Source organism: Citrobacter sp. On2M (assembly GCF_018035235.1).
GTDB classification, from domain to species: domain Bacteria; phylum Pseudomonadota; class Gammaproteobacteria; order Enterobacterales; family Enterobacteriaceae; genus Citrobacter; species Citrobacter meridianamericanus.
Genome location: NZ_WPCV01000004.1, coordinates 575385 through 632287 on the forward strand (window position 1 = coordinate 575385; position 56903 = coordinate 632287).

The 56903-nt window shown below is 48.1% G+C and carries 61 protein-coding genes (2 of these 61 cut by a window edge); 39 read left to right on the plus strand and 22 right to left on the minus strand.

From position 1 onward, the window contains the following. From On2M_RS13030 to On2M_RS13050, 5 genes are all read left to right on the plus strand, one after another. Window positions 1–1650 carry the 3' portion of a recombinase family protein gene (locus On2M_RS13030; protein WP_210904937.1) on the plus strand. The gene continues 171 nt to the left of window position 1, outside the view, so 1650 of the gene's 1821 nt are visible here — the last part of the coding sequence; the start codon falls outside the window, past its left edge; it ends in the stop codon at window positions 1648–1650. A 492-nt stretch (window positions 1651–2142) separates the two neighbouring features. Next, window positions 2143–2292 carry a hypothetical protein gene (locus On2M_RS13035; RefSeq protein WP_210904938.1) on the plus strand — a complete coding sequence of 50 codons (150 nt, stop codon included), beginning with the start codon at window positions 2143–2145 and terminating at the stop codon, window positions 2290–2292. Between the two features lies 1 nt (window position 2293). Continuing rightward, the gene (locus On2M_RS13040) at window positions 2294–2890 is read left to right on the plus strand and encodes a hypothetical protein (protein ID WP_210904939.1); all 597 of its coding nucleotides are present in this window, start codon (window positions 2294–2296) and stop codon (window positions 2888–2890) included. Window positions 2891–2961: 71 nt separating this feature from the next. Continuing rightward, window positions 2962–3435 (plus strand): hypothetical protein, encoded by a 474-nt coding sequence (locus On2M_RS13045; protein WP_210904940.1) that lies wholly within the window; start codon window positions 2962–2964, stop codon window positions 3433–3435. A gap of 639 nt (window positions 3436–4074) precedes the next feature. Continuing rightward, window positions 4075–4752 carry a hypothetical protein gene (locus tag On2M_RS13050; protein WP_210904941.1) on the plus strand — a complete coding sequence of 226 codons (678 nt, stop codon included), beginning with the start codon at window positions 4075–4077 and terminating at the stop codon, window positions 4750–4752. A gap of 1094 nt (window positions 4753–5846) precedes the next feature. On the opposite strand, the gene On2M_RS13055 is transcribed toward On2M_RS13050, so the two are convergent. Together On2M_RS13055 and On2M_RS13060 are read right to left on the minus strand one after the other, a co-directional pair. Further along, window positions 5847–6599 (minus strand): hypothetical protein, encoded by a 753-nt coding sequence (locus tag On2M_RS13055; protein ID WP_210904942.1) that lies wholly within the window; start codon window positions 6597–6599, stop codon window positions 5847–5849. Beyond that, window positions 6583–7266: a hypothetical protein gene (locus tag On2M_RS13060; RefSeq protein ID WP_210904943.1), complete on the minus strand. Its 684-nt coding sequence runs from the start codon at window positions 7264–7266 to the stop codon at window positions 6583–6585. Before On2M_RS13060 ends, On2M_RS13055 begins: the two co-directional genes overlap by 17 nt. A gap of 174 nt (window positions 7267–7440) precedes the next feature. Here On2M_RS13060 and On2M_RS13065 point away from each other — a divergent pair, with 174 nt between their 5' ends. Beyond that, on the plus strand, window positions 7441–7752 hold the full coding sequence (locus On2M_RS13065; protein WP_103847890.1) for a hypothetical protein: 312 nt from the start codon (window positions 7441–7443) through the stop codon (window positions 7750–7752). Window positions 7753–8469: 717 nt separating this feature from the next. Here On2M_RS13065 and On2M_RS13070 read toward each other — a convergent pair. After that, entirely contained in the window at window positions 8470–9030 is a 561-nt protein-coding gene (locus On2M_RS13070; RefSeq protein ID WP_210904944.1) for a hypothetical protein, read from the minus strand. A gap of 31 nt (window positions 9031–9061) precedes the next feature. Here On2M_RS13070 and On2M_RS13075 point away from each other — a divergent pair, with 31 nt between their 5' ends. Then, complete coding sequence (locus tag On2M_RS13075) at window positions 9062–9616, plus strand: hypothetical protein (protein ID WP_210904945.1); 555 nt, start codon at window positions 9062–9064, stop codon at window positions 9614–9616. Window positions 9617–9783: 167 nt separating this feature from the next. On the opposite strand, the gene On2M_RS13080 is transcribed toward On2M_RS13075, so the two are convergent. Together On2M_RS13080 and On2M_RS13085 are read right to left on the minus strand one after the other, a co-directional pair. Further along, window positions 9784–10236, minus strand: coding sequence for a hypothetical protein (locus tag On2M_RS13080; protein WP_210904946.1), 453 nt, complete (start codon window positions 10234–10236; stop codon window positions 9784–9786). Between the two features lie 304 nt (window positions 10237–10540). Beyond that, window positions 10541–11392 (minus strand): DUF2806 domain-containing protein, encoded by an 852-nt coding sequence (locus On2M_RS13085; RefSeq protein ID WP_210904947.1) that lies wholly within the window; start codon window positions 11390–11392, stop codon window positions 10541–10543. A 45-nt stretch (window positions 11393–11437) separates the two neighbouring features. Here On2M_RS13085 and On2M_RS13090 point away from each other — a divergent pair, with 45 nt between their 5' ends. Continuing rightward, window positions 11438–12166, plus strand: a complete 729-nt coding sequence (locus On2M_RS13090; protein WP_210904948.1) for a methyltransferase — start codon at window positions 11438–11440, stop codon at window positions 12164–12166. Window positions 12167–12321: 155 nt separating this feature from the next. Here On2M_RS13090 and mdtG read toward each other — a convergent pair whose 3' ends face one another. Further along, on the minus strand, window positions 12322–13542 hold the full coding sequence (gene mdtG, locus On2M_RS13095) for a multidrug efflux MFS transporter MdtG (RefSeq protein WP_187252659.1): 1221 nt from the start codon (window positions 13540–13542) through the stop codon (window positions 12322–12324). Window positions 13543–13697: 155 nt separating this feature from the next. Then, a complete protein-coding gene (locus tag On2M_RS13100; protein WP_151219668.1) occupies window positions 13698–14618 on the minus strand; it encodes a Kdo(2)-lipid IV(A) acyltransferase in 921 nt (306 codons plus the stop codon). A gap of 220 nt (window positions 14619–14838) precedes the next feature. On the opposite strand from On2M_RS13100, the gene On2M_RS13105 reads away from it, so the two are divergent. Beyond that, window positions 14839–15891 carry a rhodanese-related sulfurtransferase gene (locus tag On2M_RS13105; RefSeq protein WP_187260040.1) on the plus strand — a complete coding sequence of 351 codons (1053 nt, stop codon included), beginning with the start codon at window positions 14839–14841 and terminating at the stop codon, window positions 15889–15891. Window positions 15892–15937: 46 nt separating this feature from the next. Here On2M_RS13105 and On2M_RS13110 read toward each other — a convergent pair whose 3' ends face one another. The 7 genes from On2M_RS13110 to pyrC form a co-directional block, all read right to left on the minus strand. After that, on the minus strand, window positions 15938–16513 hold the full coding sequence (locus On2M_RS13110; protein WP_151219669.1) for a YceI family protein: 576 nt from the start codon (window positions 16511–16513) through the stop codon (window positions 15938–15940). Between the two features lies 1 nt (window position 16514). Continuing rightward, a complete protein-coding gene (locus tag On2M_RS13115; RefSeq protein WP_151219670.1) occupies window positions 16515–17081 on the minus strand; it encodes a cytochrome b in 567 nt (188 codons plus the stop codon). A gap of 260 nt (window positions 17082–17341) precedes the next feature. Then, window positions 17342–17455 (minus strand): YceO family protein, encoded by a 114-nt coding sequence (locus On2M_RS13120; RefSeq protein ID WP_003036148.1) that lies wholly within the window; start codon window positions 17453–17455, stop codon window positions 17342–17344. A gap of 52 nt (window positions 17456–17507) precedes the next feature. Next, window positions 17508–18626, minus strand: a complete 1119-nt coding sequence (solA, locus tag On2M_RS13125; RefSeq protein ID WP_151225224.1) for an N-methyl-L-tryptophan oxidase — start codon at window positions 18624–18626, stop codon at window positions 17508–17510. Window positions 18627–18865: 239 nt separating this feature from the next. Further along, the gene (gene bssS / locus On2M_RS13130) at window positions 18866–19120 is read right to left on the minus strand and encodes a biofilm formation regulator BssS (protein ID WP_003036154.1); all 255 of its coding nucleotides are present in this window, start codon (window positions 19118–19120) and stop codon (window positions 18866–18868) included. 339 nt (window positions 19121–19459) lie between these two features. Then, complete coding sequence (dinI, locus tag On2M_RS13135; protein ID WP_006685106.1) at window positions 19460–19705, minus strand: DNA damage-inducible protein I; 246 nt, start codon at window positions 19703–19705, stop codon at window positions 19460–19462. 65 nt (window positions 19706–19770) lie between these two features. Continuing rightward, a complete protein-coding gene (gene pyrC, locus On2M_RS13140) occupies window positions 19771–20817 on the minus strand; it encodes a dihydroorotase (RefSeq protein WP_210904949.1) in 1047 nt (348 codons plus the stop codon). Between the two features lie 264 nt (window positions 20818–21081). Between pyrC and On2M_RS13145 the strand changes: the two genes are divergently transcribed. The 3 genes from On2M_RS13145 to On2M_RS13155 all read left to right on the plus strand — a co-directional run bounded on the left by On2M_RS13145 (window position 21082) and on the right by On2M_RS13155 (window position 23211). Further along, the gene (locus On2M_RS13145) at window positions 21082–21312 is read left to right on the plus strand and encodes a hypothetical protein (RefSeq protein ID WP_210904950.1); all 231 of its coding nucleotides are present in this window, start codon (window positions 21082–21084) and stop codon (window positions 21310–21312) included. A 23-nt stretch (window positions 21313–21335) separates the two neighbouring features. Next, complete coding sequence (locus On2M_RS13150) at window positions 21336–22181, plus strand: DUF6708 domain-containing protein (protein ID WP_210904951.1); 846 nt, start codon at window positions 21336–21338, stop codon at window positions 22179–22181. Window positions 22182–22251: 70 nt separating this feature from the next. Then, complete coding sequence (locus On2M_RS13155) at window positions 22252–23211, plus strand: hypothetical protein (RefSeq protein WP_210904952.1); 960 nt, start codon at window positions 22252–22254, stop codon at window positions 23209–23211. A 149-nt stretch (window positions 23212–23360) separates the two neighbouring features. Here On2M_RS13155 and On2M_RS13160 read toward each other — a convergent pair whose 3' ends face one another. Beyond that, window positions 23361–23921, minus strand: coding sequence for a lipoprotein (locus On2M_RS13160; protein WP_210904953.1), 561 nt, complete (start codon window positions 23919–23921; stop codon window positions 23361–23363). Window positions 23922–24035: 114 nt separating this feature from the next. Then, a complete protein-coding gene (mdtH, locus tag On2M_RS13165) occupies window positions 24036–25244 on the minus strand; it encodes a multidrug efflux MFS transporter MdtH (RefSeq protein WP_151225235.1) in 1209 nt (402 codons plus the stop codon). Window positions 25245–25503: 259 nt separating this feature from the next. Between mdtH and rimJ the strand changes: the two genes are divergently transcribed. From rimJ to murJ, 4 genes are all read left to right on the plus strand, one after another. Next, entirely contained in the window at window positions 25504–26088 is a 585-nt protein-coding gene (gene rimJ / locus On2M_RS13170) for a ribosomal protein S5-alanine N-acetyltransferase (protein WP_210904954.1), read from the plus strand. A 34-nt stretch (window positions 26089–26122) separates the two neighbouring features. Beyond that, on the plus strand, window positions 26123–26770 hold the full coding sequence (locus On2M_RS13175; protein ID WP_151219680.1) for a YceH family protein: 648 nt from the start codon (window positions 26123–26125) through the stop codon (window positions 26768–26770). A gap of 1 nt (window position 26771) precedes the next feature. After that, a complete protein-coding gene (locus On2M_RS13180; protein ID WP_210904955.1) occupies window positions 26772–27695 on the plus strand; it encodes a Gfo/Idh/MocA family oxidoreductase in 924 nt (307 codons plus the stop codon). Between the two features lie 223 nt (window positions 27696–27918). Beyond that, entirely contained in the window at window positions 27919–29454 is a 1536-nt protein-coding gene (gene murJ, locus On2M_RS13185; RefSeq protein ID WP_151219682.1) for a murein biosynthesis integral membrane protein MurJ, read from the plus strand. 91 nt (window positions 29455–29545) lie between these two features. Here the strand turns inward: murJ and flgN are convergent, their stop codons facing one another. The 3 genes from flgN to flgA all read right to left on the minus strand — a co-directional run bounded on the left by flgN (window position 29546) and on the right by flgA (window position 31018). Then, complete coding sequence (flgN, locus tag On2M_RS13190) at window positions 29546–29968, minus strand: flagella biosynthesis chaperone FlgN (RefSeq protein ID WP_187252649.1); 423 nt, start codon at window positions 29966–29968, stop codon at window positions 29546–29548. Window positions 29969–29971: 3 nt separating this feature from the next. Beyond that, window positions 29972–30265, minus strand: coding sequence for a flagellar biosynthesis anti-sigma factor FlgM (flgM, locus tag On2M_RS13195; protein WP_016152624.1), 294 nt, complete (start codon window positions 30263–30265; stop codon window positions 29972–29974). A gap of 93 nt (window positions 30266–30358) precedes the next feature. Next, window positions 30359–31018, minus strand: a complete 660-nt coding sequence (gene flgA, locus On2M_RS13200) for a flagellar basal body P-ring formation chaperone FlgA (protein ID WP_151219683.1) — start codon at window positions 31016–31018, stop codon at window positions 30359–30361. A gap of 157 nt (window positions 31019–31175) precedes the next feature. Here flgA and flgB point away from each other — a divergent pair, with 157 nt between their 5' ends. From flgB to flgL, 11 genes are all read left to right on the plus strand, one after another. Beyond that, complete coding sequence (flgB, locus tag On2M_RS13205) at window positions 31176–31592, plus strand: flagellar basal body rod protein FlgB (RefSeq protein WP_187252647.1); 417 nt, start codon at window positions 31176–31178, stop codon at window positions 31590–31592. A 3-nt stretch (window positions 31593–31595) separates the two neighbouring features. Next, window positions 31596–32000, plus strand: a complete 405-nt coding sequence (flgC, locus tag On2M_RS13210) for a flagellar basal body rod protein FlgC (RefSeq protein WP_006685091.1) — start codon at window positions 31596–31598, stop codon at window positions 31998–32000. Window positions 32001–32011: 11 nt separating this feature from the next. After that, window positions 32012–32710, plus strand: a complete 699-nt coding sequence (gene flgD / locus On2M_RS13215; RefSeq protein ID WP_151219684.1) for a flagellar hook assembly protein FlgD — start codon at window positions 32012–32014, stop codon at window positions 32708–32710. A gap of 26 nt (window positions 32711–32736) precedes the next feature. Further along, complete coding sequence (gene flgE, locus On2M_RS13220; RefSeq protein WP_151219685.1) at window positions 32737–33972, plus strand: flagellar hook protein FlgE; 1236 nt, start codon at window positions 32737–32739, stop codon at window positions 33970–33972. 20 nt (window positions 33973–33992) lie between these two features. Then, window positions 33993–34748, plus strand: a complete 756-nt coding sequence (locus On2M_RS13225) for a flagellar basal body rod protein FlgF (protein WP_151219686.1) — start codon at window positions 33993–33995, stop codon at window positions 34746–34748. 13 nt (window positions 34749–34761) lie between these two features. After that, a complete protein-coding gene (gene flgG / locus On2M_RS13230; protein WP_005129045.1) occupies window positions 34762–35544 on the plus strand; it encodes a flagellar basal-body rod protein FlgG in 783 nt (260 codons plus the stop codon). A gap of 57 nt (window positions 35545–35601) precedes the next feature. Then, window positions 35602–36300, plus strand: coding sequence for a flagellar basal body L-ring protein FlgH (flgH, locus tag On2M_RS13235; RefSeq protein ID WP_003836756.1), 699 nt, complete (start codon window positions 35602–35604; stop codon window positions 36298–36300). A 33-nt stretch (window positions 36301–36333) separates the two neighbouring features. Further along, the gene (locus On2M_RS13240) at window positions 36334–37410 is read left to right on the plus strand and encodes a flagellar basal body P-ring protein FlgI (protein ID WP_151219696.1); all 1077 of its coding nucleotides are present in this window, start codon (window positions 36334–36336) and stop codon (window positions 37408–37410) included. Beyond that, a complete protein-coding gene (gene flgJ / locus On2M_RS13245) occupies window positions 37410–38360 on the plus strand; it encodes a flagellar assembly peptidoglycan hydrolase FlgJ (protein ID WP_151219687.1) in 951 nt (316 codons plus the stop codon). The genes On2M_RS13240 and flgJ overlap by 1 nt, the downstream gene beginning before the upstream one ends. A gap of 64 nt (window positions 38361–38424) precedes the next feature. Further along, the gene (flgK, locus tag On2M_RS13250) at window positions 38425–40083 is read left to right on the plus strand and encodes a flagellar hook-associated protein FlgK (protein WP_187252646.1); all 1659 of its coding nucleotides are present in this window, start codon (window positions 38425–38427) and stop codon (window positions 40081–40083) included. A gap of 14 nt (window positions 40084–40097) precedes the next feature. Then, window positions 40098–41051: a flagellar hook-associated protein FlgL gene (gene flgL / locus On2M_RS13255; protein WP_151218939.1), complete on the plus strand. Its 954-nt coding sequence runs from the start codon at window positions 40098–40100 to the stop codon at window positions 41049–41051. A gap of 76 nt (window positions 41052–41127) precedes the next feature. Here flgL and On2M_RS13260 read toward each other — a convergent pair whose 3' ends face one another. Next, window positions 41128–42327 (minus strand): MFS transporter, encoded by a 1200-nt coding sequence (locus On2M_RS13260; RefSeq protein ID WP_210904956.1) that lies wholly within the window; start codon window positions 42325–42327, stop codon window positions 41128–41130. Between the two features lie 96 nt (window positions 42328–42423). On the opposite strand from On2M_RS13260, the gene On2M_RS13265 reads away from it, so the two are divergent. After that, window positions 42424–43374 (plus strand): LysR family transcriptional regulator, encoded by a 951-nt coding sequence (locus tag On2M_RS13265; protein WP_247604987.1) that lies wholly within the window; start codon window positions 42424–42426, stop codon window positions 43372–43374. A gap of 51 nt (window positions 43375–43425) precedes the next feature. On the opposite strand, the gene rne is transcribed toward On2M_RS13265, so the two are convergent. Continuing rightward, window positions 43426–46689, minus strand: a complete 3264-nt coding sequence (gene rne, locus On2M_RS13270) for a ribonuclease E (RefSeq protein WP_210904957.1) — start codon at window positions 46687–46689, stop codon at window positions 43426–43428. 574 nt (window positions 46690–47263) lie between these two features. Between rne and rluC the strand changes: the two genes are divergently transcribed. After that, window positions 47264–48217: a 23S rRNA pseudouridine(955/2504/2580) synthase RluC gene (rluC, locus tag On2M_RS13275; RefSeq protein ID WP_187252642.1), complete on the plus strand. Its 954-nt coding sequence runs from the start codon at window positions 47264–47266 to the stop codon at window positions 48215–48217. A 97-nt stretch (window positions 48218–48314) separates the two neighbouring features. Here the strand turns inward: rluC and On2M_RS13280 are convergent, their stop codons facing one another. After that, entirely contained in the window at window positions 48315–48899 is a 585-nt protein-coding gene (locus On2M_RS13280; RefSeq protein ID WP_151218936.1) for a nucleoside triphosphate pyrophosphatase, read from the minus strand. Window positions 48900–49096: 197 nt separating this feature from the next. On the opposite strand from On2M_RS13280, the gene yceD reads away from it, so the two are divergent. The 10 genes from yceD to yceG all read left to right on the plus strand — a co-directional run. After that, a complete protein-coding gene (gene yceD, locus On2M_RS13285; RefSeq protein ID WP_003036239.1) occupies window positions 49097–49618 on the plus strand; it encodes a 23S rRNA accumulation protein YceD in 522 nt (173 codons plus the stop codon). Between the two features lie 16 nt (window positions 49619–49634). Beyond that, window positions 49635–49808, plus strand: a complete 174-nt coding sequence (gene rpmF, locus On2M_RS13290) for a 50S ribosomal protein L32 (protein ID WP_003036242.1) — start codon at window positions 49635–49637, stop codon at window positions 49806–49808. 122 nt (window positions 49809–49930) lie between these two features. Further along, window positions 49931–51010, plus strand: coding sequence for a phosphate acyltransferase PlsX (gene plsX / locus On2M_RS13295; RefSeq protein WP_151225245.1), 1080 nt, complete (start codon window positions 49931–49933; stop codon window positions 51008–51010). 77 nt (window positions 51011–51087) lie between these two features. Beyond that, window positions 51088–52041: a beta-ketoacyl-ACP synthase III gene (gene fabH / locus On2M_RS13300; RefSeq protein ID WP_151218934.1), complete on the plus strand. Its 954-nt coding sequence runs from the start codon at window positions 51088–51090 to the stop codon at window positions 52039–52041. Window positions 52042–52056: 15 nt separating this feature from the next. Continuing rightward, complete coding sequence (fabD, locus tag On2M_RS13305; RefSeq protein WP_210904958.1) at window positions 52057–52986, plus strand: ACP S-malonyltransferase; 930 nt, start codon at window positions 52057–52059, stop codon at window positions 52984–52986. Window positions 52987–52998: 12 nt separating this feature from the next. Beyond that, the gene (gene fabG / locus On2M_RS13310) at window positions 52999–53733 is read left to right on the plus strand and encodes a 3-oxoacyl-ACP reductase FabG (RefSeq protein WP_003036255.1); all 735 of its coding nucleotides are present in this window, start codon (window positions 52999–53001) and stop codon (window positions 53731–53733) included. A gap of 154 nt (window positions 53734–53887) precedes the next feature. Next, a complete protein-coding gene (gene acpP / locus On2M_RS13315; RefSeq protein ID WP_000103754.1) occupies window positions 53888–54124 on the plus strand; it encodes an acyl carrier protein in 237 nt (78 codons plus the stop codon). 85 nt (window positions 54125–54209) lie between these two features. Further along, window positions 54210–55451 carry a beta-ketoacyl-ACP synthase II gene (gene fabF / locus On2M_RS13320; protein WP_151218932.1) on the plus strand — a complete coding sequence of 414 codons (1242 nt, stop codon included), beginning with the start codon at window positions 54210–54212 and terminating at the stop codon, window positions 55449–55451. Between the two features lie 136 nt (window positions 55452–55587). Continuing rightward, complete coding sequence (pabC, locus tag On2M_RS13325) at window positions 55588–56397, plus strand: aminodeoxychorismate lyase (protein ID WP_151218931.1); 810 nt, start codon at window positions 55588–55590, stop codon at window positions 56395–56397. A 2-nt stretch (window positions 56398–56399) separates the two neighbouring features. After that, window positions 56400–56903 carry the 5' portion of a cell division protein YceG gene (gene yceG, locus On2M_RS13330; protein WP_210904959.1) on the plus strand. 519 nt of this gene lie beyond the right edge of the window, so only the first 504 of its 1023 coding nucleotides appear in the window; the start codon lies at window positions 56400–56402; the stop codon falls past the right edge of the window.

The window sequence follows — 56903 nt, forward strand, 5'->3', positions numbered from 1 at the left end:
GGCTATGAAATTGACCGTGATAACTATGTGCTTCTTGAGGACGCGGGGAAGTCTGCCTACCACGGTTATCACTTTTCGAAGGGACAGTTAGGGCAGTTCCGACAGAAAGTTCTTGATGGAGAGATTACTATTGGACTTTTTATTATAGAAAACGTAGATCGCTTTTGCAGAATGGAAGAATATCTCGCTATTCAAGAGTTTACTAATCTCATTAATAATGGCATAGATATATTAGAAGTTGATACAGGTGAAATCTTCAGTCGAAAAGTTAGGAAATCACTTAATAAATTAACGGTATCTATAGAACGAGCATATGCCGAATCTGACCGTAAAAGCAAGATTAGTAAGAGATCTTGGAAAAACCGCAAGCGTAAATCCTTAGAAGAAGGCATCGCTATTAATAATAATACACCGGATTGGTTATCACTTAGTGAAGATAAGCAAAGTTATATAGTTAATAAAGAACGTGTTAAAATATTGAACGAAATATTTAAGATGTATGCAGAAGGATTTGGCGGTACAGCAATAGTTAATAAACTCAATAAAGAAAAACGGTACTATAACAAAACGTCCTGGAGCACTAATAAATTCTATCACCTGTTACGAAATCGGCGATTGATCGGATTTTTAGGCGATGAGCGTCACTATCCGGCAGTGATTGATTCAGTTCTATTTGAACAAGTTCAAAGTTTGCTTAATGGAAATGTACGTAAAGGAAAGAAGGCTGGTACTATGATGCGTTCCATATTCAATGGGATTGCTAAATGTGGATTCTGTGGTAATGGAATGATATGTCAAACTATGACTTCATCAGCGTCATATTTGAGATGTATTGCCGAACGTTCAAAAACAACTAAATGTACACATGCAAAGTTAATCCGATATAAAGAAGCAGAACAGATTATACTTGAACATTTGTGTAATCTTAATTGGGATAAACTAAAAAAAGGAAATAGCACTCATAGAGATGATATTGATGTACTCAAAACTCAGTTATCTATTATTACTGATAAACTTCAGAAACTAGATCTCTTGATCAAAGAAACTGAAGATGATGATGATAAAATCAGTCTGATTAATATAAAGAATAAGAATAGAAAAGAACTGACTACTATTGATGAAAAAATATCCGCACTTACTACAAACGTAGAAGTTCCAGATTTAGAAGTACTTACATCATTAAATGAAATACAAGATCTTGCTAATGTTGAACTTCGTCAAAAGGTTTATTCATTGCTATCAAAAACAGTAAGCAGTATTGAATGTACCAGAACCGATACACCAGATCCATTTTATACATTTACTATTAACTATATTGGTGCAAGCGAGAAACATCTGTTAATAGTAGAGTTAAAAAACAACTGTAAAGTAACACGGTTTGTAGAAAAAATTAGCGATGATACTATCACTTACTACACACCTAGTTTTGTAGTCGCTTATAGTAATAATTGGGAAAGCGGTTTACCTGAGATCAGAGGGCTACAAGATTGTAATGGTATCAATATTAAAGCAGATCTGATTGATTGTATGCATCTCTTTTCAATATTGGACAGGACAAATAGAGGTGAGGCAAAAGTTATTCGTGATTGGTTAGTAATACCAAAGGTACAGGAATTTTTCTTCCATACAAGTGCTTACGAAGACGAGTAGGATCAACTATACAGATCTAGACGGACGGTTTTTTGGTCTAGGAAGTAATAATAATTTAAGAAAAAGGGGCATAATGCCCCCTTTTTTGTTCTTTCTACTAAATATAAGTACTAAGGGAGAACTAAATGAACTGGATTAAAACAACTCTAATACTACTACTTGGTTGGTTGGTAATGATTACTGGATTAATTGAAGTACTTTATATTTGCTTCATGATCTGGCTTGCAGTGTGCATTATCTGTGAAGTAATAAAAATCTTTATGAATCAGCATGTTATAAAATAGCAATACATTTTTTGGGACAAAGTGAAAAAATGTCCTATAATATAGGTGTGAAGTGAAGAAATCCCATCCATTTCTACCCTCTTTATGAATCATTCTGATAAATAAGAGTGTAGAAAATCATAATATCTCCTCCAAGATATCCCCCATTCGTGGGGGAACTTTTTACTTGAAGAAAATCAAAAAAAGAATACTTTCAATGAGGAACCATATGAAAGAACTAAAACAACATGCAGTAAGTACTAAACTAAATGACCGCCAAGTAGAACTACTAGATAAGCTAATCACGGATGGTAAAGCCAAAACACGTGCGGCGGCAATTCAATATCTTATAAATCAAAAAATAATTCTAGGAGAATAATATGAGTACAAGAGAAATCAACGCAGCAAATAAACAATTTGAATCTTCCACATGGGAAGTACATATAAAACATTCAGAACTACTAATATGTGAAGAAGGTCAACTATTTGATACTATCGAATTCAAACTATGCAAACATTCATACAATAACAGATATGCGAAGGGCGGTTATAACTTCATTAGATTCAAGGGAAGTATGTATAACGTACATGATCTAATGGGAAGTCACTATCTACCAGTGAAACCAGATCCAACCGATGTATATGATCACTTAGATACAAATAAACGTAACAATACAAAGTCAAATATAACGATTGTACCGAAGAGTGTTAATAATGTTAGCGGTACTATCAAGAATACAAGATTGACATATGAAGAGTACATGATAGTTATGAACCATTATTCATGTGGTGAATGTAGTCAGAACGGTCTAAAGAAATATGTAAAAGGGGCATTTGGTAAAGACACTGATGATACTCTATATACTCGCTTAGTGAAGGGTGAAACTTATAAATCATTCTATGAAAGATTGAGTAATGAAGAACCCGCAATCATTGAACATATTCAGGGTGTACTACGCCGCAAGGGAAGGAAATAAAAAAGCCCTTAGTACAGGAATACTAAGGGCAGTTAACTATAATATCACAACATACTATAAGGATATTTATCATGGCAGGAAAAAAACAGTTTTATGATAACACAGGTCTAAGTTCAATTTTGAAAGGTTACAAGTACATCAACCAATTCACCAATGAAGCAATAGCAATCATAGATGGGGTAATACAAAAAGAGTTTGAAGGTTCAACAAGCAGAACTAAGGTAGGTCGTAAAGAAATACTAAATCTAATTATTCAATGCCCAATATTAGGTTATGCGGAAGTAGAGCATAATATCAATACACGCCGTCAGAGCGGCGACGTGATGAAACCACCACTAAAGAAGACTCAGATATACCAATATAAAAGAATCGCTACACAGGCCGCACAGGAGCTTTTAGAGGCATATAATCATGGTGTCATGATTAAGTATGTTCTTGATGGTGATGCACGACAGCTAAACAAATGGGAAAAGGTCAAATTACGTCAAATGCTAAACGAGGGAACAAGTTTCGGTACTATCAAAAGCTACATTAACGGCTTATAACCATCTTTCCGACAGTTTGATGGGGGAATTCCTTTGTTGGAAAGATGGTAGTGAAACTAGCCATTTTTAGTACAAGTAATGACCAAAAATGACTGTTTTTGCACGTTTTAGGGGGGGGAAAGGGCATCTTTCCGACTTAATATAATAATCTTATCCATTTGTTGGAAAGATGAATAACATAATATTCCATACGTCATATTATGTTATTCAGGGGTAATAGCTCGTCGCTTTGCTTCCTCACTATTACCCCTTAAAAACAAAATAAGAGTATAACTTGCGTTTTTCTCGTGAGTACTCGAAAGAACGCCCGTTCCTACTCGCTTTCGCTCAGACAAGAAAAGTACAAACAAATAATTGATTGGAAGTACCAACTACTAAGAATTACTACTCAATAGATTATTCAAAGTCTTTTGAAGTCGCCACGCAGCCCCGCGAAGTGGGAACGAGTCGCCCCCCCCGCCACTGGGAGAAACTAAAGTAATCACTATTGATTCTTATGTACCTCATGCGAAATTTTAATATGTACTATAAAAGGAGAGCCGGAAGGGAAAGACCAATAACCTATTGAACTATTACCATTCTTTATCTGGTATGATAAGATTTTGACTTTAGTACTACACACATATGGAATAGTAACGCATGAAAAATAATATACCTCTAATTGTTTTAGGTGCCACAATATTATCTGGCTGTGCTCCGGGTAGTGTTGCTCCAAAAGTCACAACTCAAGAATATGTGGAACCAATGGTTGGTACAACTAACAAAGCATACATGGGTGATCACATTATAAGGTCAGCTACTGGGTATAAAACTGAATTACTTAAACTTGGTAACGCGTCAGGGTCACTATCAGAAATTAAAGAAGGGACATATTGCCATACCGGAAACAATGTTTATGCAAATCCGATTGATAAGAATTCTATTGGACTTAAAAACTTATATGGCGTAGTTGTTAACTCAGTAAACTATGTAACATATGATAAAGCGAAAAATACAATATCACCACCTAATGGTACAACATACAATTCGAGTGAAATCTCAATACAATATGTACCAAATGGGTTATGTATGGTTAGTGATTCATTTGTAAAGACGATAGAGTATAATGGAAAGTCAGGGAACACATTAAAATTCACATATCGTGAATTCTCTAATAATATGGCGAGATCTGCATATACAACAGACTTTACTTTTGACCTTTCTGAAGGAACAAAAGTTGTCGCATATAAAGGTGCTAAAATTAGAATTAACGAGGCAAATAATTCTCTTATCGACTATACAATTGTAAGTGGATTCGATTCAAGAAAAGAATTTTAAGTGTAAATTATTTGTTCCCCTTTGTTGGTTAAGGGGAACAAATTGTTTGAGTATCATATGTTGTTAATATAGCGTATTAGTATGGAATTAAAAATAATCTAGAGTTAATTGCATAGAGATATATTAGATGCGAAATAGCACATACAAACTAGAAAGTAACATATCGATAATAACATTGATCACATTTCTGTCATATGCGACATATGTATTTTATAAACTCGGCAACTCTGTTTATTATGGATATCCAATAAGTTTAATATGGATAGATTTAAATTCATTAGTATTAACCCTTATGCAGAATGCAATTATTATAATTGCAGTTTTTTTGTTGTTAAGAAATGCATATAGAAGTTCGAATACTTTATTTCATAATATTAATATAATTAGTGCTGGAATGATGGCACCTATGCTAATATTGGGTGACATATTATTAGAATGGAAATTCTTTATCATAAACCTGATTTTATTTGTATCAATATTCTTACTAAACAGTTGTATTAAAAAAATATTCCAGGAAAAATCTAAATCATTTTTTTCGAAATGGGCAGCATGGACTTTAATAACTTATTTCTTCTTGGCTTTCTATATAGGTAATTATACACCAAATATTTTCAACCACATATATACAGGTGAAGATGAAATAATAATTAGTACAAATGGAAGTGAGGCACTATTGCTTTCCTGTGATAGTGAAGGCAATAAAATAATAAAAATAAAATCTATCTTAGATATGAAGATACATAGTAAAAGCAACGATATCCTAGTCAGGAATTGGTTTGTATCTGAATGTTTACATTATGATACCATTCGTAGTTCGTATTTATGAAACCAGAAGGTAAAGATATAGTAATATAACGGATGATGTGAGTATAAAAACGGATAAAGTTACTATAAACATATTAGTACGGTATTTGGTGATGATAAATATGGACGCTCAAGCAATGGTTATAGATTATCTTGTGGGTAAAATAGGTACGTCTCAGAATTACTGGCATCATATGACAACAACAATCAACACATCACAGTAGGCCATCTTTGAATTAGATAATCAGGTGAATGCCAGAGGTGGATAAAATCATGTAATAGGGTATGAATTAATTTCCCTTTAAGGTAATAAATTGATCAATTGGATAATTATTATCATATATCTCTTTAATGAAATTTGAGAGTTGATTGTGAAATGAAATGGCTTTTAATTGAATAGCTAGAAGCTCGCTACTGGTTTGATTTCTAAAACTTTCATCGGCTGCTATCAATGAAGGAACATCAGAACTAGCTATAAAAAATTCAATACTCAAATCATTATATTTTTCAGTATATGATTGGATGTTAGTGATTATGCTATTCGTGTAATCACTCATAACGTAATTAGTTCTATTAATTGACTTTAAAGCATTAGTTACAGAGTATGAGATAATGAATAAATCAGAAACAAGGGCATCTGTTTCCTTCATAAAATCATCAAATGAGTTTTGTGGTATTGTCTCATTTTTTAAATGATTACGGTATTTTTTTGAAAAAGTTACTAAATGATTTTTTAAAATTAAGCTAGCAGAACGTACCTTAATGAGATCTTGATAGATTGCTTTTTCAATAACACTATAAACAACATCATAATGTTTTTGTGATAACCATGCAGGTGCTTTTAGATATGCTAAGTAAGCAACCCATAGAGTACCTAATGTACCCGCAGCACTACACCATGCTCCTACCAAAGTTACCCATTCTAATCCCTTAGAACCGGAAAACAATATTTTTATGACGACTAAAATAGCTACAATTAATAGCGTAGCTACAATGGTAAGTAAAAGTGTATTAAATATCTTGATTTTACTTCCACTTTTCATAATTATTCTTCCTAAATTTGTAGAATCTTGTTGGCACTTTATCCGAATCTAATACATTCTTAACTGATTTATAGCACAAAATTGAAAAAATTACTAAAACTAGAAAATATGAAATTAACAAAACACAAAAAAATTGAGGATCGCTTGTACTGAATGGGGAAGTAGAAGTAATGAAGCATAAAACCCATACTATTAAAATAATATAACTTATTAAATTATTGATATCAGAAACAGAAGGGCGAAGCGGATACTTATTATCATAGAAATATACTTTATATAGATTTCCAGTAACATAAACTTCGAGTTTATCAATAATGAATTCCCAGTTACAAAGCCAATACTTACTACCAATGTTAACAAATATAAAACAAATAGAAATTAGAGAACCTACTAGGGCAGCAATAGGGGAAAAACAGAAATATTCTTTAGATGTAAATAGATAACCGAACGCAGCGGTAATGACAGTAAAAAATGCGAAAAAGTATGTTGCTCGTTTCCAGTATAATTCAATTTCGAACTTACGTATATCGTGTGCTTTCTCTAAGGCGAGATGTAGCATTTTATCTGTTCTGGAATCTTCTTTAAATGATTCAACCTTTTTCCCAAAGAATGATTCAAAGAAATCTATGTCTTCTTTCAATATTTTTACTGATATTTTCTTTCCCATTAGTAAATCCAACGTACAGATTGAGATTGCTATACTTTACCACTAAAACCCTAATAAGGTACACTATTGTTGCCCCCCCTCACATTGGGTAGGTTTGTTTGTTGGGGTGAGTGGGGGGTAGCAGGCATACTAAAAAGTGTTTGATAGTACCTTTCAACGAAAAGAGAGAAAAAAATGAAAAGGATGTTGTTTGTATTGATGTTACCAATCACTGTATTTGCAGCAAAAGTACCAGATTTTCAATGTTGGGATATAAGCAACATAGGTTCAACTACAGCAGATGATAGGTATGTAACACGCTATTTGGATAAGATGCCACCACCAGGAGGGGCATATCATTATGAAACAGCACCAAATGATGATATCTATAGAGAAGTAATAATTGTAAATGAACAACATAGCGATGGATATTATTATGGAAATGAATACATGGACAAAAAAGGTGTTATGTATATCGATATAAAATGCAAAAGGACATTGCAGTGAAACAATATTGTTCATTACCGATTTGTGTTAATTCATCAACTCTATGGTAATAATAATAAGTCTGAAAAATTTAGTATGTTATTAATGAATGAGCTAGCCGTTAGGCTGGCTTTTTTTATTTCTAAATACTCCTATACAGCACAGGAGTACACGCAATGTTAATCACCTTCCTGCACTTTCTCAATGGCACACACAGGCCATAGAAACGCCCACAAGCAACGATACCTACGGATATGAACCATCCCGTAAAGATAATCTAATAACCGCTCATATCATAACACAGGACGGTTACGGGCTAATCATTGATAACCATTCACTAACACTCAAGTATAACTACATTACATTAAACTATTCACGATATAGCATTGGTAAGTATAACTACCCAATTAATGCAATTGATTCATATAAGGGTAGTGAACATAAACATATAAAAGATTAAAAGAATTACGTGACGAAATACTAAACCACCAGACTGTGAACGGGTACAAAATACAATACCGCCTTAGTGTGATAGTACTTTCATTTATACAATATGGTGCATAAATAATACGTAAGTGGCGTGCCACCACCTATACCCCTAAATAGAGCAAAACAAATATATCATTGTTTTATATGGTCTTTTTCAAAAGGTGCTCCCCCATACCCCATAAGAGGCGAGTTTTCGCCCACGCATTAATTTACATATATATGAAAAATAAATGCATACCCGCACCGCACTTAACAAAGTACTACCCCAATTTCATTATTGGTACAATTACAGTTGTGATTGGCGGGGCAGGGGCAAATCTTGAATACAGCATAAGATCCTTTTAGTATTTCAGTAACATATGTATCCATGTTATCGATCTCTTTTGGCTTACAATTCAAATGGAAACCAACAAAAAAAGAATTGCGGATTTTATATTCACAGTCAATGATGGATTGTATTTTTAACTTATCGTGTTCTAAACCTCTCTTCAGTGCTGCGATACTCTTAGTACATTTAAATTCAATAAATATAAAACCATCGTTAAGTGATTTGTTTTGACAAAGAATAATGTCTACTTTTGAAAGCCTATTCTGTGGGAATAAAAATGGGTCAAGATAAGCAGTCACTTCCCGCTTTACTTGAAATCTTTTGGCTGCAATAAATTGTTCAAATTCTATTTGAAGCCATTTTTCCCAATCATTAATTCTATTATCAACAATGTAATGTAATCTTTTTCTTATGTCTTTATTTTTAAGGAAGCTATTTAATAAATTAATAACAAGCTCAAAATCCATTTTACGGTCGTGCATTATTAACTCTCAATAAATAAAAGGATGATAAATGAAAACATCAATTAGAACTTTAGCAAAACAATATGGATATGATGAATCAACTGTGCGTTCTTGGGTATTAAAAGGAATGCCAATGGATACGGATTATAACACAAGAAAGTGGATTGTGGAGAATATTTTAAAACCACTCCGTAATACTAACATCAAAGAACAGATTGAACAGGAACGATTACAAAAGCTAACTACCGAAAGACAATTAGCAGAATTGGAATTACAGGAAAAGTTAGAGCATGTTTTGAATACAGAATACGTGGAACAAGTACTAACCGCATATCTATATCAAATAAAAACTACTATTCGAAGTATCCCCAATAAGATTTATCTAGAACTATTTGCAATGACTGACGCGAAAGATTTACGCGACCGATTAAAGGAAGTAATAGACACGCATCTTTATCAATTGGGTGAAATGGAATTTGAATTACCAGAGGATGAAGAAATATTAGATGAACAAGAACAAGAACAAGAACAAGAAGAAACTAACGACATTACTACAGAAAGTACTACCGACGATCAAACCCCCGAAGATACAGAAAACAAGTAGCTGAAAGGCGTATAAGTGATATTGAAAGTAAACTTTTAGTATTAGAAACTAAAACAGAAAACAACGAATCTGATATTGATGAATTGTACGATTTAGTACGAGAACTTTCAAAAATAAAAAGAGATATTTCTGAAATTAAAGGAATGTTAAAATCTAAATGAAGCCCCTTATGGGGCTTTATCTATTCTTGTGGTTATAACTATTTGGCTATTTGTTTCTCTAAACGTAGAGGTGCTTTTTATATTTGACATGTACCGAGTTGTTTTATTTTTAAAAGTTTTATAATCCCAAATGATGAATGCTATTCCTAAAATAATTACTAAGGAATATATTAATGTATCGGGGAGTTTAAACTTATCATTTACATAAAATGATGTTATGGATGCACTGATAGCTACAGCAACACTAAACACACCAATAAGATCGATTTCCCTTTCTAGAAAATGGTTTATCTTTGTTTTCACGCAATAAGTAGCCGCAATAAATGTCAAGATCAAAGATTGTGTACTAACCCAAAGTGAATATTCAGTATCTGGGCATAGATAAATCAATGCAATATTAGTGGCTATAGATAATAATGTAATGACTATAACTACTGCTAATAGTTTGATGGTTTTCATTAATAATTCCCTAACTACCTGTGCATATATTATATAAGGGTATTTTATGCCAAAAGTAGCTAAAAAGAAATCTACTAATCATAATAGGTCGATGAAGTCAGTGCGTTCTTGTGAATAGATAACATATGTTGATAAAGAGGTTATAGTGGGATGTTACAGGAATTTTATCATTAGCTTGATTGCTGGATATTTTATTAGTACTTGATGCATTTTAGATTAGTGGCAATACAGGCTCCATTAGAGCAATTCTTGCAGGTGTTTTTAATTATGGTTAGTCGAACTCAGGCCGGTAACCCGGCCTTTTTTACATAGTAAGTATTGATAGCTTTACCTGGCTTCCTTCAACATTTGTTTTGTTGAGGAATTTATGTACATACGCAATATCAGGAGTGGAACCGCAAATTTTCATCAACTCTTGACCGATAGGCGTAAGTAAAGCCGTTCCTATTTGTAGATTCCAGGTTGATGAATCATCGCTTTGAAATTCAACTAAAAATGCCATTCCGTAATAACCGATACGACCTTTTTTATTACCGAAGGTTAAACTGTAACCAATGCCTTGTTGAATAACTCCTAAAGAGTCTAAAACAGAAAGTTCATTGAAGGTTATACCTTCAGTGTTTCCATTCTCATCGGTCAATAAAATTGGAGTGAGGTTACTTGCCTGCCAAACAAACGTGCCAAAATAAGTAATAAGGTTCGCTTCTTCTTTGCTTAAAGTTGACAATAGTTTTAAGGTTCTACGACTAAACGAACCTTTTGACTTTGCTTCTTCGGATAAAATTCTTCCCCAAAGCATTTGCATTTGTTCGTCATTAATATCTTCACACTCTCTGAAGAAAGCCTCTATCCAATCTTCGTCAATATCAGAAACATTATCAGTCTCAGATAGGCTTTGTGCTGCTTGCATTGTAATATTTTCAATGTTTTCCTGTCGTTTAGTTTCACGTTTGAGAAAACGCTCAACTGCCCGTTTTTCTATTCCCTCAAGCTCTAACTTTGAAATTAGCTCTGTGCGTTTAGCTTCAGCTTCAGCCTTCGCTTTTTTCCTGATTCTTGTAGGTTCATAAAGCACACCAATAGCATCACTGACTTTTTCAATAAGTTTTGTTCCAGGTTCTGATAATCCTGACAAACTTAAATCGATAAGGCTCATCGAGTTCCCCTAAATACCCGTACAACAACTGTACAAGGGTATTTTATGGCAAGAGTAACTAAAAAGGAATCACAACTACGTTTAAAAGTTATGGAGTTAGTACATTCAGATAGGCAACTAACAGAAGATGATAAAGAGTTTATTTTTAATAACTACAGGGGGGATGGTATCGGGGCTACTGGTGCTTTCTTCACGCCCGAAATGCTAGCATGGGACTTTATGCTAGACGCTGGCTGTAGTGATGACTGCATTGAACTATGTGCCGGTATCGGGCGACTTAGCTACTATCAATTCATACGTAATAAACCTTCACACTTCACATGTGTTGAACTGAATCCTAAATACGTACTTATTGGTAAACGTGTACTACCACAAGCCGAATGGATCACTGGTGATGCACTACAATACACACCAGACCGTTTCTACCGTGTTGCTTATGGTAGTCCCCCATTCGGCAAGATAAACACGTCAGGGGCGTATACAGGCCGTTATACGGGTAGTGAATTTGAGTTCAAGATAATTGATAGGGCAAGGGAGTATTCCAGCTATGGGGTATGGATTGTTCCACAGGGTAGTGCGGGGTTTAAGTACTCAGGCCATACATACTATGACCGCTCGATACAGTCTGCTAAGTACATCAAATTTGAAAAGGATACGGGGCTAATCTTACATCCTGGTGTCGGCATCGATACATCAATATATCGTGACCAATGGAACGGTACTAAGGTAACTTGCGAATCCGTGTTAGTGGACTATGATAATAGTAATCTTTAGAATGTTCATAACTTATTGATTATTATCTATGTAAAAACATTTACAGATTCTTCCAGCGTGGCATACATGGTCATCGGAGTCTCCCTTTGATTTAATGAAGCATTCAGGTAAATAATAGTTGATTCTGCGATATTGCAAGTATGAATACACGAAATTCATCCAGCGGCCTCAGCGCTTCGGCGACGGCGCAGGCTATTCCACGAGTAGAGAGCGTTAAACAGCACGATGCCCGCGGTCACGCAGAACACGGCGCGAAAACCATAGTTGGCGGATATTGCCGCCCCCATTAACGGCCCCGTTACGTTGCCGATATCACGAAATGACTGGTTATAACTGAAAATACGCCCGGCGATCTGATTGGTCGAGTTATAGACCAGCAGCGTTTGTACCGCCGGGAGCAGAGCCCCGTCGGCTGCACCCAATAAAAAGCGCAACACGCCAAGTTGCCAGGGCGATTGTACAAACGACATTGGAATAAGCAGCAGCACGGAAATGACCAAAGCAACAATCAGGATCTTCTCTGGGCCAATTCGGTCACCTAGTTTGCCAAGCCTTGGAGCGCTAATTAACGCAGCTACACCAGGTACAGAGGCAATCATGCCGCTGATAAAAGCGATATTACTGACGTTGCCAGCCAGTTCCCGAACGTACAACGTCAGAATTGGCGCGATGGAGCCGGTTGCTACCTGGATTATCAGCGTTGTAACAAACAGGCTCAGCACCAGTTTGGGGTTCTTTAACGAGGCTACAACTTCGCGAATGTGCAGCATTTCTTTCTTGCTCACCGGCTGGAAATGCTCGCGAATAAAAAATAACGTCAGAATAAAGCAGAGTAGCAGCACGCTGGCGGTAATAAAGAAAACGGGGCGTAGCCCATACTGGTCGGCAAGTAAGCCTCCTGCCAGCGGTCCGAGGAGTGCGCCGCTGACGCCACCGGTTGATAACGTTCCCAGCGCCCATCCGCTTTTATTGCGCGGAACCTGGGTGGCGATCAGTGCATTGGCGTTGGGAATGAAACCGCCGAGTAGCCCCAATAGTGCTCGCAGGATCAAGAACTGCCAGATATTTTGCGCCAGGCCCATCAGCAGCATCACAATAGCCATGCCCAACGCGGAACGCAGCAGCATGATTTTTCGCCCTTTGCGATCGGCAAGACCACCCCAGAAAGGAGAGGCGATGGCGGAAAAGAGAAAAGTGATGCTGAAGACCAGGCCTGACCACATGTTCAGGGCGCTATGACCTGTGACGCCGAGACTCTCGACATAGAGGGGTAAAAAGGGCATAACCAGGCTAAATGCTGCGCCGGTTAAAAAACAACCCAGCCAGGCAACGGTGAGGTTACGTTTCCAGTTTATGGGAGCTTCTGTGGGTGACATAGCGTTCCGCAGTGTGGCGCGCTGTTTGCGCTATCGATTGAATATAAGTAAGCAGGCTAATTATGCGCCTGGTAGATAGTTGCTGCAATGCGGATAGCAGTTAAACCTAAAGTGGGTAGGAAAGGGGTTGCAGTCCAGTGGACTGCAACAGTGCTTTAGTACAGGGAAGGGGAGCCTTCGGGACGCGTCTTGAAGCGTCGGTGCAGCCACATATACTGCTCTGGCGCCATCATGATGCATTGTTCAACGATCTTATTCATCCACGCCGCCGTAGTTTCCGCGTCGTCTAACGGTGGTGAACACTCCGCAGGCAGCATAATCAATTGATATCCTTTGCCGTCCGGCTTGCGGCGAGGAACAAACGGTACCAGGCAGGCGTTCGACATGCGTGACAGCATCCATGTTCCGGAGGTTGTTGCGGCCTGCTCAACAGCAAAAAGCGGGACAAACACGCTGGCGCGAGGACCGTAGTCATGATCCGGCGCATACCAAACCACTTCGCCTTTTTTCAACGCTTTAATCATTCCTTTCAGGTCTTTACGATCGAGCATTGATTTATTCGAGCGCATACGCCCCCAGGTTTGTAGCCAGTCGAGCAGCGGGTTGTCGTTAGGGCGATACACGCCGATCCCCGGCTCCTGCAAGCCAAACTGGCGCGCACCCAGTTCCAGAGTCAAAAAGTGCAGGCCCACTAACAAAATTCCCCGCTTTTGCGCCTGAACGTCGCGGATATGTTCCATCCCGATAACTTCTGTCCAGCGTGAAATGCGCTTGTCGGACCAAAACCAGGCCATTCCAGTTTCCATCACGCCCATGCCCACAGACTCGAAGTTCCTGACGACCATCTGCTGGCGTTCATGTTCGCCCATCTGTGGAAAGCACAGTTCAAGATTACGGGAAACAATTTTAGCCCGACGTTTCATCAAACGTAACGCCAGTCGACCTAATGCGCAGCCTAACTTATAAAGAATCGGGTAGGGTAACTGCACGATTAACCAAAGGATGCCAATGCCCAGCCAGGTTAACCAATAACGTGGATGCAGTAACGCAGCCGAAAACTTGGGTAAATTCGTCATGTCTATCCTGTCTTCAAACGACCAATTCCCTGTATTATCGCATTTTTTCGCGCGTATCAAAAATTTGCGACGGGAGAGTGGTGATTAAATCAGCAATTGTTGTTGCGATTTTATAATGGAGTAAGAAATGTAGCGTAAAATGTGTGGATGTAAATTGGCGATGTTTGCTTTATTATGCCGCCGATTTTCATTTTCTCCCTTTTTGCAGGATACGTACACCATGCCAGTGTTACACAACCGCATTTCAAACGATGCTCTTAAAGCCAAAATGCTGGCCGAGACTGAGCCGCGCACAACCATCTCGTTCTATAAATATTTCACGATCAATGATCCTCAACTCACACGAGATGCGTTGTACCAGATGTTCACTGCGTTGAACGTCTTTGGGCGCGTGTATCTTGCCCATGAAGGCATCAACGCGCAAATCAGCGTGCCGCAAAGCAATGTCGAGGCACTCCGCCAGCAACTGTATGCGTTTGACCCCGCATTAAACGGATTACGTCTGAATATCGCGCTGGATGATGACGGGAAATCTTTCTGGGTGCTACGTATGAAAGTGCGCGAACGCATTGTGGCGGATGGGATTGACGATCCGAACTTTGATGCCAGCAACGTGGGTGATTACCTGAAGGCGGCGGAAGTGAATGCCATGCTGGACGATCCTGACGCGGTATTTATTGATATGCGTAATCACTATGAATATGAGGTGGGCCATTTCGAGAATGCGCTGGAGATCCCGGCAGACACGTTCCGCGATCAGTTACCGAAAGCGGTTGAAATGATGCAGGAGCATAAAGATAAAAAAATCGTTATGTACTGCACGGGCGGCATACGTTGTGAGAAGGCCAGTGCCTGGATGAAACACAATGGATTTAGTAAAGTCTGGCACATTGAAGGCGGTATTATTGAATATGCCCGCAAGGCGCGAGAACAGGGACTTCCGGTGCGCTTCGTGGGTAAAAACTTTGTTTTTGACGAGCGGATGGGCGAAAGGATCTCTGAAGATGTTATTGCGCATTGCCATCAGTGTGGAACCGCCTGCGACAGCCATACAAATTGCAAAAATGACGGCTGCCATCTGCTGTTTATCCAGTGTCCGTCCTGTGCGCAGAAGTTTAAAGGCTGCTGTAGCGAGCAGTGTTGCGAAGAGAGTGAGTTGCCGGAAGAGGAGCAACGCCGTCGTCGCGCGGGGCGTGAAAATGGCAACAAAATCTTTAATAAGTCACGCGGTCGCCTGAATACCAAACTGGGGATTCCGGATCCTGCGCAATAGTCGCTATGCCGGGTGGTGGCTTGAGCCCCATCCGGCCATTCACACGTTACTTCTGTTGCACACCTTCCACTGAGATGATCAGATCGACCTCCTGAGACGCGGGGCCGAGATCGGTGGTGATGTTGAAGTCTTTTAACTTAATTTTCCCTTGTGCTTCAAAACCAGCGCGCGTGCCGCCCCACGGATCGCCGCCCTGACCGATTAGTTTTGCGTCCAGCGTAACGGGCTTGGTAACGCCGTTCAGGGTCAGATTACCCGTGATATCAAGGTCGTTTCCTTCTTTTTTCACGCTGGTGGAGTTAAAGGTCGCTTGCGGGAATTTAGCAACGTTAAGGAAGTCTGCGCTGCGCAGATGCTTATCGCGTTCGGCGTGATTGGTGTCAACGCTATTGGTGTTGATGGTCACGTTTACCTTATCGGCTGCGGGGTTTTTCTCATCAAAGGTAAACGTACCGTCGAAATCTTTAAATGTGCCGTACAGCCAACTGTAACCCAGATGCTGAATACGGAAATTAACAAAGGCATGCTGTCCTTCTTTGTCAATTTTGTAATCTGCCGCCACGGCCGACCCGGTGGTGAATAACAGAGAGGCGAGTGTAAGTCCCAGCAGGTTTTTTTTCATTTTAAGCTCCATAGTCAGATGACGATTTTCCCAACATGCGATTGAGGGTATCGTCGTTATCGATAAAGTGATGTTTCAGCGCCATCACGCCGTGCAGAAGTGATAAAATCACTACGCTCCACGCAAGCCACAGATGCAGGCTACCGGCGAGGTCGGCCTGAGCGCCCGCATTAGCAAGGGTCGCAGGAATATCGAACCAGCCAAATACGCTTATCGCTTTGCCATCAGCGGTGGAAATCAAATATCCGCTAATGACAATAGAAAACAGCAAGGTGTATAGCGCGAGGTGACCCAGAGCCGCAGCGATGCGAGTAAAACGGGAATAGTTTGCCAACGCAGGAGGCGGTGGTGAGATCCACCGCCAGACAACGCGAATAACCAGCCCTAACATGAGCAGAACGCCGATGCTTTTATGCAGTTCTGGGGCCTGGTGATACCAGCCGTCGTAATAGCTGAGTGTGACCATCCACAAGCCCAGCGCAAACATGCCATATACAGCAATCGCAATCAGCCAGTGTAATGCGGCAGACACCACGCCATAGCGCTGAGGACTATTATTGAATTGCATAATCACACCATTAGATATTTCAGAAGTGAATGAAAATGGCGCGGAAAAGACATTAATGCAACTAATAAATAACAATGATGATGATATTTATTTTTAATTCAATAAAATTGATTAAATTATTAAGTAATCATCAAGGAATTAGAGGGTGGCGGAAGTTAAGGCTTAATTTGACGGGGTTGGAGTTGTTTCCATTATTCAGTTAATTGCAATGAATTTTAAGTTAGTATCAGTTTGTGTCAATTATTGTCAGCGCAACAAGATTAAAAAAACATAATATATATCACATCCATGATTGCCAGCAGCGACCATAAAATAATGTAGAGCATAAGGTGCTCGCGAATATTATTAACCAGATAGTGAAAGATGCGACGCATCAACGTTATTCCTGTCATTAAAAATGGCCTCATCAACGAGGCCATCCATTTATTATCGCTTAAAGCGGCTCAACCTGAAGGGAGTCAGGTCAAAGTCAGACGGTTTATTCTGGGCGAAGTCTGCCGCAATCTCTCCCAGTACGGAGGCAAACTTAAAGCCATGTCCGCTTAGCCCGGTAACGATCAGCGTGTTGTCATGTTCCGGTAGAGTATCAATAATGAAGTCTTCATCCGGTGAGTTATCATAGGTGCAGGACGCACCGTGCAGGCAGCAGCCAACGCCTGGCAGAATTGTGCGCAGGAATGGGAAGGCTTCAGAACCGTCGCTGGCGACAGCGGCAAACGGCTTACGTTCATCTGCAGAATGAATTACCTGTCCGCCATTGTGCTTACCAATTTTTAGCTCATCGTTTTCTGCCGGGAAACCGTAGTATTGATCGCCATTTGGCAGTTCGCCGGTGAAAGCAGGGAAGTTATTCTTAACGCTGTAGCGCCCATCAGCCTGATACCAGGCGAACACTTTACGTACCGGTTGTATTGGTAGTTCAGGCACCAATGCCTGCACCCAGGTTCCGGCGCAAATCACCGCTTTTTGCGCGTGATAGTCACCGTCGGCGGTTTCTACCGTCACGCCATCATCACTGTGGTGAATTGCGCTGACCGGGCATTTAAATAGCTGCGCACAACCGGCTTCTTCTGCCAGGCGGATCCAGGTTTTAATCGCTAATTCACTGCGTAAAAAACCTGACTCGGCTTCAAACAGGCCAATATAGTTTTCAGGTACGCGAATCTCTGGCCAGCGAGCCATGATGGCTTCTGCATCCAGTTGTTCAACATTGAGTTGCCACTGTTTTGCACTTTGCGCCGCGGTTGCTAAGAAGGTGGAATCTGCCGGACCGAGATTGATAACACCGGAGCGAACAAAAATTGGCTCTTCATTTTGGGTGGACAGTTCATCCCATAATGTTTGCGCACGCAGCACCAGCGGAACGTATTTTTCACCTTCGCCATAAGCATGACGAATTAATCGAGTGTCGCCGTGGTGGCTGCCCTGCTGATGCGGGGGCATATGCGCATCGATCATCAGTACCTTCAGACCGGCGCGAGTGGCATAGTATCCGGCTGCGGCACCCACGGAACCGCTGCCAATAATGATTAAGTCGTATTTCATCCGCTTCTCTCTGCAATCGCGATAGTATACCTTAAATAATTCGAGTTGCAGGAAGGCGGCGACACAGCGAATCCCCGGGAGCGTACATAAGTACGTGACTGGGGTGAGCGAGGAAAGCCAACGCACATGCAACTTGAAGTATGACAGGTATAGCAGAGTAAATAACTGACCCGGAATATTCAACCTGGAAATAAGAAAGGCACCGATAAGGTGCCTTTTGATGGTTGGATGTATCAGGTTTAATGTCGCTGATACTCATTTACCTGGTAATCGCCGGATTCAATTTTAGCGATTCCTGCTTCTAATATCGAAATAAATTGCCTGGCAACATCAGTGGTTAACCAGAGCGTTTGACCAACTTCAGTCCCATCCGGGTCCGGGCGATTCGGGGTCTGGTAGTGCAAACGCAGCATCAGCGCATCATAGCTATCAACAGTGCTGATGTCCCATCCTACAAGTGGATGAGTCTGAATGACTTCATTATTCTTTTCCATCATGCCCCCTAATTCGTGTTACTAGACAACGGTTTTCGAGGTTCAATGCGTTTTTTCTGAAGCAACTTCAGTATATCAATAAATAAGGGTATTCATTGAAAATTTAAAGAGGGCAGTGCATAAATTTTTTGTTTTCAGCGTTTTCTGACTAAGAAACCAACATGTTATTCATTTTTTTTTAGCATGTTGCACAATTATTTTGGTGTTGTGGTTAAAATATAACCAGGAATTAATTATTAAATTAAAAGTTCGTTGTAAGGAATGCGCGATTGATTAAAAGATAGTGCGTATAAAAAAGCCGGGGCGACCCGGCAAAAAAACATCACTGCATATCATTATTTATTCGTTGATGAACCAGTCATCTGCGCTTTCCCATGTCTCCTGCAGGATCTCGCTGATGCGTTCTTTGTCCTCTTTTGTCGCGCCAATGACCGACAGATTGTTTGCGCCAGCATAACGGACGGTAACATTACCTTCGTTATCCGGAAAATGATGATGAATACGACGGGAGAGTTCGCCCGCCAGCGCGTCAATTGCACCGGCAGGTAAAGGTGAAGTTTTAGCAATAGTGACTTCAATACGCATAGTAGCCCCCTGTGGAATATACTGTTTATTTATACAGTTATCCGCAGCAATTGGCTACACTTTTTTTAGCTTTTTACTGACCAGCGTACCGTTTCGCCACCCAGGAAAGGCACCAGCGTATCGTCTTTCAGCGCAATGCTCTCCGGAACCCGGTGTTCGAGGCGTTCCAGCTCAATAAAGCTCTCGTTCACCGGTAAGCCGTAGAACTGCGGGCCATTGAGTGAGCAGAAGGCTTCGAAATGCGCCAGCGCGTTCATCTCTTCAAACACGGTGGCATAGCTGCCCAGCGCGGTCGGGGCGTTAAAACACCCGGCACAGCCGCAACTGGATTCTTTACGATGACGCGCATGCGGCGCTGAGTCGGTACCAAGGAACGCACGGATAAATCCGCTGGCGACCAGTTCACGCAGCGCCTGTTGATGGACGTTACGTTTAAGGATTGGCAGACAGTACAGGTGCGGGCGAATCCCGCCGACCAGCATGTGGTTGCGGTTAAACATCAGATGCTGTGGCGTAATGGTCGCCGCCAGAAGCTCGTTACCGTCCCGCACGTATTCGGCAGCATCTTTAGTGGTGATATGTTCAAACACCACTTTCAGCGCAGTCAAACGCTGACGCAGCGGTTCCATCACCGTTTCAATAAAACGCGCTTCACGATCGAAAATATCGATATCCGCATGCGTCACTTCACCATGCACCAGCAGCGGCATACCTAATTTTTCCATCCGTTCCAGCACCGGCATGATGGCATCAACAGAGGTTACGCCATGCGTTGAGTTGGTGGTGGCATTGGCCGGATAGAGTTTTGCGGCGGTGAAAACGCCCTCGTTAAATCCACGTTCCAGCTCGTTGGGGTCCAGCGTATCCGTTAAGTAGCAGGTCATTAATGGCGTGAAATCGTGTCCGACAGGTACCGCGTCCAGAATGCGCTGGCGGTAAGCGATAGCCGCGTCAACCGTGGTGACGGGCGGAGCCAGGTTCGGCATCACAATGGCGCGACCATAGACTTCACTGGTATAGGGCACGACAGTTTTTAACATGTCGCCGTCGCGAAAGTGAAGATGCCAGTCGTCTGGGCGGCGGATCTTTAAAACCTGGGATGGTGCAGTCATCAATATGCTCCGGCTGAGGATAGTCTTTTTTGCCGGAAACAAAGGATAAGCGGAAACGTTTTCGTTTGCACGTAAAAAAGTCTCGGTACCAGATAGAAATAACGGCTGTGTTTAGCGCCTCTTGCTCTTGTTGTTGTTCGTAAAATTTTTTATTATCAAACGTAATTATATTCATGATAATAATTAACTACATAACAAATAATTTTGGCTTAAGTATTAATTTACGTTATGCCCGAATTGAAACGCGAATGCACAGGAGGTGCTATGAAGATCTGTCGTCCGTTGTGGACAAAAGGAATCCTCCTTTCTCCCCAGTACTTCCAGCAGCAAACGTTGCTTAACTCCCTCGATGATGAAGGTATTTCCCGGATAGGCGTTATACATCCATGGGGCGTCTGGTGCGCAGAGTTTGACGCGCAGGCTCTTATCCAGGGGCGGGTGAAACCCGTGCCTACTGGAAAAATAAATACAATCCGCAAGATGTCCTGTCATTAACGATTAATATCAAGGGGTGAAGTATGGCTAATCAGAAATCAGGGAATAAAGCGCAGCGTCGCGCCTCAGTATCCTCCGTCGGAACAACTAAACAGTGCCAGAGCGCTGATACGATGCCAGGAGAACATCCTGGAAACCCTTTCTATCGCCGCTCCGTGCTGAGCCCGCAGGCGGAAAGATGGCAGGCGGATCTGCCGGTTCAGTGGCTGGAGCATGGTGTGGAGCCCAATGCTATCTGGCTGAATGAAAAGAATGACATCTGGCTGGAAATTCCCAGTTATGAAAATCAGATATCATGGAGCGGAGGTGATACTTTTGCCTTTCTCTTAGTGCCGTTTATTTTTTTCTTTTCAATTAGCCCTATATTATTTTGGTGGGATATAAGAATTTTTCTAGTCTCAATGATGGGTGTAGTCTTTTTCCTCTCTTTTTTTAAACTTTTAATCAGAATGACCTATCACACGCCCCGTGGTACCCCTGTGCGTTTAAACCGGAAACGGCAGAAAATCTATATTTATGAACACCGGCGCAGCAGCTGGAACCCGTGGACAGAATGGCCGGTGGAGATCCGCGTGTTTCACTGGGATGAAGTGCGCGGAGAAATCACCTTTGAGGCCGGACGTTATAACCAGGGTTATCAGCTGCACGGCGCGGTGTGCCAGCCGGGGACCAACCGGGTCCGGGAACGCTTTGCGCTGACGTGGACGGTGGGAGACCCGGAAGCATTGCGCGAGTTGTGGTGCTACTGCTGCCGCTATATGCAGTACCAGCCGGTACCAGAGGAAGCGCGGTTTGTGGAGCATCCCCAGCAGTGGGGACATATTCACTGGCCGGAAGAGATGGACACTGAATCCCGCACGGCGCCGTGAGTGACGCCAGACTGTAAGCCCGTTTTTACCGTATTTTGCCGTTCCCGTTTCCCTTTAGCGATTATAAATCATGCCCGTTAAATTAAAGCTGATCCCTCCTGCGGCTCAGAAACCCGATTTTCCGATCGGTAGCCGTTGGTTCAAAAGCCTTGCGGGATTACTGATTCCTCGCTTCGGTTGGGGCTATTTTACCGGAATGTCATTTGACGCACCGGCATTCTGGATAATAGCGGTCGTGCTGCCATTTATCGTTTGGCTAACCGCAATCTGGTTGCGCATGATGATTTATCTTCCGGCATTAATTCAGGCTAACGCCTGGAATAAACGAAGGGAAGAACTGTTGTTAAGTGAAATTCGACGTGGGCGGCGCGCGTTACAGATATTACACAGTACATTTATCACCGCGCATATCGAGCCTGAACAGACGAATATCTCATCAGTGGGGGTGTTGACCCAGAATAAACAAATCTTGCATATGCAGCCTTCATGGCACGGCAATAACAGTTATCGTCTAAGTAGGCTGCCAATCCAGAGCGGAATGACGCGAGATGACCTGATTCAGCAAATTTTTAACAGATTAGTCGCAGGAATTGCACGCCATCTTAAGCAACTACCGGAGAATCACCCGGTCGCTCTGCTGTTTGAAGTGAATACGTCATTACCCGCCCAGCGGTTGCATTCTCTCTGGCGTAACGCATGGGAAAACTACGATATACGTCAATGCCTGGAGCCTGTTATCGGGCATGGAGTGAGCGTGGTCGACAACTGGCTGGATGATCGAATCCGCGAAGAGACAGTGCTACTCATTATTGCGTTACAGGTTGATCCCGATAAGCCTGAAGGGACTGGAGAAGCAGCTGTTGCGCTGCTGCTGGGGAATCGCCTGACCCAACATATTCTGACACCACAAGCAGTACTACAACGGGTAGAGGAAAGTTTTACTGAAACGCTGGCAGAGAATATTGCGCAGGCGTTGGATTGGGTACCCGCTCAACCGGCGGATATTCGCGTTGTTTCGCGATCCGGATAGGGAGAAGGGAAACTGGCGGCTAATCGTGAAACGCGCTGCGTTCGATCCTGATGATGCCCGGAAGATCGTATTTGATGGTCACACGATTACTTTACTTGCAGAATAAATGTAATATCGAAAAAAAGGGCGCATCAGCGCCCTCAGTTTTATTAGTCGGTGAACGGGATGATGATTTCGCCCGGTTTGACCTCAATACCTTTCGCCAGTTTTTTCGCCAGCGCTTCACCCTGGCTGCTGTCTTCCTTCAGAATGTACGCTGGCTGCTGGTTGAAATAGTTACGCAGCGATTGATTTAAATAAGGCATCAGCGTTTGCAGTACCGACTGCATTTTTTCCGGCGTGACGGTGGCGTCCACGACCTCCATCTCTTGCAGATAAATCGCGCCTTTTTCTTTATTGAAAACCGGTAAGGCTTTGAGTTTTAGCCTCATGGTCGCTTTCTGACTGCCAAACAGGGAGTTCATATCCAGGTTTGCGTCGCCGGTCAGGGTTACTTTGTTAGGCTCTTCACGGCCAATCTGGCTGGCGAGATTATTCAGTACGATATGTGCTTCAGCAACGCCGGGCAAACCGATGTCTTTTGAAAAGTTATTATGCTTTGCCAGGGCTTGATTAATTTCTTGCTCGCTAACCGTGTATTGCGTGAGTTGATTACAACCAACCAACAGGCCGCCGACAATCAGTGCAGCGGCAAAAAAAAACTTTCTCATGGGGTTCCTCAACATGATGCATGTGGCGTAATCGTGACACAAAGCATCATCGAGTACCAGCGCCCCGGACGCCAGCAGAAAAAACTGAAAAAAGTCTGGACGCTGGTTCGGTTATCAGGCGTCTGGCTCCAGCATACCGCGGGTTGGGCGTTTGAGACTGAATTGCCAGCCCAACGCGAGGAACGTGATGAAGCCGATGATACCGAGCATCATCCAGGGCAGTTCAGGCTGCGCCAGCGCTTTACCCATATCAAACAGCCAGCCGCCGCCGATATAGCCAATTGCGCCGCCGATGGCGAGTCCCAGTCGGCTGAATCCCATGTAGCTTCCGCGGGCCCGGGCATTCGCCAACGAAGCGCTGAGGGTTTCACGCGCCGGTTCGGCGATGATCGAGCCAATATAGAACGTGCAAATCAGAGTGAACAACTGCTGCAGATTCCCGACCAGCCCGATCGGCATCATGCTTAGTGACATCACCAACAGACCAGCCATCAGACGATGCTCAAGGCGGAAGCGTTTTTCACTCCAGCGGGCAATTGGGTACAGCAGCGTTAAAGAGAGACACGCCTCGATGGCATACATCCATTTCACGGCGGCCGGTGAGCCAGCGATGTCGTTCACCATGATAGGCAGCATCAACATCACTTGTACGGCCAGCATGTAATAGCCCGCCAGCGTCAGCACGTAGGTGACAAAGCGTTTGTCATGCATCACGTGGCTCATTCCTTCACGCACCGGAATTTTCACTGTCGAGAGCTTCCATGCCGGAAGCAACCACGCGTTAAACGCCGCGCACAGAACGAACAAAATCGCGCCTACGGCGCAAACCAGGCGGAAATCGTATTGCAACAACCAACTGCCGAGCAACGCGCCGACTACGGCTCCGGCGCTATCCTGCATCATCAGAATAGAGAAAAAGCGCCCGCGCTTTTCCGGGCGGATCAGCTTGACTACCAGCGCCGAGCGGGGAGGGTCGAAGAGGGTGCCGCCCAGCCCAGAGAGGAAGCAGGAAAACCACAGTAGCCACGGTTCATGGGCAATACCCATGGTGGCGAACCCGGCAGCGCGCATCAGCATGCCGGTGACGATCATCGGCTTGGCGCCAAAACGGTCGGCAATAGCACCGCCAAAAATACCCAATCCCTGCTGGATAAATTGGCGTAATCCAAGTGCGATACCGACCATCACCGCAGCCCAGCCCATCTGGTCGACGAAACGAATTGAGATCAGCGGGAAAACGACGAAAAAACCCAGCACGACCAGCATATTATCGATGAGAAGGAAGTATTTACCCAGGTTCCTTGCCTGCGAGACTTGCGACATTTCCCCTCCAGGGAAAAACTCGTCACTCTGGATAGAGTTTAAAAGATAAGCGCCTCCTATTCTGCGGTGTCGTCATCGCTTTTCCCACCCTTCGCGGGACAATATTTTTTTATCAAAAGTCCGTCTTGATAGAGAGTTTTCATCAAAATGTGTGAATAATTCAAAAAATGGCATTTTGCTCTTTTCACAGGGTGTATTTGCACAGGTATAGTAATGCGAATAGCGTATTGAAGACGTTACGGGAAGGAGTAGGTATAGAATGTTTGGCTATCGCAGTAACGTGCCAAAAGTGCGCTTAACCACGGACCACCTGGTCGTGCGTTTAGTGCATGAGCGTGATGCCTGGCGTCTGGCAGATTATTACGCAGAAAATCGTCATTTCTTAAAACCCTGGGAACCTATTCGCGATGAAAGCCACTGTTATCCGTCCGGCTGGCAGGCGCGTCTCGGTATGATCTCTGAGTTTCATAAACAGGGCACTGCTTATTATTTTGCGCTGCTCGATCCGGAAGAAAAAGAGATTATCGGCGTCGCGAACTTCTCGAACGTGGTGCGGGGGTCTTTTCACGCCTGTTATCTCGGTTACTCCATTGGGCAGAAGTGGCAGGGGCAGGGATTGATGTATGAAGCCTTAACCTCAGCCATCCGCTATATGCAGCGATCGCAGCATATTCACCGCATCATGGCGAATTACATGCCACATAATAAGCGCAGCGGTGATCTGTTGGCGCGACTGGGTTTTGAAAAAGAAGGCTATGCCAAAAACTACCTGCTGATTGACGGGCAGTGGCGTGATCACGTGCTGACGGCATTAACCACATCAGAATGGACCCCTGGCCGCTAACTTTCAGATGCAGCCACGATTAATGGAGAAGACGATGAAATACGAATTAACCGCCACCGAAGCGCGAGTGATCGGCTGTTTATTAGAAAAACAAGTCACCACACCCGAACAGTACCCACTCTCCGTTAATGGCGTCGTAACCGCCTGTAATCAAAAAACGAATCGTGAACCGGTGATGAACCTGTCGGAATCGGAAGTGCAGGATCAGCTTGATAACCTGGTAAAACGGCATTTTCTGCGCACGGTGAGCGGCTTTGGCAATCGCGTCACGAAATATGAGCAGCGTTTTTGCAACTCTGAGTTCGGCAATCTTAAGCTCAGCGCGGGAGAAGTCGCGCTGATTACCACGTTGTTGCTGCGCGGTGCTCAGACGCCAGGCGAACTGCGTAGCCGTGCATCTCGTATGTATGAATTCAGCGATATGGCCGAAGTGGAGTCAACGCTGGAGAAACTAGCGACCCGGGAAGATGGTCCTTATGTGATTCGCCTGGCGCGTGAGCCGGGTAAACGTGAAAGCCGTTATATGCACTTGTTTTGCGGTGAGGTTGATGAGGCGATCGCCTCGGCAGATGAACTCCCGGCAGCCTCGGGTGATCTGCTGGCACGGGTTGAGGCGCTGGAAACCGAAGTCGCGGAGCTAAAGCAGCGGCTTGATTCCTTGCTTGCGCATCTGGGAGATTAATGTGAATAAATTACGTGTCGGCGTTGTCGGTCTCGGCGGGATAGCACAAAAGGCCTGGCTGCCTGTGCTGGGCACCAGTGCAGACTGGACGTTGGAAGGGGCATTTTCACCTTCGCGGGAAAAAGCGCAGCGTATCTGTGATACCTGGCGGATCCCTTATGTTGATTCACTGGTGAATCTGGCGCAAACCTGTGATGCGGTTTTCGTGCATTCCAGCACCGCGACGCACTTTGCGGTGGTAAGCGAACTGCTGAATGCTGGTGTTCATGTGTGCGTAGATAAACCGCTGGCTGAAAGCCTGCGTGAGGCTGAACAACTGGTGGAACTGGCCGAGCGAAAAAAATTGACGCTGATGGTAGGGTTTAACCGCCGGTTTGCACCGCTGTATCAGGATCTCAAAGCTCAGTTGAGTCAGGCGACGTCCGTGCGCATGGATAAGCACCGTACGGACAGCGTCGGTCCGCACGATCTGCGCTTCACTCTGCTGGACGACTATCTGCACGTGGTCGATACCGCATTATGGCTGGCTGGAGGGACGGCGCAGTTAAATAACGGTACGCTATTAACCAATGAATCCGGTGCGATGCTCTATGCTGAGCACCATTTTTCTGTCGGACAAATGCAGATAACCACCAGTATGCATCGTCGTGCTGGTAGCCAGCGCGAGATCGTTCAGGCGGTGACGGACGGTGGCCTGATTGACGTTACGGATATGCGTGAATGGCGGGAAGAACGTGGGCAAGGCGTGGTGCACAAGCCAGTGGCTGGCTGGCAAACCACCCTGGAACAGCGTGGTTTTGCCGGATGCGCACGTCATTTTATTGAGTGCGTGCAAAATCAGACGGTTCCGCAGACGGCAGGCGAACAGGCGCTAATGGCCCAGCGCGTTGTCGAAATGCTGTGGCGAGAAGCGATGGCGGAATAACCCCCTGTAACATCTGGCGGTAGTAATTCAATGTAATCCAGGTACTATATGCCAACTCAAAAATAACACCTCTTTTCAACCCCTGGCTGATTTGTTGGCTTGATAAGACGCAAAAGCGTTGCCAGCAGGCACTGCGAGATTACCGGATAGTGGCGCTTATGTCTTATCCGGTAAACGGGCTGATTATGCGGGGCTTTGCCTCAGAGTCTGGAATACAACATAGATGAATTTATTAAAGTCGCTGGCAGCCGTCAGCTCGATGACGATGTTTTCACGCGTACTGGGTTTTGCGCGTGATGCGATTGTCGCCAGAATCTTTGGCGCAGGGATGGCTACAGATGCCTTTTTTGTGGCATTCAAACTTCCTAACCTGCTGCGCCGAATCTTTGCCGAAGGTGCTTTTTCGCAGGCATTTGTGCCTATTCTGGCCGAATATAAAAGTAAGCAGGGAGAAGATGCGACCCGCGTCTTTGTCGCTTACGTTTCCGGGCTGTTGACCCTGGCGCTGGCAGTGGTGACGGTTGCCGGGATGCTGGCTGCGCCGTGGGTGATTTTAGTCACCGCGCCCGGTTTTGCCGACACGGCGGATAAATTTGCGCTGACCACTCAACTGCTGCGGATCACCTTTCCGTATATTTTGCTGATCTCACTGGCCTCGCTGGTCGGGGCAATCCTGAACACCTGGAATCGCTTTTCCATTCCGGCGTTTGCGCCCACGTTTCTGAATATCAGCATGATCGGCTTCGCGCTGTTTGCAGCCCCATATTTTCATCCACCGGTGCTGGCGCTGGCATGGGCCGTTACCGTTGGTGGCGTGTTACAGCTGGTTTATCAGCTTCCGCATCTGAAGAAAATTGGCATGCTGGTTCTTCCTCGTGTGAACTTCCACGATGCAGGGGCGATGCGTGTCGTCAAGCAAATGGGCCCGGCGATCCTTGGGGTATCTGTCAGCCAAATTTCTCTAATCATCAATACGATTTTCGCCTCGTTTCTGGCCTCCGGCTCAGTTTCATGGATGTACTATGCCGACCGTCTGATGGAGTTTCCGTCGGGCGTACTCGGCGTAGCATTGGGGACTATCCTGCTGCCATCGCTGTCCAAAAGCTTTTCCAGTGGTAATCATGACGAGTATTGCCGTTTGATGGACTGGGGCCTGCGTTTGTGTTTTCTGCTGGCATTACCAAGCGCCGTAGCGTTGGGTATTCTGGCTAAACCGCTGACAGTTTCTCTGTTCCAGTACGGTAAATTTACCGCCTTTGATGCTGCTATGACCCAGCGTGCGCTGGTGGCGTACTCGGTGGGTTTGATTGGCTTAATCGTGGTGAAAGTGTTGGCTCCAGGTTTCTATTCGCGCCAGGATATTAAAACGCCGGTAAAGATTGCCATTGTAACGCTGATTATGACCCAGGTAATGAACCTGGCATTTATCGGGCCGCTGAAGCATGCCGGGCTGTCGCTGTCGATTGGTCTGGCGGCGTGTCTGAACGCGTCATTGCTGTACTGGCAGTTGCGTAAGCAGAATATCTTTACTCCCCAACCGGGTTGGACCTGGTTCCTGACGCGACTGGTAATTTCTGTGCTGGTGATGTCGGCGGCGCTGGTTGGGATGCTTTACATCATGCCGGACTGGTCACAGGGGACGATGTTATGGCGTCTGTTGCGTCTGATGGCCGTCGTGGTGGCGGGTATTGCCGCTTACTTTGCTGCGCTCGCCGTGCTGGGCTTTAAAGTGAAAGAGTTTGTGCGCCGGACGGCGTAACAGATCAGTTCAATGCCGGATGGCGGTATGACGCCGTATCCGGCCTACAGAACGCGTAGGCCTGATAAGCAAAAGTGTTATCAGGCTTGCATCAAATAGAGAATTTTTTTCCGCCGCGGTGTGCAGCAGAGGTTTGACCGTTTGCGCCGTACAGCGCCGGTTCCTGGTGCGGTTTCAGCACTTGGATCGCCTGTTGATTACGCTCGATCTGCCCTTCCAGCAGCCAGCCATTGTGCTGGTTGAGGTCGCGTAAGTGCTGTGTTTTCATGGTAATGGTCTTCCAGCGCTCGACAATTTCATCATTGGCGCTGCGCGTGGCGTCATGCTCCTGACGACGCTGTTGCTCCAGATAATCAAGGGTCGCCAGCAAAGAGCTTTTTTCTTCTGTAATACGCTGTAGCTGGCTGCCATTGATATGGCCTGCGGAAAGCTGCTGCTGTTCAGCATCCATTACCGTTTTCAGGTCATTGAGCACGGTCGTCATCTGGTCAAGTATTTCTGACAAGCGAGTCATACTTTATTTACTCTGTAAGTAGCTCTGCGCCTCGCGGATCAGCGAGTCGGCAATTTTTCCGGTGTCCATTTTCAGCTCACCGTTACGGATCGCGGTTTTCAGTGCTTCTACGCGTTCCATATTGATGTCATTGGTGCCGGGCTGCATCAGTTTAGCCTGAGCGTCGCTCAGCATGACGCTGGTGCTGGTGGTCGCGGTGGTTTTTTCCTTCCGCGTTTTTTGTACCGGCGCATCGCTGGTTTCGCGGGGCTGAACGGTACTGACTGGCTTCAATGGTGAGGTACGATCAATGCTCATTTTGTTTATCCTCATCGAGGGGTTACGCTATAGCGGCCCGCTGTATTCATTGGTTGATTATCTATCGGCACACGCTAAAAAATCTTTAACTTATTATAGGTTAATAAGAATATTCCCATCAGAATCGACGACACCGCTCACCACCTGGCCTGAAACCATCCGCACTCGCGCATTCTGTGCAACGGCGGCATTGTTCAGCGCTTTACCTTCGGCATTCACCCGAAAACCATCTCCGTTGGCGATAACCAGAACGCGCTGACCGGCCTTGATCCGCCATGCCTGGCGCAACATCGAAAGCTGTATCGGCTGACCTGGAACCAGATCGCGCAGGCTTACGGCATCCTGCACCTGATTTATATCCAACACGGCGCGGGGCGGTAGCTGGTCTAACCGACCACGTTTCAGCGCTACGCTGGCCGGCGTCAGGGCGCTACCTCGGGCTACGGGCGCGGCGACAACAACGTAGTTTCCCGTGGCCTGCACGTTCACCTGCAGATAGCGTTTTTCGTTAGCGCAGCGCGCCAGCACGTTCACATTACCCCACAGTTTTGCGTTGCCAGACACGCTTAATGCCGGTTGATCACAGCTCGGCAGTAAGTTAGGTGACGTTCGAATAGTGACGACCACCTCATCGCTAAATCCGGCCAGACGCTGGGAAAACCATGCCGTCAGCTGTGAATTCAGGTCTTGCGCCAGCGTCATAGGGCTGAACAGCAGTGCTGCCACGACTATTCCACGTTTAAACGTTTGCATCAAAACCTCGCGCTTTTTCAGGTAGTGGAAGGATTTTACCTGTGTGACGCAGTCATCAACGCAACAAATAGCGACGCATTTTGCGTTTATTCCGGCGATAACGCGCGCGTAATGGGATTTAAGCTGTCGGCTGAATATTGTCATTTGCGGAGGAGATATGCTCGATAAGCTCGATGCCGCCTTACGTTTTCAACAGGAAGCGCTGAATTTGCGCGCCCAACGCCAGGAAGTGTTGGCGGCCAACATAGCCAATGCCGACACGCCGGGGTATCAGGCGCGCGACCTGGATTTCGCCAGTGAGTTAAAAAAAGTCATGGTGCGAGGACGGGAAGAAACCGGCGGCGTTTCATTGACGCTGACCTCTGCACAACACATTCCGGCCCAGGCCCTTTCTGCGCCTTCTACGGAGCTGCTCTACCGGATTCCTGACCAGCCGTCACTTGATGGCAACACGGTGGATATGGACCGGGAGCGTACGCAATTTGCAGACAACAGCCTCAAATATCAAATGGGGCTGACCGCGCTGGGTGGACAAATCAAAGGCATGATGAACGTGCTGCAGGGAGGAAACTAATTCGTGGCGCTGTTAAATATTTTTGATATCGCAGGCTCTGCGCTAACGGCTCAGTCTAAGCGCCTGAACGTAGCGGCCAGCAACATGGCGAATGCGGATAGCGTCACCGGACCTGACGGTCAGCCGTATCGCGCGAAGCAGGTTGTTTTTCAGGTTGATGCAGCACCAGGCGCGGCAACCGGCGGTGTGAAAGTTGCTGACGTTATTGAAAGCCAGGCGCCGGATAAGCTGGTTTATGAACCCGGTAATCCGCTGGCAGACGCGAACGGCTACGTAAAAATGCCAAATGTGGATGTTGTCGGTGAAATGGTCAATACCATGTCAGCCTCGCGCAGCTACCAGGCAAACGTCGAAGTGCTTAACACCGTGAAAAGCTTGATGCTCAAAACGCTGACGCTAGGCCAGTAAAGGAGGCGCACATGTCTATTGCTGTAAAAATGAATGACCCGAGCACGACGGGTGTTAATGATGCTACGGGGAAGAATTCGCTGACAGGCAGCAACGCAGCCGATCTGCAAAGCAGCTTTCTTACGCTGCTGGTTGCACAGCTGAAAAACCAGGATCCCACCAATCCGTTGCAAAACAACGAACTGACTACCCAACTGGCGCAAATCAGTACCGTGAGCGGTATTGAAAAACTGAACACCACGTTGGGGTCGATCTCCGGGCAGATCGACAACAGTCAGTCGCTGCAGGCCAGTACGTTGATTGGTCACGGCGTCATGATCCCGGGCACCACCATCCTGACCGGTAAAGGTTCGGAAGAGGGGGCAAAAACCACCACCACGCCGTTTGGCGTTGAACTGCAGCAACCGGCAGATAAGGTAACGGCAACCATTACCGATAAAGACGGCAAGGTGGTACGTACCATTGATATTGGTGGGTTGAAAGCAGGCGTTCATACCTTTACCTGGGATGGCACCATGACCGATGGCACGGATGCGCCAAGCGGTTCTTACAACGTGTCAATTGCTGCAAGCAATGGCGGAACGCAACTGGTGGCACAGCCGCTTCAGTTTGCGCTGGTGCAGGGCGTTATTCGCAGTAACGGCGGAAATACGCTGGATCTGGGCACCTATGGAACCACCACCCTCGACGAAGTACGGCAGATAATTTAAGCCACCACACTTATCAGGAGTAAGTCATGGCCTTTTCACAAGCGGTCAGCGGTCTGAACGCTGCAGCGACCAACCTCGATGTCATTGGTAACAACATCGCCAACTCCGCCACCTACGGTTTTAAATCCGGTACGGCATCTTTTGCTGATATGTTTGCCGGTTCTAAAGTGGGTTTGGGCGTTAAAGTGGCGGGTATTACCCAGGACTTTACCGACGGCACCACCACCAACACCGGACGTGGGCTGGATGTTGCTATCAGCCAGAACGGTTTTTTCCGCATGGTAGACAGCAACGGTTCCGTTTTCTACAGCCGTAACGGTCAGTTCAAGCTCGATGAAAACCGCAATATCGTCAACATGCAGGGGCTGCAACTGACGGGTTATCCGGCTACCGGCACACCGCCAACGATCCAGCAAGGGGCTAACCCGGCACCGATCACTATCCCCAATACGCTGATGGCGGCTAAAACCACCACGACCGCGTCAATGCAGATCAACCTGAACTCCACTGACAAAGTGCCAACGAAAACCCCGTTCAATCCAAACGATGCGGATTCCTACAACAAGAAAGGCACCGTTACCGTTTTCGATAGTCAGGGTAATGCCCATGACATGAATATTTTTTATGTCAAAAATGCGCAGAGCAATACCTGGGAAGTTCACACGCAGGATGCTTCAACCGGAGGCGCTGCACAATCAGCCGGGTTTATGCGCTTTAATGAAAACGGTGTGTTTTTAGGGATTAGCGCCACTGCAACCGGGGCGCCAGCAGGAACGGGTATCAACATCACCACCGGGCAGATTAACGGTGCAGATGCTGCAACTTTCTCTCTGAGCTTCCTGAACTCCATGCAGCAGAACACCGGTGCCAACAACATCGTTGCCACGAATCAGAATGGCTACAAGCCGGGTGATCTGGTGAGCTACCAGATTAACAATGACGGTACCGTGGTCGGTAACTACTCCAATGAACAACAACAGGTGCTGGGGCAGATCGTGCTGGCAAACTTTGCCAACAACGAAGGTCTGGCTTCTCAGGGCGATAACGTCTGGGCCGCTACTCAGGCCTCTGGCGTGGCGCTGCTGGGTACCGCAGGCGAAGGAAACTTCGGCAAGCTGACCAACGGTGCGCTGGAAGCGTCAAACGTGGATTTAAGTAAAGAACTGGTGAATATGATCGTCGCCCAGCGTAACTATCAGTCAAACGCGCAGACCATCAAAACCCAGGATCAGATCCTCAACACGCTGGTCAACTTGCGCTAAGCGCCTGACGGGATGGCTTAATGGATCACGCAATATATACCGCCATGGGCGCAGCCAGTCAGACGCTGAATCAACAGGCGGTGACGGCCAGCAACCTGGCAAATGCCTCCACGCCGGGTTTTCGCGCGCAGCTCAATGCGCTACGCGCGGTCCCCGTAGAAGGATTGTCTTTGCCGACGCGTACGCTGGTGGTGGCCTCCACGCCGGGGGCCGATATGACGCCGGGCCAGATGGACTATACCTCACGTCCATTAGACGTGGCGCTGCAACAGGATGGCTGGTTGGCTGTGCAGACCGCGGACGGCAGCGAAGGTTATACCCGTAATGGTGCCATTCAGGTAAGCCCTACGGGTGAACTGACCATTCAGGGACACCCGGTGATTGGCGAAGCCGGACCGATAGCCGTACCGGAAGGTTCAGAAGTCACCATTGCGGCTGACGGAACGATTTCGGCGCTAAACCCTGGCGATCCGGCGAATACCGTAGCGCCAGTTGGGCGACTGAAGTTAGTGAAGGCGACGGGGAGTGAAGTGCAACGTGGCGATGACGGTATGTTCCGTCTGACCCAGGCCGCACAGGCTACTCGTGGTGCGACGTTACAGGCCGATCCTGGCATTCGTGTCATGTCGGGCGTGCTGGAAGGCAGTAACGTCAAGCCGGTTGCCGCGATGAGTGACATGATCGCTAACGCCCGCCGTTTCGAAATGCAAATGAAGATTATCAGTAGCGTGGATGATAACGCGGGCCGCGCCAACCAACTGCTGTCGATGAGTTAATACAGGACATTTTATGATCAATTCATTATGGATCGCCAAAACCGGCCTGGATGCGCAGCAAACCAACATGGATGTGATTGCCAACAACCTGGCAAACGTCAGCACCAACGGATTTAAGCGCCAACGTGCGGTATTTGAAGATCTGTTGTATCAGACGATTCGCCAGCCTGGCGCGCAGTCTTCTGAACAAACTACGCTGCCGTCTGGTTTGCAGATTGGTACCGGTGTGCGTCCGGTTGCTACCGAACGTTTACACAGTCAGGGTAACCTGTCGCAGACCAACAACAGTAAAGATGTGGCGATTAAAGGCCAGGGCTTTTTCCAGGTCATGCTGCCAGATGGCACGTCAGCCTATACCCGTGACGGTTCTTTCCAGGTGGATCAAAACGGTCAACTGGTGACCGCGGGTGGTTTTCAGGTGCAACCGGCCATCACCATTCCGGCTAACTCGCTCAGTATCACTATTGGACGCGACGGGATTGTCAGCGTGACCCAGCAGGGTCAGGCTGCACCGGTTCAGGTAGGGCAGCTTAACCTGACTACCTTTATGAACGATACCGGCCTGGAAAGCATTGGTGAGAATCTGTACACCGAAACGCAGTCATCCGGTGCGCCGAACGAGAGCACGCCGGGGCTGAACGGCGCGGGTCTGCTGTATCAGGGATATGTTGAAACCTCTAACGTCAACGTGGCGGAAGAGTTGGTAAACATGATCCAGGTTCAGCGCGCTTATGAAATCAACAGTAAAGCGGTATCGACCACCGATCAGATGCTGCAAAAACTGACGCAACTCTAAAGTGTGGTCCGGTGGGGTGCAAACCTCACCGGCACACTGATTTTGAAGATGACGGCAATGCGAAAATACGCGCTTCACCCATACCCAATTTTAGCCCTGTTGGTGGTTTCACTGACAGGATGCGCCTGGATCCCGGCTACGCCCCTCGTGCAAGGCGCGACGACCGCCCAGCCCGTTCCTGGTCCAACGCCGGTGGCAAATGGCTCAATCTTCCAGTCGGCGCAGCCGATTAACTACGGCTATCAGCCGCTATTCGAAGACCGCCGCCCGCGCAATATTGGCGATACGTTAACCATCGTATTGCAGGAAAACGTCAGCGCGAGCAAAAGCTCTTCGGCTAACGCCAGCCGTGACGGCAAAACCAACTTTGGTTTTGATACTGTCCCGCGCTATTTGCAAGGATTGTTCGGTAACGAACGTGCCGACGTAGAAGCGTCAGGCGGTAACTCCTTTAACGGTAAAGGCGGCGCGAACGCCAGAAATACCTTCAGCGGTACGCTGACCGTAACGGTCGATCAGGTACTGGTGAATGGCAACTTACATGTCGTGGGTGAAAAACAGATCGCCATTAATCAGGGCACTGAATTCATTCGCTTCTCCGGGGTGGTTAACCCTCGCACTATCAGTGGCAGTAACTCCGTACCGTCAACTCAGGTTGCGGATGCGCGGATTGAGTACGTCGGCAACGGCTACATCAATGAAGCGCAAAATATGGGCTGGTTGCAGCGTTTCTTCCTTAACTTGTCGCCGATGTAAGCGAGGTACCCTGTGTTTAAATCTTTTGTTGGAATGGTACTAGTGCTGGTAACCGCCTTCGCGTATGCCGACCGTATTCGTGACCTGACCAGCGTGCAGGGCGTGCGGGAAAACTCGCTGATTGGTTATGGGCTGGTGGTCGGACTGGATGGCACAGGTGACCAGACTACACAGACGCCATTTACGACACAAACGCTCAACAACATGCTGTCGCAGTTGGGGATCACCGTGCCCACTGGCACCAATATGCAACTGAAAAACGTGGCAGCGGTAATGGTCACTGCGCAGTTCCCGGCCTTTGGTCGTCAAGGGCAAACTATTGACGTGGTCGTCTCTTCCATGGGGAACGCTAAAAGCCTGCGCGGCGGAACGCTGCTGATGACTCCGCTGAAAGGGGTCGATAGCCAGGTCTATGCGTTGGCGCAGGGGAATATTCTGGTTGGCGGTGCAGGCGCGGCTGCGGGTGGCAGTAGCGTGCAGGTAAACCAGCTCAATGGTGGACGTATTACCAACGGCGCGACCATCGAACGTGAATTACCCAGCCAGTTCGGCGGCGGTAACACCATTAATTTGCAGCTGAATAATGAAGATTTCACAATGGCACAGCAAATTACCGACACTATTAATCGCTCGCGCGGTTTTGGCAGCGCAACGGCGCTGGATGCCCGGACAATCCAGGTGCGGGTGCCAAGCGGCAACAGTTCGCAGGTGCGCTTCCTCGCCGACATTCAGAATATGGAGGTGAACGTCACGCCGCAGGACGCGAAAGTGATTATTAACTCGCGTACGGGATCGGTGGTCATGAACCGCGAAGTGACGCTGGACAGTTGTGCTGTGGCGCAAGGTAACCTGTCGATCACAGTTAACCGCCAGGCGAATGTTAGCCAGCCGGATACGCCGTTTGGCGGTGGACAAACTGTAGTGACGCCGCAAACGCAGATCGATCTGCGTCAGAGCGGTGGTTCGTTGCAGAGCGTGCGCTCCAGCGCCAACCTGAACAATGTCGTACGTGCATTGAATGCGCTGGGGGCAACACCGATGGATCTGATGTCTATCCTGCAATCCATGCAAAGTGCGGGTTGTCTGCGCGCCAAACTGGAAATCATCTGATGATTGGTGATACCAAATTGCTGACCAGCGCCGCCTGGGATGCGCAATCACTGAACGAACTGAAAGCGAAAGCGGGTCAGGACCCGGCGGCGAATATCCGCCCGGTTGCCCGCCAGGTTGAAGGGATGTTCGTGCAAATGATGCTGAAAAGCATGCGTGAAGCGTTGCCAAAAGATGGCGTGTTTAGCAGCGACTCGACGCGTTTGTATACCAGTATGTATGACCAGCAAATTGCGCAGCAGATGACCGCAGGTAAAGGTCTGGGGCTGGCTGAGATGATGGTTAAGCAGATGACCGAAGGGCAGGCGCAACCTGCGGATGACGCGCCGCAGGTGCCAATGAAGTTCTCACTGGAAACGGTGACCAGCTATCAAAATCAGGCGCTGACGCAACTGGTCCGCAAAGCGATTCCCCGGGCGACAGACAGCAATGAAGAACCGTTATCAGGTGACAGTAAAGATTTCCTTGCCCAGCTCTCGCTACCGGCAAAACTGGCCAGCCAGCAAAGCGGTGTTCCGCACCATCTGATTCTGGCGCAGGCGGCGCTGGAATCCGGTTGGGGCCAGCGACAGATTCGCCGTGAAAACGGCGAACCGAGCTTTAACATTTTTGGCGTGAAGGCTTCGGGAAGCTGGAAAGGTCCAACCACCGAAATCACCACTACCGAATATGAAAACGGTGAGGCGAAAAAGGTGAAAGCCCGCTTCCGCGTCTACAGCTCTTATCTTGAGGCGCTGTCGGATTACGTCGGTCTGATATCCCGTAATCCGCGCTACGCGGCGGTAACCGCCGCCGCGACCGCCGAGCAGGGAGCGCAGGCGCTGCAGAATGCCGGTTACGCGACCGACCCTAACTACGCACGCAAATTAACCAGCATGATCCAGCAGTTGAAATCGATGAGCGAAAAAGTGAGCAAAACCTACAGTACGAATATCGATAATCTCTTTTAAATAGCTCAAGTCTACCAACCTGCTGCCGATAATAACGAGTATTGAAGGATTACAAGGAACCTCCATGTCCAGCTTGATTAATAACGCGATGAGTGGACTCAGCGCAGCGCAGGCCGCGTTGAGTACCGCCAGTAATAATATCTCCAGCTATAACGTTGCCGGCTACACCCGCCAAACGACAATTATGGCACAGGCGAACAGCACGCTGGGTGCGGGGGGCTGGGTTGGCAATGGCGTCTATGTTTCTGGCGTGCAGCGCGAGTATGACTCCTTTATCACTAATCAGTTGCGAGCAGCGCAGAATCAGAGCAGCGGTCTGACGACGCGCTATGAGCAAATGTCAAAAATTGACAATCTGCTCTCCAGCAAAACCAGTTCCATTTCGACCTCAATGCAGGACTTTTTTACCGGTTTGCAAACGCTGGTCAGTAATGCCGAAGATCCGGCGGCGCGTCAGGCGTTGATCGGCAAAGCGAATGGTTTAGTGAATCAGTTTAAAACAACTGACCAGTATCTGCGCGATCAGGATAAGCAGGTCAATACTGCAATAAAAGCAAGTGTTGATCAGATCAACAACTACTCGAAACAGATTGCCAGTCTTAACGACCAGATTTCCCGTCTGACGGGCGTCGGCGCGGGTGCATCGCCTAACGATTTGCTTGACCAGCGCGACCAACTGGTCAGTGAACTTAACCAGATTGTCGGCGTGGAAGTCAGCGTGCAGGACGGCGGGACTTACAATGTTACCATGGCGAACGGCTATTCACTGGTGCAGGGCAGCAATGCGCGTCAACTGGCGGCAGTCCCTTCCAGCGACGATCCTAATCGCACTACTGTGGCCTACGTTGATGGGGTTGCCGGTAATGTCGAGATCCCCGAGAAACTGTTGAATACCGGTTCATTGGGCGGATTACTGACTTTCCGTTCGCAGGAACTGGATCAGACGCGCAACACTCTTGGCCAACTGGCGCTGGCGTTTGCCGATGCGTTTAACACCCAGCATAAAGAAGGTTTTGATGCTAACGGCGATCAGGGCAAGGATTTCTTTGCTATTGGCAGCCCGGCTGTATTCAATAACACAAAAAATTCGGGGACAGGATCGCTAGGCGCGAAGATCACCGACAGTTCTGCTGTACAGGCGACAGATTATAAAATCGTTTTTGATGGGACGGACTGGCAGGTTACACGTCTGGCTGACAACACCAGCTTCAAAGCTACCGTGGCTGGCGGAAAAATGTCCTTCGATGGGATGGAGATTACAGTTAACGCGGGGGCGACAGCTAATGACAGCTTTATAGTGAAGCCGGTGAGTAACGCTGTTGTTGATATGAAAGTCATGGTGACCGATGAGTCGAAAATTGCGATGGCTCAAGTGTCTAAAAATGATCCCGATCCGGATATTGATAAGGGTAAAAGCGATAACCGCAACGGCCAGAAACTGCTGGATCTGCAAACCAAGGCCACTGTCGGTGATAAAACCTTTAATGACGCCTACGCCACGCTGGTGAGCGATGTTGGTAACAAAACCGCAACGCTGAAAACCAGTGCCATCACCCAGAATAACGTGGTAACGCAACTTTATAAGCAGCAGCAGTCTATTTCCGGGGTTAACCTCGATGAAGAGTACGGAAATTTGCAGCGTTATCAACAATATTACCTGGCTAACGCGCAAGTACTGCAAACTGCGAATGCGCTGTTCGATGCACTGATTAATATTCGCTAAGGGAGAGGGAAACTATGCGTATTAGCACCCAGATGATGTACCAGCAGAATATGCGCGGCATCACTAACTCTCAGGCGGAATGGATGAAGTTCGGCGAGCAGATGTCGACGGGCAAACGCGTGCTGAACCCATCTGACGATCCGATTGCCGCCTCGCAAGCTGTAGTACTTTCGCAGGCTCAGGCGCAGAACAGCCAATACACGTTGGCGCGCACATTCGCGACGCAAAAAGTGTCGCTGGAAGAGAACGTGCTGAATCAGGTGACGACGGCGATCCAGACTGCGCAGGAAAAAATCGTTAGTGCGGGAAACGGTACGTTAAGTGATGATGACCGTGCATCGTTGGCCACCGACCTGCAGGGGATCCGCGATCAGCTGATGAACCTGGCGAACAGCACCGACGGTAATGGGCGCTACATTTTTGGCGGATATAAAACAGAATCTGCACCGTTTGCCCAGGCTGATGGCGCTTACAGCGGCGGTACGACAAACGTCACCCAGCAGGTTGATGCCTCCCGGACCATGGTGATTGGTCATACTGGCGATAAAGTCTTCGCCAGCCTGACCAGCAACGCCGTGCCTGAACCTGCGGGCGGTACTCAGGAAAAGAACCTGTTCAAAATGCTGGATAGCGCGATTGATGCGCTTAACACACCGGTTGAGGGCAATGATGCGGCAAAAGCTACTGCCACTGCAGCCATCGATAAAACCAGCCGAGGTCTTAAAAACTCGCTGAATAACGTGCTGTCTGTACGTGCAGAATTAGGCACGCAGCTAAGCGAATTGAGCTCGCTGGATTCACTGGGTGCCGATCGTGCATTGGGGCAAACCCAACAGATGAGTAATCTGGTGGATGTCGACTGGAACGCCGCGATTTCGTCTTACGTGATGCAACAAGCCGCACTGCAGGCATCGTATAAAACGTTTACTGATATGCAGGGCATGTCGCTGTTCCAGCTTAACCGGTAACGACCCATTTTGAACATATCATGAAACTGGATATGTTTATCTGCCCGCTCCCTTAACACCCGGAGCGGGCATTTTTTTAGGCGTCAGTCGTTTTGTAAAGTGACAGATTGCTTGTGAGTCTGATTACCAGTGCGATCGCACCGCTACATGTTGCCAGTGCAACCACACCTTCCCAGTTTGCCAGCGCGTAAACCTGGCTGCCGAGAACTGAACCCAGCGCCATACCGATAAATACCATGGTAAACAACAGTGCGTTCAGACGCCCTCTGGCCTGAGGCTCCAGGCTATAGACCAGGTTCTGGTGGGCAACCAGGCTGGATTGTAATCCGAGATCAAAACCTACCGCTGAAAGGGCAATAAGCAACCATTGTCCCTGAACTGGTAGAGCGGGTAACAAGAACATCAGTGCGAAGGATACCGTGACCAGTAAAGCACTTAACTGCGTCACTTTCGCAGCACCTACTTTATCAGCAAGGTGACCTGCCAGCGGCGCGGCAAGCGCTCCGGCCGCACCCGCGATACCAAACGCGCCTGCCATCGCGCTACCCATTTGGTAATGTTCAGATAACATCACAGCCAGCGTAGACCAGAAGGCGCTAAAGGCAATGGACAGAAAACCTTGCGCCAGTGCCGCGCGCCGTAAGGCGGGATACCTTTGCCACAGTTGCGCCATCGAGAGCATTAATGACGGGTAGCTCAACGTGGAATGGACGGCAAAACGAGGCAGTGCTTTCCACATAATCACGGTAATAACAGCAATACTGACGGCGGCGAGCTGATACATTTCGCGCCAGCCAAAGGCTTCACCTATCAGTCCACTGATGGTACGCGAGAGTAAAATCCCCAGCAGTAGGCCAGTCATTACGGTGCCCACCGTTTTTCCCTGCCTGCCTTCAGGCGCCAGAATGGCCGCTGCGGGGACAATGTCCTGCGCCATAGTTGCCGCCATTCCCATCAGCAGGCTGACCAGCAATAGTGAATACAACTGTCCGGTAAAGCTGCAGGCCAGAAGAAGGAAGGCAAGCGTGAAGCTTTTAAACAGAATTAGCGTCCGGCGATCATAACGGTCTCCCAGGGGCAGTAAAAACAAAATCCCCAGCGCGTATCCCGCCTGGGTGAGCGTCGGAACCAGCCCCATGCCGGTGATGCTTAAGTCCAGATCCTGACCCATTAAAGGCAGAAGAGGCTGGGCATAGTAGATAGCGGCCACGCTGAAACCAGCGCCCAATGCCAGAACAAAAATGACCCAACGGGAAAGTGCGATATGCGTGTTCACAAATGATTCCTCAATCACAGGATGTGCGGCTATTTTTATCCTTCAGCGGATGGTGCGGTAGCGAGCGCAGTGGTAAAACTGTTATACGTATAGCGTATGAAGAAATTACGAATGATAAAAAATGAACGTATAGATAGGGTGGAGCTGATGCGGACTTTCGTGCGCATCGTCGAGGCTGGATCGCTTTCGGCTGCGGCAAAACAGATGGGCACAACGCAGGCGACTGTCAGCCGCCGGTTACAATCCCTGGAGGCACTGCTTGGTGTGAAACTGATAATGCGCACCACGCATGCGATGAAATTAACCGACGACGGTGAGCGCGGCTACCAGCATGCCAAGAAAATTATTGATGCGTGGCTGGCACTGGAAGATGGGCTCAATGTCACGGAGGAGGAACCGGTGGGCACGCTGCGGGTACGTGCACCGCATGCCTTCGGGCAGCAACAACTTCTTGAGCCGTTGCTGCACTTTCTTTCTCGTTATCCGCAGTTGTCGGTAGAGTGGATGCTCAATGATAAAACCGTTGATTTCCTCAGCGATAATATTGATTGCGCGATCAGGGTGGGGGCAGAGGTTGATCCGGACACTGTCTCGGTATTACTGGCCGAAGTTCCCCGGAGTATGGTGGTGAGTCCCGCATTGCTGGCGCAGTATGGCGAGCTTTCGCATCCGGAGCAATTATCCGCGCTGCCGTGGATTGCCGTGAACACGTTTTACCAACATAGCGTTTCGTTACTGCATCAATCGCGTAATGAACCGGTTACGCTGAATATTACACCCAGATTAAGCACCGACAGTATTTATGTTGCCAGAAATGCTGCCCTGGCAGGGTTAGGCGTGACGATTGTGTCGAGCTGGATGGTCGAGGAAGATATTGCCAGCGGACGCCTGGTTACGTTGCTACCCGAGTGGCATGCGGCATCGTTGCCTGTGCATTTGGTCTATCCCTGGGCGCGTTACTATCCGACCCGATTACGCAAATTTTTAGCTTTAATGAAAGATGTCATGCCGCAGCTAACGGGGATGAAACGTGTAAAACCCACGTAGAACCGATATAAAAAAGCCGACCCGAAGGTCGGCTTTGATAGTGATTATGACTTACTCAACAGGTTGCGGGCGTGTTGCTGGCGCGGTCGCCTGGTGCGTGGCGCTGTGTCCGCCTGCAGCACCTTTACCTTCAAAGGCGAATGCCGGACGTTGCCACTCGCTATGACGCGGCGCTTCAGGCACATATTCCGGTGCCGGGGCGCGGGTCATCGGTGCGGTCGCATGGCTGTGAAGATGTTCTGCGTCAGCGCTGGTTACGACAACGTCAGACTTAACGACTTCGGTTTCGACGACAGGTGCTGCAACAACTTGTTGCGGCGCTGCAACTTCTTCAACAACAGGCGCTGTTTCCACAACCTCGACAATCTCTTCAACCGATTCAGGCTGGGAGACAACGACGTCTGCAGGTTCTTCGACAACAGGCGCAGCTACAACTTCAGTTACAGGTTCGGCTTTCGCAGCGATCTCCTCGGCAACAGGTGCGTCGGATTCAGCGATAATTTGCGACTGCTGCTCGGCCGGAGCTGCAATAACTTCCGGATGTGTGGTTTCAACCTGTGTGGTTTCAACAACGGCGGCCTGAGTTTCAGCTACGACAACCTCTGGCTGTACGGTTTCAACCGGTGCAGGAGTGTCCACAATGTGTTCTGCAGCTGCTGCAGCAACCTGAGGCTCTACGGCTACTGGTGCTGTTTGCGGCTGGACCATTTCCTGCTCGCGTTGCTCTTCACTCTGCTGATCCTGAGGACGAGCGACAGGATAGCGGATCCATACTTTACCGGACGCTAATTCCGGAGAGGCGCAGGCGACGGTTAACGGCATCGGCGACTGAACCGGGTAACGCTCGTCACGGTAACGGCGACGACGCTGTCCACTTACGCGCAGATGGCGAGGAGAGCGACGGGAACGACGCGGCATGCCATTGGAGTCACGCGCTTCGCTGTTGTCTTCCTGCTCAGTTGCGACGACAGCTGGCAGATCAACTTTCGCCAGTTCGGTACGCTGTACCGGTGCAGACTGTTCAGTAGGCTGAGTGACAACTGTTTCAGCGACCACGGCGGCGGTAGCCACTTCGGTTTCGACTGCCGGACTGTCTGTGAAACGAACTTTCTGACTCAACTGACGCTGTTTACGGCGAGTTTGAGGCTGACGTACGCGCTCTTCCTGCTCGGTATCCTGCACTGGTTGTTCAGCCTGGTTCAGCTCTTTAACTTCCTGCTGTGCCTGACGTTTATCATCGTTACGACGACGGTTGCGTTCGCGACGCGGAGCCTGCTGCTCATCGCCTGACTTCGTTTTGTCTGCAATGTCAGTGGATTGCTGGCGGTTATCACGTGCTTCCGCATTTTGCTGCTGTGATTGACGACGATTACGGCGGTTTTCTTCGCGATTTTCGCCGCTTTCTGAACGCTCGTTACGGTTGTCACGGTCACCACGGTTGTCGCGATTATCACGACGATCGTTACGGTCGCGACGATTGTTCTGACGCGGTTTACGACGATCCTGTTGGCGTTCCGTTTTCTCTTCAGCTTTCGGCGCAGGTTGTTCAACCGGTTTTACTTCTTCGCTACCGCTGAAGATGGACTTCAGAGCGCCAAAGAAACGACTAATCAAACCCGGCTGTGCGGCGACAGCTGTGGTCGCAACAGCAGCTTTAGGCGCAACGGCTTTCGTAGCTGGCTCCTGCAGTGCAGGGGCTGGCGGCACGTCTGGCATCGCAAAGGTGGCCAGCGCCGGTTGTTCTGGCTGTTTACGCTCGACGTATTCTTCTTCCGTCGGCAATGCCATCGCTTCTTCATGCAGTTTCGGCAGCAGGTAGCTCAGGGTAGGCGTTTCTTCCCCTTTGCGTACACGCAGCACGGAGTAGTGCGGGGTTTCCATCTGATCGTTTGGCACGATCACACAGCGCACCCCGTTCTGACGCGTCTCGATGGCATTTACCGCGGTACGTTTTTCGTTAAGCAGATAGGATGCGATCGGCACAGGAACAATAGCGTGAACTTCCTGCGTATTTTCTTTCAACGCTTCTTCTTCGATCAGACGCAGAATAGACAACGACAGTGATTCGTTATCACGTACGGTACCGGTGCCGGAGCAGCGCGGGCACACGTGATGGCTGGATTCACCCAGCGACGGGCTCAGACGCTGACGGGACATCTCCAGCAGACCGAAACGAGAAATATGGCTGATCTGAATACGTGCTCTGTCCTGACGCACAGCTTCACGCAGACGGTTTTCAACCGCACGCTGGTGGCGAACCGGGGTCATATCGATAAAGTCGATAACAATCAGGCCGCCGAGGTCGCGCAGGCGCAACTGACGAGCAATTTCATCGGCTGCTTCAAGGTTTGTGTTGAACGCTGTTTCTTCGATGTCGCCGCCGCGGGTTGCGCGTGCGGAGTTGATATCGATAGCGGTCAGCGCTTCAGTGCTGTCGATTACGATTGAGCCGCCGGACGGCAGACGTACTTCGCGCTGGAACGCAGACTCAATTTGAGACTCGATTTGATAGTGGCTGAACAGCGGGATTTCACCGGTGTACAGTTTGATTTTGCTGCTGAAATCCGGACGCCCCAATGCAGCGATGTGCTGACGCGCCATCTCCATGACTTTTGGGTTGTCGATGAGGATTTCGCCGATGTCCTGACGTAAGTAGTCACGGAATGCGCGAACGATAACGTTGCTTTCCTGGTGGATCAGGAACGGAGCAGGGCGGCTTTCAGCGGCTTTTTGAATCGCTTCCCAGTGTTTCAGGCGGAAGCTCAGGTCCCACTGCAGTGCTTCGGCGGATTTGCCGACACCTGCGGTACGCACGATAAGCCCCATGCCATCAGGCAGTTCCAGACTTGCCAGTGCTTCTTTCAGTTCGGTACGGTCGTCGCCTTCAATGCGACGGGAGATGCCGCCCGCGCGCGGGTTGTTCGGCATCAGAACCAGATAGCTCCCCGCCAGGCTGATAAAGGTGGTCAGCGCAGCGCCTTTATTGCCGCGTTCTTCTTTATCGATCTGAACAATGACTTCCTGACCTTCGCGCAACACGTCTTTTATGTTGGGACGACCATGGGAGTTGTAGTTAGCGGGGAAGTATTCGCGGGCAATTTCTTTTAACGGGAGGAAACCGTGACGTTCAGCGCCGTAATCAACGAAAGCAGCTTCCAGACTCGGTTCAATACGGGTAATTTTGCCTTTATAGATATTGGCTTTTTTCTGTTCGTGTCCAGGACTTTCAATATCCAGATCGTACAGACGCTGCCCATCTACAAGGGCGACACGCAACTCTTCCTGCTGAGTCGCGTTAATTAACATTCTTTTCATCGTAACTTACTCATTATTCTTACATTGACGACTAAGCTGCGGGCAGAGTAATGCCTTTCCGGGTGTGAACCGATGGCCTCGTGTCTATTCGCGTCGCCAACCTCACGGTTATCGTCAGCTCAAAGAGGCGCAGAGTGTCGGTTGCCTGTATTTCATACGGAAACACAGCGCAATTATCAGGGGAACAGTCTGGGTGTTACTCTCCAGAGAAGCTTCCTTATTACCGGTAAGGACTGCAACCCGCAGCCCGCTAACTGCCTGAAAGATCAATACGTCTTACGCCATTGCTGCGTTGATGATCGGTCGGGCAAAATTGGGTCATTCCGGAAAAGTTCTTGTTTTAACAAGATTCAACACGGAAACAACCTCATTATTCCACTGCTAACCTTGTTATAGCAAGATGACTTTTGCCATTTATCACCCGGTTACTCACAGTTTTTTCACTTCCGCGTAGTGATTGCTTTAATAACCACCAAATCGGCGATGTCAAACTTAAGTAATAAGGTATAGCAGTTAATATAAGCATAGAAAAATGTGTGGCGCGAATCTTGATGGCTATTTAAAATCGGCCCCCATGAAAACAGAGACTCCAGCCGTAAAAACAGTTGCCATTACTGCCGACGAAGCAGGGCAACGCATCGACAACTTTTTGCGCACCCAGCTTAAGGGCGTGCCGAAAAGTATGATTTATCGCATTTTGCGTAAAGGCGAAGTGCGGGTGAACAAAAAACGCATTAAACCCGAGTACAAACTCGAAGACGGGGACATTGTGCGTATTCCACCTGTGCGTGTCGCTGAACGTGAAGAAGAGGCCATTTCACCAAATCTGCAGAAGGTCGCGGCGCTGACCGATGTCATTTTATATGAAGATGACCACATTCTGGTGCTTAACAAACCTTCGGGCACGGCCGTGCACGGCGGCAGCGGACTTAGCTTTGGCGTCATTGAAGGCTTACGCGCGCTGCGTCCGGAAGCACGTTTCCTTGAGCTGGTGCATCGCCTCGATCGGGATACATCCGGTGTGCTGTTGGTAGCCAAAAAACGCTCAGCCTTACGTTCGTTGCATGAACAACTGCGTGAAAAAGGCATGCAGAAAGACTACCTCGCGCTGGTCCGAGGCCAGTGGCAGTCGCATGTTAAATCCGTGCAGGCGCCGCTGTTAAAGAACATTCTGCAAAGCGGCGAGCGTATCGTGCGGGTGAATCAGGAAGGCAAACCATCGGAAACACGCTTTAAAGTGGAAGAGCGCTACGCGTTTGCTACGCTTGTGCGCTGCAGTCCGGTGACCGGACGCACGCACCAGATTCGTGTGCATACGCAATATGCCGGACATCCTATTGCCTTTGACGATCGCTACGGCGACCGCGAGTTTGATAAGCAACTGGCGGATACCGGGTTGAGCAGGCTGTTTTTGCACGCCGCAGCATTGAAGTTTACTCATCCGGGGACGGGTGAAGTGATGCGTATTGAAGCGCCGATGGATAAGCAGTTGAAGCGCTGTCTCGAAGTATTACGCAGCAAAGGCTGATGCGCGTTGCGATTTTATCGCGCTAAATCCGTAGGCCTGATAGCGACGTAAACGTCTTATCAGGCCTACGTGATTACGCCTGTCAGCAGTTCTTTAATCATGCGTTCAGCGGGTTCATCTCTTCCCGCCGCAGCATTTGACATAATGCAATCAGTGGCAAACCGATCAAGGTATTTGGATCGCGACCTTCCAGGCGCTCAAAGAGTGCGATACCCAATCCTTCGCTTTTAAAACTACCGGCACAATGCAGCGGACGCTCTTTGCGCACGTAATCTTCAATTTCAGTTTCGCTTAAATGACGAAAATGAACGTCAAACGGCTCAACTTCAGTTTGTAAATGTCCGGTTGCAGAATTATACAGCGCAAGACCGGTATAAAACGTCACAATATTGCCACGGGCTTTGAGTAATTGCTGGCGCGCATTTTCTTCTGTTAATGGTTTACCGGTTATTTCACCATCAAGAACACAAATTTGATCGGATCCGATAATCAGATGCGAGGGATAACGGTGGGCGAGTGATTGCGCTTTTTGCTGCGCCAGTCGCAACACCAGGTGACGCGGTGCTTCGCCCGGTAACGGCGTTTCATCAACTTCAGGTGCTGCGCATTCGAACGGAATAGCCAGTTTTTCCAGTAAAGCGCGACGCCAGGGAGAGGTGGAAGCAAGAATAAGTTGAGGCATATTTTTTCCCTCGCATATAGCGTATTGATGAGAGCCATTTTAAACTATGGACTTCGTCCTGCAAGCTGGCTGTATTGGCTTGTGTTGAGCGATTTTAAGTCGATGACCCGCAATGTGTGCGAATTATTGGCAAAAGGCAACCACAGGCTGCCTTTTTCTTTGACTATATGACGTTACAAAGTTAATATGCGCGCCCTATGCAAAAGGTAAAATTACCCCTGACTCTTGATCCGGTTCGTACGGCTCAAAAACGCCTGGATTATGAAGGTATCTATACTTCTGATCTGGTTGAGCGTGTCGCCGATTCTGTAGTCAGTGTGGACAGTGATGTGGAATGCTCCATGTCGTTCGCTATCGATAACCAGCGTCTTGCCGTTATAACCGGTGATGCGAAGGTTTCGGTTACGCTCGAATGTCAGCGTTGCGGGAAACCGTTCCCACTTCATGTACACACAACATATTGTTTTAGTCCTGTCCGTTCTGACGAACAGGCTGAAGCACTCCCGGAAGCGTATGAGCCGATTGAGGTTAACGAATTCGGTGAAATCGATCTGCTTGCAATGGTTGAAGATGAGATTATCCTCTCCTTGCCGGTAGTTCCGGTGCATGATTCTGAACACTGTGAAGTGTCCGAGGCGGACATGGTCTTTGGCGAATTGCCTGATGAAGCGCAAAAACCAAACCCATTTGCCGTATTAGCCAGCTTAAAGCGTAAGTAATTGAGGAGTAAGGTCCATGGCCGTACAACAGAATAAACCAACCCGTTCCAAACGTGGCATGCGTCGTTCTCATGACGCTCTGACCGCAGTCACCAGCCTGTCTGTAGACAAAACTTCTGGTGAACAACACCTGCGTCACCACATCACTGCCGACGGTTTCTACCGCGGCCGTAAGGTAATCGCTAAGTAATCACGCATGACTCAATGACTTTCCCACTACGGTGAGAAAGACATAGAGTACACGCGTGATGAAGCTTAGTGAGGCTTTCCCCGGGTAACTGGGGAAACACCTAACCGGGCAGCGACGATACCTTGACACGTCTAACCCTGGCGTTAGATGTCATGGGGGGAGATTTTGGCCCTACCGTGACAGTGCCTGCAGCATTGCAGGCACTGAATTCTAACTCGCAACTCACACTTCTTTTAGTCGGGGATCCCGATACAATCACGCCATTACTTGCCAAAGCTGACTTCGAACAACGTTCACGTCTGCAGATTATTCCTGCTCAGTCAGTTATTGCCAGTGATGCCCGGCCCTCGCAAGCTATTCGCGCCAGTCGTGGAAGCTCAATGCGTGTTGCCCTGGAGCTCGTGAAAGAAGGTCGAGCGCAAGCTTGTGTGAGCGCCGGTAACACAGGCGCGCTAATGGGACTTGCGAAATTATTGCTCAAACCCCTTGAGGGGATTGAACGTCCCGCATTGGTGACGGTTTTACCGCATCAGCAAAAGGGTAAAACGGTGGTGCTGGATTTAGGCGCCAACGTGGATTGTGATAGCACGATGTTGGTGCAATTTGCCGTCATGGGTTCCGTGCTGGCAGAAGAGGTGGTTGGCATTGCCAGGCCTCGTGTTGCGTTGCTCAATATCGGTGAAGAAGAAACTAAGGGTCTCGACAGTATTCGAGATGCTTCTGCAGTGCTAAAAACAATCCCTTCCATCAATTATATCGGCTATCTTGAAGCCAATGAGTTGCTGACCGGCAAAACGGATGTGTTGGTCTGTGATGGCTTTACGGGTAATGTCACATTAAAGACGATGGAAGGTGTTGTCAGAATGTTCCTTTCATTGCTGAAATCTCAGGGTGAGGGTAAAAAACGGTCGTGGTGGCTGCTGTTATTAAAACGTTGGTTACAAAAAAGCCTGACAAGGCGATTTAGTCACCTCAACCCCGACCAGTATAATGGCGCCTGTCTGTTAGGATTGCGCGGCACGGTGATTAAGAGTCATGGTGCGGCCAATCAGCGAGCATTTGAAGTCGCGATTGAACAGGCAGTGCAGGCGGTGCAGCGACAACTTCCTCAACGAATTGCCGCTCGCCTGGAATCTGTATACCCAGCTGGATTCGAACTGCTGGACGGTGGCGAAAGCGCAAACTCGCGAGCACACAGATAACGGTGCGTTTGTGAATGCTGCCAGCGTACCGGCGATTTGCTCGTAGCGGTATATAACCAAAAAGTGACTGAGCGTACATGTATACGAAGATTATTGGTACTGGCAGCTATCTGCCTGAACAAGTGCGTACTAACGCCGATTTGGAAAAAATGGTCGAGACATCTGATGAGTGGATCGTCACTCGTACAGGTATCCGTGAACGCCATATTGCAGCGCCAAACGAAACAGTTGCGACGATGGGCTTTGCCGCCGCAAACCATGCAATTGAAATGGCGGGCATCGACAAAGAACAAATTGGTCTGATTGTGGTTGCCACCACATCATCCACTCACGCATTTCCAAGCGCGGCATGCCAGATCCAAAGTATGCTGGGGATCAAAGGCTGCCCGGCGTTTGACGTTGCGGCCGCTTGTGCCGGTTTCACCTATGCCCTGAGCGTTGCCGACCAGTACGTTAAGTCTGGCGCAGTGAAGCATGCTTTGGTGGTGGGCTCTGATGTTCTGGCGCGTACCTGTGATCCAACCGATCGCGGCACGATCATTATTTTCGGTGATGGCGCGGGTGCGGTTGTACTGAGCGCATCAGAAGAACCAGGTATTCTCTCCACCCATCTACATGCTGATGGCCGCTATGGTGAGCTGTTGACGTTGCCTAATGCCGATCGCGTGAATCCGGAGAACCCGATTCACCTGACGATGGCAGGTAATGAAGTCTTTAAAGTCGCGGTGACTGAGCTTGCACACATCGTTGATGAAACGCTGGAAGCAAATAACCTCGATCGTTCTGCGCTGGACTGGCTGGTACCGCATCAGGCAAACCTCCGAATTATCAGCGCAACAGCGAAAAAGCTGGGTATGTCGATGGATAATGTTGTCGTGACGCTCGACAGACATGGTAATACCTCTGCTGCCTCCGTACCGTGCGCGCTGGACGAAGCCGTCCGCGACGGGCGTATAAAAGCTGGGCAGTTGATATTGCTTGAAGCCTTCGGGGGTGGATTCACCTGGGGCTCCGCGCTGGTTCGTTTCTAGTATAAGGATTTAAACATGACGCAATTTGCATTTGTGTTTCCGGGGCAGGGTTCCCAGACCGTTGGGATGTTGTCTGAAATGGCAGCAAGCTACCCAATTGTTGAAGAAACTTTTGCTGAAGCATCGGCTGCGCTGGGCTATGATCTGTGGGCGCTGACTCAGCAGGGTCCGGCCGAAGAACTGAATAAAACCTGGCAGACGCAGCCAGCACTGTTGACCGTATCTGTCGCGCTTTATCGCGTATGGCAGCAGCAGGGTGGTAAAACACCTGCGCTGATGGCAGGTCACAGCTTGGGCGAATACTCTGCGCTAGTCTGTGCGGGTGTTATCGGTTTTGCCGATGCCGTACGTCTGGTTGAACTGCGCGGCAAATTCATGCAGGAAGCCGTACCGGAAGGCACTGGCGGCATGTCTGCGATTATCGGTCTGGACGACGCTGCTATCGCTAAAGCATGTGAAGAGTCTGCTGAAGGCCAGGTGGTTTCACCGGTAAACTTTAACTCACCGGGTCAAGTGGTTATTGCCGGACACAAAGAAGCCGTAGAACGTGCTGGCGCAGCATGTAAAGCTGCGGGGGCGAAACGCGCTCTGCCGCTGCCGGTCAGCGTTCCTTCTCACTGCGCGCTGATGAAGCCAGCTGCTGAGAAACTGGCCGTTGAGCTGCAAAAAATCACCTTTAACGCACCGACCGTTCCGGTTGTGAACAACGTCGACGTGAAGTGCGAAACCACCGCAGACGCTATTCGCGATGCGCTGGTTCGCCAGCTATACAGCCCGGTTCAGTGGACTAAAACCGTTGAATTTATGGCATCCCAGGGCGTTGAGCACTTGTATGAAGTTGGTCCGGGCAAAGTTCTGACCGGTTTGACGAAACGTATTGTTGACACCCTGACTGCTTCGGCACTGAATGAGCCGGCGGCACTGTCTGCGGCGCTAGAGCAATAAAAGAGGAAGACCATGAGTTTTGAAGGAAAAATCGCGCTGGTTACTGGTGCAAGCCGTGGCATTGGCCGCGCAATTGCTGAGACACTCGTTGCCCGTGGCGCGAAAGTTATCGGTACTGCAACCAGCGAAAGCGGCGCGCAGGCTATTAGTGATTACTTAGGTGCAAATGGTAAAGGTCTGATGTTGAATGTGACCGATCCGGCATCTATCGAATCGGTTCTGGAAAATATTCGCGCAGAATTTGGTGAAGTCGATATCCTGGTCAATAATGCTGGGATTACTCGTGATAACCTGTTAATGCGCATGAAAGATGACGAGTGGAACGATATCATCGAAACCAACCTGTCATCTGTTTTCCGTCTGTCAAAAGCGGTAATGCGCGCTATGATGAAAAAGCGTCATGGGCGTATTATCACTATCGGTTCTGTGGTTGGTACCATGGGAAATGCGGGTCAGGCTAACTACGCTGCGGCGAAAGCAGGTCTGATCGGCTTCAGTAAATCACTGGCGCGCGAAGTTGCGTCTCGTGGCATTACTGTAAACGTTGTTGCTCCGGGCTTTATTGAAACGGACATGACGCGTGCGCTGTCTGATGATCAGCGTGCGGGTATTCTGGCGCAGGTTCCTGCGGGTCGCCTTGGCGGCGCTCAGGAAATCGCCAGTGCGGTTGCATTTTTAGCTTCTGACGAAGCAAGTTACATCACAGGTGAGACTTTGCACGTCAACGGCGGGATGTACATGGTTTAACCACGATGAAAAATATTTGCGTTATTGTAGGTCTTGGCCTCAAAATAACGTAAAATCGTGGTAAGACCTGCCGGGATTTAGTTGCAAATTTTTCAACATTTTATACACTACGAAAACCATCGCGAAAGCGAGTTTTGATAGGAAATTTAAGAGTATGAGCACTATCGAAGAACGCGTTAAGAAAATTATCGGCGAACAGCTGGGCGTTAAGCAGGAAGAAGTAACCAACAATGCTTCCTTCGTTGAAGACCTGGGCGCGGATTCTCTTGACACCGTTGAGCTGGTAATGGCTCTGGAAGAAGAGTTTGATACTGAGATTCCGGACGAAGAAGCTGAGAAAATCACTACCGTTCAGGCTGCCATTGATTACATCAACGGCCACCAGGCGTAAGTGAACATCTCCAGGCGGTCATTCGACCGCCTGAGTTTTATCTTTTTATCCCACTTGAATTATTTTCCCTCCCTGGAGGACAACCGTGTCTAAGCGTCGTGTAGTTGTGACCGGACTGGGCATGTTGTCTCCTGTCGGCAATACCGTAGAGTCTACCTGGAAAGCTCTCCTTGCCGGTCAGAGTGGCATCAGCCTGATCGACCATTTCGATACTAGCGCCTATGCAACGAAATTTGCTGGCTTAGTAAAGGATTTTAACTGTGAAGACATTATCTCGCGCAAAGAACAGCGCAAGATGGATGCTTTCATTCAATATGGAATTGTCGCTGGCGTTCAGGCCATGCAGGATTCTGGCCTCGAAATAACGGAAGCGAACGCCCACCGTATTGGCGCCGCCATCGGCTCTGGTATTGGCGGTCTCGGTCTTATCGAAGAAAACCATACCTCTCTGGTAAATGGTGGACCGCGTAAGATCAGCCCGTTCTTCGTTCCGTCGACGATTGTTAACATGGTGGCAGGTCACCTGACCATCATGTACGGCCTGCAAGGGCCAAGCATCTCCATCGCGACCGCCTGTACTTCAGGCGTGCATAACATCGGTCATGCTGCACGTATCATTGCATACGGCGATGCGGACGCGATGGTTGCGGGTGGTGCAGAAAAAGCCAGTACGCCGCTGGGCGTGGGTGGTTTTGGCGCGGCACGAGCGCTGTCTACACGTAATGATAACCCGCAAGCGGCAAGCCGTCCGTGGGACAAAGAACGTGATGGCTTTGTGCTGGGCGACGGCGCAGGCATGGTTGTACTGGAAGAGTACGAACATGCGAAAGCGCGCGGTGCAAAAATTTATGCTGAAGTCGTTGGCTTTGGTATGAGCAGCGATGCTTACCACATGACGTCGCCACCAGAAAACGGTGCAGGCGCAGCACTGGCCATGGTCAACGCATTGCGTGATGCGGCTATTGAAGCGGGTCAAATCGGTTATGTCAACGCACATGGTACATCCACTCCGGCAGGCGATAAAGCGGAAACCCAGGCAGTGAAATCTGTCTTTGGCGATGCGGCAAGCCGTGTGATGGTCAGCTCCACTAAATCCATGACCGGACACCTGTTGGGTGCGGCGGGCGCGGTAGAGTCCATTTTCTCTATCCTGGCGCTGCGCGATCAGGCTATTCCGCCAACCATCAACCTGGATAACCCGGATGAAGGTTGTGACCTGGACTTCGTTCCGCACGAAGCGCGTCAGGTTAGTGGTCTGGAGTACACGCTGTGTAACTCCTTCGGCTTTGGCGGCACCAACGGCTCTTTAATCTTTAAAAAGATTTAACTCCGTCAGGTGATGCGCCAGCATCGGTAGTAAACTAAAAAAGGTCCGCTTGTCGGGCCTTTTTTTATTCAGTTTTCTGCCCTTGTCCTGTGTTACTCATCCTGCCAAACTAGCGGACCAGAAATAAGGAGCCACCATGTTCTTAATTAATGGCTGCGAGCAGAATATGCTGTCCGCAAGCGATCGAGCAACCCAGTTTGGGGATGGCTGTTTTACCACTGCGCGTATTATCGACGGCGAAATTTGCCTCTTTTCAGCGCATCTCGCACGTTTACAGGATGCCTGCCAAAAATTGCTGATCTCTTTCGAAGATTGGTCAGCACTGCAAAGTGAAATGAAAATGCTGGCGCATGGGCACGCGCGCGGCGTGTTGAAAGTCATTATCAGCCGAGGCAGTGGCGGGCGGGGCTATAGTGGTACAAGTTGTCACAGTGCCACACGTATACTCTCTGTTTCTGCCTGGCCCGATCATTACGATCGTTGGCGGCAAGAAGGAATAACCCTGGCGTTAAGCCCTGTGCGTCTGGGACGTAATCCGCTGCTTGCTGGACTTAAGCATCTGAATCGACTCGAGCAGGTGTTGATTCGCTCTCATCTTGAGCAGACGGACGCAGATGAAGCACTGGTTCTTGACAGTGAGGGATGGGTTACGGAATGCTGTGCGGCTAATTTGTTCTGGCGTAAGGGTGATGTGGTTTACACTCCCCGGCTGGAACAGGCTGGCGTGAATGGCATTATGCGACAATTCTGTATCCGGATGCTGGCACAATCGTCGTTCAGTATTGTCGAAAAGTATGCCGGGTTGGAAGAGGTTATGCAGGCCGATGAAATCGTCGTCTGTAATGCCTTAATGCCTGTTATTCCCGTGCGTGCCTGTGGCGACACACTGCTGTCTTCACGTTTGTTATTCGATTTTTTAGCCCCACTTTGTGAGCACCCGAATTAGTCATGAAAAAACTGTTACTCGTTGTCCTGTTATTGCTGGTTGTGCTGGGCATTGCCGCAGGAGTGGGAATGTGGAAAGTTCGCCATCTGGCGGACAGTAAGTTATTGATTAAAGAAGAGACGATTTTTACGCTGAAAGCGGGTACGGGCCGTCTGGCTCTTGGCGAACAGCTGTATGCGGACAAAGTTATCAATCGCCCGCGCGTGTTCCAGTGGCTGCTGCGTGTTGAACCCGACCTGTCACATTTTAAAGCAGGAACCTACCGTTTTACGCCTGACATGACAGTGCGGGATATGCTGCAACTGCTGGAAAGTGGCAAAGAGGCGCAGTTCCCGTTACGTCTGGTTGAAGGGATGCGTCTGAGTGATTACATCAAACAACTGCGCGATGCGCCGTATATCAAACATACGCTAAGTGATGATAGTTACGAGACCGTTGCCCAGGCGCTGAAGCTGGAAAACCCGCAATGGGTGGAAGGCTGGTTCTGGCCAGATACCTGGATGTAT

Coding starts and splice junctions, on each gene's coding strand:
- flgE (WP_151219685.1), top strand. CDS start 32,737: ATGGCCTTTTCACAAGCGGTCAGCGGTCTGAACGCTGCAGCGACCAAC.
- rne (WP_210904957.1), bottom strand. CDS start 46,689: ATGAAAAGAATGTTAATTAACGCGACTCAGCAGGAAGAGTTGCGTGTC.
- On2M_RS13075 (WP_210904945.1), top strand. CDS start 9,062: ATGAAAACATCAATTAGAACTTTAGCAAAACAATATGGATATGATGAA.
- flgK (WP_187252646.1), top strand. CDS start 38,425: ATGTCCAGCTTGATTAATAACGCGATGAGTGGACTCAGCGCAGCGCAG.
- flgB (WP_187252647.1), top strand. CDS start 31,176: ATGCTCGATAAGCTCGATGCCGCCTTACGTTTTCAACAGGAAGCGCTG.
- fabH (WP_151218934.1), top strand. CDS start 51,088: ATGTATACGAAGATTATTGGTACTGGCAGCTATCTGCCTGAACAAGTG.
- On2M_RS13265 (WP_247604987.1), top strand. CDS start 42,424: ATGAAGAAATTACGAATGATAAAAAATGAACGTATAGATAGGGTGGAG.
- yceD (WP_003036239.1), top strand. CDS start 49,097: ATGCAAAAGGTAAAATTACCCCTGACTCTTGATCCGGTTCGTACGGCT.
- solA (WP_151225224.1), bottom strand. CDS start 18,626: ATGAAATACGACTTAATCATTATTGGCAGCGGTTCCGTGGGTGCCGCA.
- pyrC (WP_210904949.1), bottom strand. CDS start 20,817: ATGACTGCACCATCCCAGGTTTTAAAGATCCGCCGCCCAGACGACTGG.
- rluC (WP_187252642.1), top strand. CDS start 47,264: ATGAAAACAGAGACTCCAGCCGTAAAAACAGTTGCCATTACTGCCGAC.
- acpP (WP_000103754.1), top strand. CDS start 53,888: ATGAGCACTATCGAAGAACGCGTTAAGAAAATTATCGGCGAACAGCTG.
- flgL (WP_151218939.1), top strand. CDS start 40,098: ATGCGTATTAGCACCCAGATGATGTACCAGCAGAATATGCGCGGCATC.
- On2M_RS13065 (WP_103847890.1), top strand. CDS start 7,441: ATGAAAAGGATGTTGTTTGTATTGATGTTACCAATCACTGTATTTGCA.
- flgD (WP_151219684.1), top strand. CDS start 32,012: ATGTCTATTGCTGTAAAAATGAATGACCCGAGCACGACGGGTGTTAAT.
- On2M_RS13175 (WP_151219680.1), top strand. CDS start 26,123: ATGAAATACGAATTAACCGCCACCGAAGCGCGAGTGATCGGCTGTTTA.
- On2M_RS13150 (WP_210904951.1), top strand. CDS start 21,336: ATGGCTAATCAGAAATCAGGGAATAAAGCGCAGCGTCGCGCCTCAGTA.
- On2M_RS13085 (WP_210904947.1), bottom strand. CDS start 11,392: ATGAGCCTTATCGATTTAAGTTTGTCAGGATTATCAGAACCTGGAACA.
- On2M_RS13280 (WP_151218936.1), bottom strand. CDS start 48,899: ATGCCTCAACTTATTCTTGCTTCCACCTCTCCCTGGCGTCGCGCTTTA.
- On2M_RS13110 (WP_151219669.1), bottom strand. CDS start 16,513: ATGAAAAAAAACCTGCTGGGACTTACACTCGCCTCTCTGTTATTCACC.
- On2M_RS13050 (WP_210904941.1), top strand. CDS start 4,075: ATGAAAAATAATATACCTCTAATTGTTTTAGGTGCCACAATATTATCT.
- On2M_RS13080 (WP_210904946.1), bottom strand. CDS start 10,236: ATGAAAACCATCAAACTATTAGCAGTAGTTATAGTCATTACATTATTA.
- On2M_RS13155 (WP_210904952.1), top strand. CDS start 22,252: ATGCCCGTTAAATTAAAGCTGATCCCTCCTGCGGCTCAGAAACCCGAT.
- mdtG (WP_187252659.1), bottom strand. CDS start 13,542: ATGTCACCCACAGAAGCTCCCATAAACTGGAAACGTAACCTCACCGTT.
- pabC (WP_151218931.1), top strand. CDS start 55,588: ATGTTCTTAATTAATGGCTGCGAGCAGAATATGCTGTCCGCAAGCGAT.
- rimJ (WP_210904954.1), top strand. CDS start 25,504: ATGTTTGGCTATCGCAGTAACGTGCCAAAAGTGCGCTTAACCACGGAC.
- On2M_RS13060 (WP_210904943.1), bottom strand. CDS start 7,266: ATGGGAAAGAAAATATCAGTAAAAATATTGAAAGAAGACATAGATTTC.
- On2M_RS13115 (WP_151219670.1), bottom strand. CDS start 17,081: ATGCAATTCAATAATAGTCCTCAGCGCTATGGCGTGGTGTCTGCCGCA.
- murJ (WP_151219682.1), top strand. CDS start 27,919: ATGAATTTATTAAAGTCGCTGGCAGCCGTCAGCTCGATGACGATGTTT.
- On2M_RS13045 (WP_210904940.1), top strand. CDS start 2,962: ATGGCAGGAAAAAAACAGTTTTATGATAACACAGGTCTAAGTTCAATT.
- flgM (WP_016152624.1), bottom strand. CDS start 30,265: ATGAGCATTGATCGTACCTCACCATTGAAGCCAGTCAGTACCGTTCAG.
- flgN (WP_187252649.1), bottom strand. CDS start 29,968: ATGACTCGCTTGTCAGAAATACTTGACCAGATGACGACCGTGCTCAAT.
- fabD (WP_210904958.1), top strand. CDS start 52,057: ATGACGCAATTTGCATTTGTGTTTCCGGGGCAGGGTTCCCAGACCGTT.
- On2M_RS13090 (WP_210904948.1), top strand. CDS start 11,438: ATGGCAAGAGTAACTAAAAAGGAATCACAACTACGTTTAAAAGTTATG.
- On2M_RS13105 (WP_187260040.1), top strand. CDS start 14,839: ATGCCAGTGTTACACAACCGCATTTCAAACGATGCTCTTAAAGCCAAA.
- bssS (WP_003036154.1), bottom strand. CDS start 19,120: ATGGAAAAGAATAATGAAGTCATTCAGACTCATCCACTTGTAGGATGG.
- On2M_RS13225 (WP_151219686.1), top strand. CDS start 33,993: ATGGATCACGCAATATATACCGCCATGGGCGCAGCCAGTCAGACGCTG.
- mdtH (WP_151225235.1), bottom strand. CDS start 25,244: ATGTCGCAAGTCTCGCAGGCAAGGAACCTGGGTAAATACTTCCTTCTC.
- flgA (WP_151219683.1), bottom strand. CDS start 31,018: ATGCAAACGTTTAAACGTGGAATAGTCGTGGCAGCACTGCTGTTCAGC.
- rpmF (WP_003036242.1), top strand. CDS start 49,635: ATGGCCGTACAACAGAATAAACCAACCCGTTCCAAACGTGGCATGCGT.
- flgJ (WP_151219687.1), top strand. CDS start 37,410: ATGATTGGTGATACCAAATTGCTGACCAGCGCCGCCTGGGATGCGCAA.
- flgH (WP_003836756.1), top strand. CDS start 35,602: ATGCGAAAATACGCGCTTCACCCATACCCAATTTTAGCCCTGTTGGTG.
- On2M_RS13120 (WP_003036148.1), bottom strand. CDS start 17,455: ATGCGTCGCATCTTTCACTATCTGGTTAATAATATTCGCGAGCACCTT.
- On2M_RS13145 (WP_210904950.1), top strand. CDS start 21,082: ATGAAGATCTGTCGTCCGTTGTGGACAAAAGGAATCCTCCTTTCTCCC.
- On2M_RS13160 (WP_210904953.1), bottom strand. CDS start 23,921: ATGAGAAAGTTTTTTTTTGCCGCTGCACTGATTGTCGGCGGCCTGTTG.
- On2M_RS13070 (WP_210904944.1), bottom strand. CDS start 9,030: ATGCACGACCGTAAAATGGATTTTGAGCTTGTTATTAATTTATTAAAT.
- On2M_RS13240 (WP_151219696.1), top strand. CDS start 36,334: ATGGTACTAGTGCTGGTAACCGCCTTCGCGTATGCCGACCGTATTCGT.
- On2M_RS13055 (WP_210904942.1), bottom strand. CDS start 6,599: ATGAAAAGTGGAAGTAAAATCAAGATATTTAATACACTTTTACTTACC.
- fabG (WP_003036255.1), top strand. CDS start 52,999: ATGAGTTTTGAAGGAAAAATCGCGCTGGTTACTGGTGCAAGCCGTGGC.
- On2M_RS13035 (WP_210904938.1), top strand. CDS start 2,143: ATGAAAGAACTAAAACAACATGCAGTAAGTACTAAACTAAATGACCGC.
- dinI (WP_006685106.1), bottom strand. CDS start 19,705: ATGCGTATTGAAGTCACTATTGCTAAAACTTCACCTTTACCTGCCGGT.
- On2M_RS13040 (WP_210904939.1), top strand. CDS start 2,294: ATGAGTACAAGAGAAATCAACGCAGCAAATAAACAATTTGAATCTTCC.
- On2M_RS13100 (WP_151219668.1), bottom strand. CDS start 14,618: ATGACGAATTTACCCAAGTTTTCGGCTGCGTTACTGCATCCACGTTAT.
- flgG (WP_005129045.1), top strand. CDS start 34,762: ATGATCAATTCATTATGGATCGCCAAAACCGGCCTGGATGCGCAGCAA.